The sequence below is a fragment of the Actinoplanes sp. NPDC049668 genome (genome assembly GCF_044465445.1).
Taxonomy (GTDB): domain Bacteria; phylum Actinomycetota; class Actinomycetes; order Mycobacteriales; family Micromonosporaceae; genus Actinoplanes.
The window spans coordinates 1-56595 of sequence record NZ_JBITLR010000004.1; the positions used below are offsets into that span (position 1 = coordinate 1).

General features: G+C 70.2%; 49 protein-coding genes, 1 tRNA gene and 1 pseudogene (1 of these 51 only partly in view). 26 read left to right on the forward strand and 25 right to left on the reverse strand.

Going from position 1 to position 56595, the window contains the following annotated elements:
- From ACIBSW_RS17405 to ACIBSW_RS17435, 7 genes and pseudogenes are all read right to left on the reverse strand, one after another.
- Positions 1-644, reverse strand: a pseudogene (locus tag ACIBSW_RS17405) (ABC transporter permease); the annotation flags it as partial.
- A complete protein-coding gene (locus ACIBSW_RS17410) occupies positions 641-1456 on the reverse strand; it encodes an ATP-binding cassette domain-containing protein (protein ID WP_404799364.1) in 816 nt (271 codons plus the stop codon). The pseudogene ACIBSW_RS17405 and the gene ACIBSW_RS17410, both read right to left, overlap by 4 nt.
- 135 nt (positions 1457-1591) lie before the next feature.
- Complete coding sequence (locus ACIBSW_RS17415) at positions 1592-2689, reverse strand: sugar ABC transporter substrate-binding protein (RefSeq protein ID WP_404799365.1); 1098 nt, start codon at positions 2687-2689, stop codon at positions 1592-1594.
- A 264-nt stretch (positions 2690-2953) separates the two neighbouring features.
- Positions 2954-4678 (reverse strand): hypothetical protein, encoded by a 1725-nt coding sequence (locus ACIBSW_RS17420; protein WP_354720821.1) that lies wholly within the window; start codon positions 4676-4678, stop codon positions 2954-2956.
- Between the two features lie 294 nt (positions 4679-4972).
- Positions 4973-6778 (reverse strand): choline/carnitine O-acyltransferase, encoded by a 1806-nt coding sequence (locus ACIBSW_RS17425; protein WP_354720819.1) that lies wholly within the window; start codon positions 6776-6778, stop codon positions 4973-4975.
- A 22-nt stretch (positions 6779-6800) separates the two neighbouring features.
- Entirely contained in the window at positions 6801-7652 is an 852-nt protein-coding gene (locus tag ACIBSW_RS17430) for a class I SAM-dependent methyltransferase (RefSeq protein WP_354720817.1), read from the reverse strand.
- Positions 7653-7669: 17 nt separating this feature from the next.
- Positions 7670-8512, reverse strand: a complete 843-nt coding sequence (locus ACIBSW_RS17435) for an arpA protein (RefSeq protein ID WP_354720815.1) — start codon at positions 8510-8512, stop codon at positions 7670-7672.
- A 230-nt stretch (positions 8513-8742) separates the two neighbouring features.
- On the opposite strand from ACIBSW_RS17435, the gene ACIBSW_RS17440 reads away from it, so the two are divergent.
- Positions 8743-9990 (forward strand): hypothetical protein, encoded by a 1248-nt coding sequence (locus ACIBSW_RS17440; protein ID WP_354720813.1) that lies wholly within the window; start codon positions 8743-8745, stop codon positions 9988-9990.
- An 8-nt stretch (positions 9991-9998) separates the two neighbouring features.
- On the opposite strand, the gene ACIBSW_RS17445 is transcribed toward ACIBSW_RS17440, so the two are convergent.
- Positions 9999-10373, reverse strand: a complete 375-nt coding sequence (locus ACIBSW_RS17445) for a metalloregulator ArsR/SmtB family transcription factor (protein ID WP_354720812.1) — start codon at positions 10371-10373, stop codon at positions 9999-10001.
- Positions 10374-10548: 175 nt separating this feature from the next.
- On the opposite strand from ACIBSW_RS17445, the gene ACIBSW_RS17450 reads away from it, so the two are divergent.
- Genes ACIBSW_RS17450 through ACIBSW_RS17465 form a run of 4 tightly spaced genes read left to right on the forward strand, consistent with a single transcriptional unit; the run spans position 10549 to position 14149 of the window.
- On the forward strand, positions 10549-10881 hold the full coding sequence (locus tag ACIBSW_RS17450; protein WP_354720810.1) for a metalloregulator ArsR/SmtB family transcription factor: 333 nt from the start codon (positions 10549-10551) through the stop codon (positions 10879-10881).
- Positions 10878-11384, forward strand: coding sequence for an N-acetyltransferase family protein (locus ACIBSW_RS17455; protein ID WP_354720808.1), 507 nt, complete (start codon positions 10878-10880; stop codon positions 11382-11384). The genes ACIBSW_RS17450 and ACIBSW_RS17455 overlap by 4 nt, the downstream gene beginning before the upstream one ends.
- A gap of 24 nt (positions 11385-11408) precedes the next feature.
- On the forward strand, positions 11409-12842 hold the full coding sequence (locus ACIBSW_RS17460) for an FAD-dependent oxidoreductase (RefSeq protein ID WP_404799410.1): 1434 nt from the start codon (positions 11409-11411) through the stop codon (positions 12840-12842).
- A gap of 5 nt (positions 12843-12847) precedes the next feature.
- Positions 12848-14149 carry an MFS transporter gene (locus ACIBSW_RS17465; RefSeq protein ID WP_354720804.1) on the forward strand — a complete coding sequence of 434 codons (1302 nt, stop codon included), beginning with the start codon at positions 12848-12850 and terminating at the stop codon, positions 14147-14149.
- A 20-nt stretch (positions 14150-14169) separates the two neighbouring features.
- Here the strand turns inward: ACIBSW_RS17465 and ACIBSW_RS17470 are convergent, their stop codons facing one another.
- Both ACIBSW_RS17470 and ACIBSW_RS17475 read right to left on the reverse strand, forming a co-directional pair.
- Entirely contained in the window at positions 14170-14835 is a 666-nt protein-coding gene (locus ACIBSW_RS17470) for a permease prefix domain 1-containing protein (RefSeq protein ID WP_354720802.1), read from the reverse strand.
- Entirely contained in the window at positions 14817-15155 is a 339-nt protein-coding gene (locus ACIBSW_RS17475; RefSeq protein WP_354720829.1) for a helix-turn-helix transcriptional regulator, read from the reverse strand. Before ACIBSW_RS17475 ends, ACIBSW_RS17470 begins: the two co-directional genes overlap by 19 nt.
- A 95-nt stretch (positions 15156-15250) precedes the next feature.
- Here ACIBSW_RS17475 and ACIBSW_RS17480 point away from each other — a divergent pair, with 95 nt between their 5' ends.
- Positions 15251-17527, forward strand: coding sequence for a PEP/pyruvate-binding domain-containing protein (locus ACIBSW_RS17480; protein WP_354720800.1), 2277 nt, complete (start codon positions 15251-15253; stop codon positions 17525-17527).
- Positions 17528-17604: 77 nt separating this feature from the next.
- Here ACIBSW_RS17480 and ACIBSW_RS17485 read toward each other — a convergent pair whose 3' ends face one another.
- Positions 17605-18432: a hypothetical protein gene (locus ACIBSW_RS17485; RefSeq protein WP_354720798.1), complete on the reverse strand. Its 828-nt coding sequence runs from the start codon at positions 18430-18432 to the stop codon at positions 17605-17607.
- Positions 18429-19496 carry an NAD(P)/FAD-dependent oxidoreductase gene (locus ACIBSW_RS17490; protein WP_354720795.1) on the reverse strand — a complete coding sequence of 356 codons (1068 nt, stop codon included), beginning with the start codon at positions 19494-19496 and terminating at the stop codon, positions 18429-18431. The genes ACIBSW_RS17485 and ACIBSW_RS17490 overlap by 4 nt, the downstream gene beginning before the upstream one ends.
- A 60-nt stretch (positions 19497-19556) precedes the next feature.
- Between ACIBSW_RS17490 and ACIBSW_RS17495 the strand changes: the two genes are divergently transcribed.
- Positions 19557-19886: a metalloregulator ArsR/SmtB family transcription factor gene (locus ACIBSW_RS17495; RefSeq protein ID WP_354720792.1), complete on the forward strand. Its 330-nt coding sequence runs from the start codon at positions 19557-19559 to the stop codon at positions 19884-19886.
- Between the two features lie 39 nt (positions 19887-19925).
- On the opposite strand, the gene ACIBSW_RS17500 is transcribed toward ACIBSW_RS17495, so the two are convergent.
- From ACIBSW_RS17500 to ACIBSW_RS17510, 3 genes are all read right to left on the reverse strand, one after another.
- Positions 19926-20615: a cation transporter gene (locus ACIBSW_RS17500; protein ID WP_404799411.1), complete on the reverse strand. Its 690-nt coding sequence runs from the start codon at positions 20613-20615 to the stop codon at positions 19926-19928.
- An 8-nt stretch (positions 20616-20623) separates the two neighbouring features.
- The gene (locus tag ACIBSW_RS17505) at positions 20624-20965 is read right to left on the reverse strand and encodes a metalloregulator ArsR/SmtB family transcription factor (protein WP_354720827.1); all 342 of its coding nucleotides are present in this window, start codon (positions 20963-20965) and stop codon (positions 20624-20626) included.
- Between the two features lie 167 nt (positions 20966-21132).
- Positions 21133-21594, reverse strand: a complete 462-nt coding sequence (locus ACIBSW_RS17510; protein ID WP_404799366.1) for a MerR family transcriptional regulator — start codon at positions 21592-21594, stop codon at positions 21133-21135.
- Between the two features lie 159 nt (positions 21595-21753).
- On the opposite strand from ACIBSW_RS17510, the gene ACIBSW_RS17515 reads away from it, so the two are divergent.
- The 4 genes from ACIBSW_RS17515 (at position 21754) to ACIBSW_RS17530 (ending at position 24096) form a co-directional block, all read left to right on the forward strand.
- Complete coding sequence (locus ACIBSW_RS17515) at positions 21754-22530, forward strand: ArsR family transcriptional regulator (RefSeq protein WP_354720788.1); 777 nt, start codon at positions 21754-21756, stop codon at positions 22528-22530.
- Positions 22527-22916 (forward strand): VOC family protein, encoded by a 390-nt coding sequence (locus ACIBSW_RS17520; protein WP_354720786.1) that lies wholly within the window; start codon positions 22527-22529, stop codon positions 22914-22916. The genes ACIBSW_RS17515 and ACIBSW_RS17520 overlap by 4 nt, the downstream gene beginning before the upstream one ends.
- A gap of 268 nt (positions 22917-23184) precedes the next feature.
- Positions 23185-23346, forward strand: coding sequence for a hypothetical protein (locus ACIBSW_RS17525; RefSeq protein ID WP_354720784.1), 162 nt, complete (start codon positions 23185-23187; stop codon positions 23344-23346).
- 126 nt (positions 23347-23472) lie between these two features.
- Positions 23473-24096, forward strand: a complete 624-nt coding sequence (locus ACIBSW_RS17530) for a hypothetical protein (protein ID WP_354720782.1) — start codon at positions 23473-23475, stop codon at positions 24094-24096.
- Positions 24097-24396: 300 nt separating this feature from the next.
- Here the strand turns inward: ACIBSW_RS17530 and ACIBSW_RS17535 are convergent, their stop codons facing one another.
- The gene (locus tag ACIBSW_RS17535; RefSeq protein ID WP_354720780.1) at positions 24397-25578 is read right to left on the reverse strand and encodes a monooxygenase; all 1182 of its coding nucleotides are present in this window, start codon (positions 25576-25578) and stop codon (positions 24397-24399) included.
- A gap of 154 nt (positions 25579-25732) precedes the next feature.
- Positions 25733-28048, reverse strand: coding sequence for a rhamnogalacturonan lyase (locus tag ACIBSW_RS17540; RefSeq protein ID WP_354720778.1), 2316 nt, complete (start codon positions 28046-28048; stop codon positions 25733-25735).
- A 172-nt stretch (positions 28049-28220) separates the two neighbouring features.
- On the opposite strand from ACIBSW_RS17540, the gene ACIBSW_RS17545 reads away from it, so the two are divergent.
- Both ACIBSW_RS17545 and ACIBSW_RS17550 read left to right on the forward strand, forming a co-directional pair.
- A tRNA-OTHER gene (locus ACIBSW_RS17545) sits at positions 28221-28353 on the forward strand.
- Positions 28354-28386: 33 nt separating this feature from the next.
- Positions 28387-30528 carry a hypothetical protein gene (locus tag ACIBSW_RS17550; protein WP_354720776.1) on the forward strand — a complete coding sequence of 714 codons (2142 nt, stop codon included), beginning with the start codon at positions 28387-28389 and terminating at the stop codon, positions 30526-30528.
- A gap of 101 nt (positions 30529-30629) precedes the next feature.
- Here the strand turns inward: ACIBSW_RS17550 and ACIBSW_RS17555 are convergent, their stop codons facing one another.
- Both ACIBSW_RS17555 and ACIBSW_RS17560 read right to left on the reverse strand, forming a co-directional pair.
- A complete protein-coding gene (locus ACIBSW_RS17555; RefSeq protein ID WP_354720774.1) occupies positions 30630-31184 on the reverse strand; it encodes a hypothetical protein in 555 nt (184 codons plus the stop codon).
- Between the two features lie 57 nt (positions 31185-31241).
- Entirely contained in the window at positions 31242-32162 is a 921-nt protein-coding gene (locus ACIBSW_RS17560) for an alpha/beta fold hydrolase (RefSeq protein WP_354720772.1), read from the reverse strand.
- A 49-nt stretch (positions 32163-32211) separates the two neighbouring features.
- On the opposite strand from ACIBSW_RS17560, the gene ACIBSW_RS17565 reads away from it, so the two are divergent.
- The 3 genes from ACIBSW_RS17565 (at position 32212) to ACIBSW_RS17575 (ending at position 36716) form a co-directional block, all read left to right on the forward strand.
- Positions 32212-32772, forward strand: coding sequence for a helix-turn-helix domain-containing protein (locus tag ACIBSW_RS17565; RefSeq protein WP_354720770.1), 561 nt, complete (start codon positions 32212-32214; stop codon positions 32770-32772).
- Positions 32773-33018: 246 nt separating this feature from the next.
- Entirely contained in the window at positions 33019-34563 is a 1545-nt protein-coding gene (locus tag ACIBSW_RS17570) for a response regulator (protein WP_354720768.1), read from the forward strand.
- Between the two features lie 50 nt (positions 34564-34613).
- Entirely contained in the window at positions 34614-36716 is a 2103-nt protein-coding gene (locus ACIBSW_RS17575; protein WP_354720766.1) for an ATP-binding protein, read from the forward strand.
- Positions 36717-36733: 17 nt separating this feature from the next.
- Here ACIBSW_RS17575 and ACIBSW_RS17580 read toward each other — a convergent pair whose 3' ends face one another.
- A complete protein-coding gene (locus tag ACIBSW_RS17580; protein ID WP_354720764.1) occupies positions 36734-37318 on the reverse strand; it encodes a TetR family transcriptional regulator in 585 nt (194 codons plus the stop codon).
- An 84-nt stretch (positions 37319-37402) separates the two neighbouring features.
- Here ACIBSW_RS17580 and ACIBSW_RS17585 point away from each other — a divergent pair, with 84 nt between their 5' ends.
- From ACIBSW_RS17585 to ACIBSW_RS17595, 3 genes are all read left to right on the forward strand, one after another.
- Complete coding sequence (locus ACIBSW_RS17585) at positions 37403-37969, forward strand: dihydrofolate reductase family protein (RefSeq protein ID WP_354720763.1); 567 nt, start codon at positions 37403-37405, stop codon at positions 37967-37969.
- Positions 37970-37983: 14 nt separating this feature from the next.
- Positions 37984-38670: a hypothetical protein gene (locus ACIBSW_RS17590; RefSeq protein ID WP_354720761.1), complete on the forward strand. Its 687-nt coding sequence runs from the start codon at positions 37984-37986 to the stop codon at positions 38668-38670.
- Between the two features lie 131 nt (positions 38671-38801).
- Positions 38802-41972 carry a vWA domain-containing protein gene (locus tag ACIBSW_RS17595; RefSeq protein ID WP_354720759.1) on the forward strand — a complete coding sequence of 1057 codons (3171 nt, stop codon included), beginning with the start codon at positions 38802-38804 and terminating at the stop codon, positions 41970-41972.
- A 16-nt stretch (positions 41973-41988) separates the two neighbouring features.
- Here the strand turns inward: ACIBSW_RS17595 and ACIBSW_RS17600 are convergent, their stop codons facing one another.
- Positions 41989-43323: a lipase family protein gene (locus ACIBSW_RS17600; protein ID WP_354720757.1), complete on the reverse strand. Its 1335-nt coding sequence runs from the start codon at positions 43321-43323 to the stop codon at positions 41989-41991.
- Positions 43324-43473: 150 nt separating this feature from the next.
- Here ACIBSW_RS17600 and ACIBSW_RS17605 point away from each other — a divergent pair, with 150 nt between their 5' ends.
- The gene (locus ACIBSW_RS17605) at positions 43474-43791 is read left to right on the forward strand and encodes a helix-turn-helix transcriptional regulator (protein WP_354720755.1); all 318 of its coding nucleotides are present in this window, start codon (positions 43474-43476) and stop codon (positions 43789-43791) included.
- Between the two features lie 12 nt (positions 43792-43803).
- Positions 43804-44649: a hypothetical protein gene (locus tag ACIBSW_RS17610; protein WP_354720753.1), complete on the forward strand. Its 846-nt coding sequence runs from the start codon at positions 43804-43806 to the stop codon at positions 44647-44649.
- A gap of 40 nt (positions 44650-44689) precedes the next feature.
- Here the strand turns inward: ACIBSW_RS17610 and ACIBSW_RS17615 are convergent, their stop codons facing one another.
- The 4 genes from ACIBSW_RS17615 to ACIBSW_RS17630 form a co-directional block, all read right to left on the reverse strand.
- Positions 44690-45679 carry a right-handed parallel beta-helix repeat-containing protein gene (locus tag ACIBSW_RS17615; protein WP_354720751.1) on the reverse strand — a complete coding sequence of 330 codons (990 nt, stop codon included), beginning with the start codon at positions 45677-45679 and terminating at the stop codon, positions 44690-44692.
- A gap of 395 nt (positions 45680-46074) precedes the next feature.
- Positions 46075-47829, reverse strand: a complete 1755-nt coding sequence (locus tag ACIBSW_RS17620) for a M28 family peptidase (RefSeq protein WP_354720749.1) — start codon at positions 47827-47829, stop codon at positions 46075-46077.
- 97 nt (positions 47830-47926) lie between these two features.
- Positions 47927-49144 carry an SGNH/GDSL hydrolase family protein gene (locus ACIBSW_RS17625; protein WP_354720747.1) on the reverse strand — a complete coding sequence of 406 codons (1218 nt, stop codon included), beginning with the start codon at positions 49142-49144 and terminating at the stop codon, positions 47927-47929.
- A 9-nt stretch (positions 49145-49153) separates the two neighbouring features.
- Positions 49154-51652 carry an NPCBM/NEW2 domain-containing protein gene (locus tag ACIBSW_RS17630; RefSeq protein WP_404799367.1) on the reverse strand — a complete coding sequence of 833 codons (2499 nt, stop codon included), beginning with the start codon at positions 51650-51652 and terminating at the stop codon, positions 49154-49156.
- Positions 51653-51753: 101 nt separating this feature from the next.
- Between ACIBSW_RS17630 and ACIBSW_RS17635 the strand changes: the two genes are divergently transcribed.
- The 5 genes from ACIBSW_RS17635 to ACIBSW_RS17655 form a co-directional block, all read left to right on the forward strand.
- A complete protein-coding gene (locus ACIBSW_RS17635) occupies positions 51754-52131 on the forward strand; it encodes a VOC family protein (protein WP_354720743.1) in 378 nt (125 codons plus the stop codon).
- Positions 52132-52228: 97 nt separating this feature from the next.
- Positions 52229-54268: a hypothetical protein gene (locus ACIBSW_RS17640; RefSeq protein ID WP_354720741.1), complete on the forward strand. Its 2040-nt coding sequence runs from the start codon at positions 52229-52231 to the stop codon at positions 54266-54268.
- Between the two features lie 316 nt (positions 54269-54584).
- Positions 54585-55466, forward strand: a complete 882-nt coding sequence (locus ACIBSW_RS17645; RefSeq protein ID WP_354720739.1) for an arylamine N-acetyltransferase — start codon at positions 54585-54587, stop codon at positions 55464-55466.
- Between the two features lie 39 nt (positions 55467-55505).
- Positions 55506-56291: a 2,3-dihydro-2,3-dihydroxybenzoate dehydrogenase gene (locus tag ACIBSW_RS17650; protein ID WP_354720737.1), complete on the forward strand. Its 786-nt coding sequence runs from the start codon at positions 55506-55508 to the stop codon at positions 56289-56291.
- Between the two features lie 68 nt (positions 56292-56359).
- On the forward strand, positions 56360-56595 hold the 5' end (the start) of the coding sequence (locus ACIBSW_RS17655; RefSeq protein ID WP_354720735.1) for an isochorismatase family protein. The gene runs 409 nt beyond the window's last position; the window shows 236 of its 645 coding nt (coding positions 1-236); its start codon is at positions 56360-56362; the stop codon falls past the right edge of the window.

A 56595-nucleotide genomic window follows, 5' to 3' on the forward strand; every position in this document is an offset into this window, starting at 1 on the left:
ATGGCGAGGATCCAGCTGACCAGGACGGTCATGTTTTTGTTGGCCAGGGCTAGGACGAACGGGTCGCGGATGGAGATGTTTTTTCCGCCGCTGAGTAGGACGAGGAGGATGCCTTGGAAGGCGAGGAATGCGGCGAGGGTGACGACGAAGGAGGGGATGCCGATTTTGGCGACGAGGAAGCCGAGGGTGAAGCCGATGGCGAGGCCGGTGATGAGGGCGGCGGGGATGGCGGTGTACCACTGCCAGCCGTGGTTGGTGAGCAGGATGGCCATGACGGCGCCGCAGACGCCGCTGGCGTAGCCGGCGGAGAGGTCGATTTCGCCGAGGAGTAGGACGAAGACCAGGCCCATGGCGATGAGGGTGACGGCGGCGCCTTGGGAGAAGAGGTTGGCGAAGTTGAGGGCGCTGAAGAAGGTGGGTCGGGCGATGCCGAAGATGAGGCAGAGCACGATCAGGCCGAGGATGGCGGGCAGGCTGCCGATGTCGCCGCCGCGGACCCGGCCCCAGTAGTCGTGGAGGTGGCTGGCGACGGTCGGCTTGACCACCCGGACGCCGGCGCTGATCGTGGTCGGCGAGCCGCTGCTCTCCGCGGCGGCCGACGGTTCGGACACCTCTGGCCCGATGCCGGGTTGAAGATTGCTCATCGGTCGGCTCCCGGGGGCGTGATGTCGATGTCGCCGTTGAGGTCGGAGGGCTTCTCGGGGGGCAGGCCGAGGTTGCCGCTGCGCCCGGAGGTGATCAGTTCGACGATCTGGGAGTGCGTCACGTCGGGGGTCTTGACCTGTGTCGTCATCCGGCCGAGGTAGAGCGCGGCGATCCAGTCCGATACCGCGACGACGTCGTTCATGTTGTGCGAGATCAGAATGACGCCGAGGCCGTTGTCGGCGAGGCGGCGTACGAGTTCGAGGACCTGCGCGGTCTGTGCGACGCCGAGGGCGGCGGTGGGTTCGTCGAGGATGACGACGCGGCTGTTCCAGAGCACGGCCTTGGCGATGGCGACGGTCTGGCGCTGGCCGCCGGAGAGGCTGGCGACGAGCTGCCGCAGCGATTTCACGGTACGCACGGAGAGGCTGGCGAGGGTGTCGCCGGCCATCTGTTCCATGGTCGGTTCGTCCAGGACGATGCCGCGTACCTTCTCGCGGCCGAGGAACATGTTCTGGACGATGTCGAGGTTGTCGCAGAGGGCGAGGTCCTGGTAGACGACCTCGATGCCCAGCGCCGAGGCGTCCCGGGGGCTGTGGATGGCGACCTGGTTGCCGTCGAAGATCACCGTGCCGGCGTCGATGGTGTAGATGCCGCTGATGCATTTGACCAGCGTCGACTTGCCGGCGCCGTTGTCACCGACGAGCGCGGTGACCTCGCCCGGATAGACGCTGAGGCCGACGTCGTGCAGGACCTGTACGGGACCGAAGCTCTTGTCGATCCCGCGCAACTCCAGAAGAGGTATCGCGGCCACGGTGGTTCTCCTTCGCTCAGTGACCGGGTGTCTCGTCCGTGGCTCGGCCACTCGCGATCGGGTGGAGGGACCCGACTTCGGCGCCGCCCACGCCCCGCGGAGATGGGCGGCGCCGAAAGTCAGCGACTCAATGGGTCAGCTGATGCCGTTGTCCGTGCAGAGCTTCGCGAAGTCGGCGGTGCAGAGCTCGGCCTTGGTGACGAAGCCGTCGGCGACGACGTCCTTGACGTTGTCCTTGTAGATCGCCTTCGGGACCAGCAGGACGGCGGGAACCGTGGCCTTCGACTCCGGGTCCGTCACGGTCTGCCCGGTGTCCTTCTTCTCGCCCTTGGCCAGGCCGATGGCGAGCTCGGCGGCGGCGTCGGCCTCCTGCTTGATGGCCTTGTAGACCGTCATGCACTGGTCGCCGATGAGGATGTTCTGCAGGCCCTGAACGGTGGCGTCCTGGCCGGTGACCGGGACCTTGCCGTTGAGGCTCTGCTTCTTGAGCACCGAGATGACCGCGTTGCCGAGGCCGTCGTTGGCCGCGAGCACGCCCTTGATGTTCTTGTTCTCGGTCAGCATCTGCTCGAAGATGGTGCCGGCCTGCGCGTTGTCCCATTCCGGTACGGACTGGTCCGGGCCCTTGACGTAGTCACCCGAGTCGTACTTGGGCTTGAGGACCGAGTCGTAGCCCTCCTTGAACAGGGTGGCGTTGTTGTCGGTCGGCGAGCCGTTGAGCTCGGCCACGACGGGCTTGCTGGCCTTGTTGTCGGTCAGGCACTTGACCAGGCCCTCGCCCTGGAGCTTGCCGACCGCCACGTTGTCGAAGCTGACGTAGTAGTTCGCGCCGCCGCTGAGCGTGAGCCGGTCGTAGTCGATGGTGGCGATGCCGGCGGCCTTGGCCTTGTCGAGGACGGCCTTGCCGGTGCCGGAGTCGAGGTTGACGATCATGAGCACCTTGACGCCGCTGGAGATCATGCCGTCCGCGATCGTCTGGAACTGGGTCTTGTCACCCTGGGCGTTCTGGATGTCGACCGGCACGCCGGCCGCGTCGAACGCCGCCTTCAGGTACGTGGTGTCCGCCGTGGCCCAACGCGCCGAGCTCTGGGTGTCCGGCAGGATGACGCCGACCTTGCCGACCGACGAGCCGCCGTTGGTGCCGGTGTCGCCGCCGCTGTCGTCACCGCACGCGGCCATGCTGCCGGTGGCCAGCAGACCCGCTGCCGCCAGGGCGAAAAGTCCCTTACGCATTTCTTGTCCCTTCATTAATCGGACATTCGATTGAATTCAGCAGCGCCCACTGCCGAAAGTTTCGGTCCTGGGAATGCTGAGGGGGGAGCTGGTTTGTTGTGCTCGGCAACATTTTCTCATCATGGCGCCGAGCGCAAGCATTGGCGCGAATGGATCTTGCTCCTCGGAATAACAATCTGGCAACACGGGTGTCGGGTGCGAAACGTTTCGCGGCAAGGGGGTGCCCACCGGGATCGGTGGACACCCCCTTTGATTGCGGTCAGCTCACCAGAGGTATTCGAATCTGAACTGGGCGGACGTGTCGCCCGAGCTCGGGGTGCCGGGGGAGGCGGTGATGTTGCCGTCGGAGTTCACGTGCCAGAAGTTGCCCGCCGAGTCCCTCAGGTTGTAGGTGGCCGACGGCTGGCCGGGCGCCTGCACCGGGCGGATGCCCTCCCAGTCGCCGGCGGCGGCTCCCCGGGTCATGACCTTGTTCCCGTCGTTCCGGTTCACCTGCACCCACTGATTGCCCGGATTGCGGGAGAGCAGGTAGTAGAAGGGAACCTGGTCGCCGGTGTTGAGCCCGTACTGCTCCCACAGCCCGACATAGCTACCCGTCGCCCGGAGCTGGCTGGTCGCCCCTGGGCTGCTGACGTACATGTTCGTGCTCAGTGACTTGAGCGCCACCGTGTTGGTCCTGCTCTGCGCCACGCACCACGCGGGTGTGCCGGAGGTGCTCGCGGCCCCCTCGGACGAGCGGGAGGTCAGCAGGAACTTCCCACGACTGTCCGTCAGCAGGCACTCCGAGCGCAGCTTGCGGTTGCGGGAGTCCGTGTTGACGCCGTCGTGGTAGACGAGCACCAGGCGCACGCGACCGCTGGCGTCCCTGACCTCTTCGATGGTCGCCTGGTTGGTCCACTCGCTGTCGCCGCCGCACATGATGATGCCCTGGTAGGTCCACGGGCCGGTCACGGAGCCGGCGGTCGCGTACGCGATGACCGACAGGTCCGAGTCGGGCTGGCCGGGCTGCCGGCAGACGGCCGGGGTGAACTCGGGCTTGGCGGCGAACACCATCACGTAGGGCCCGGGCAGGCTGTGGTTGAGGCTCGACTGCCAGTTACTGGTCTTGAAGATGGAGCCGCCCTCGAGGTACGGGCGGTGGACCTCGGTGCCCACGCCGCCGCCACCGCCGCCCACCCTCTCCTTGACGCAGTTACCCATGTCGGCCTCCAACGGGCCGTCGATGTTCAGCCAGGCCTGACTGGGGTCGGTGAAGTTGGCGTCCAGGGCGGTGTGACTGGACATGTGGCGCAGCGAGAGGCCACCGCAGGAGTCCTTGTCGCCGTCCGCCCACAGCAGGTACTGGTTGGCGGTGGACGGGGTGGTGGGGTCGCTGCCGTCCACGAAGACCTCGGGGTCGGACATGTAGCCGACGCCGTTGATCTGCCGGAACTTGACCGAGTTGCCCGGGATGTTGACGCTGCCGTACCCCGTGATGGGGTCGGTCGAGCTCGTGACGAAGATCTTCGAGGAGTACTTGTCGTTCCGGTCGGTCAGATCGGGGGTGTACAGGTAGTAGTCCTGCGGGTTGGTCGGCCCGACGGTGTTCTTCACCCGGCGGACGGCCGGGGCCCACAGGTGTTTGGTGCCCGACCTGCCGATCGTGGCTTCGGTGAGCGCCACGGCCGAGGTGGTCCAGTTGAGGCCGTCGGGGGAGAAGTAGCCCATCGTCTGGCTCATCGGATAGTAGTTCTCCCCGGGGCCGTCCTCGTCGAACGGCCCCTCGAAGAGGTCCTGCGACGTCACCATGCAGTAGCCCTCTACGCTGCCGGCGCTGGGGCGCTTGCACTTGAACGCGTGCGGGTCGGACGAGTTGTTCGACGTGGCGAACGTGGGTCCCGGGGGGTCCGCGGCGGCGGCGTCCGGCATCAGGATTGCCGCGGCGGCGGTCCACAGTGCGGTGATGAGGACCGCGGCACCCAGCCGGCGGGCGGGAATGCTTCTTTTCATGATGCTCCTTGGCCGGTGCCGCCATGGGCGGCACAGAAGTGCGCGCCGAGGGTCGCACCCCGCAGCGGATCCGCGATGCCGGGTGAACAATGGAGCGCCGAGGGCTTGTCCTACGGAGTGGTTCGAATTTGTTGTGGTCCACAACATCCGAGGTGGTTAAACCGTAGGTATGCCGCTGTCGGGCGGGCAATGGGGCATCAGACCTGAAAGTTCCGGGACGCTACCGGTACACCTGTCACCTTCGAGGGTCCGCCGCCAGGCGGCCGGCGGCGGACCCGTGACCCGTGACCCGGGCTACTGCTCGTCGAGCAGGTCGCGCAGCTCGCGCAGCCCTTCGCGGAGCCGGTCGGCGAACGTGTGCATCATGTCGGCGACCGGGCGAGGCGTGCTGAGGTACAGGTTGAACCGGTCCGGCAGCAGCACGTACGCGATCCCGATGCAGCGACTGCTGGTCGCCCCGAACCCGAAGTAGCTGATGTTGGCCGACGGCGCCGAGCTGGTGCTCAGGTAGTCATCGCGCATCGTGAGCCACCCCGGCGTCTCGTACAGCCGGGACGGCTCGGGCACGCCGAGCTCGGCCCCTCGCCACTTCTGAATCAGCTGCAGCTGCCACAGGTGCTGCTCCGGCGCCGCACCGGCCTGGCACTGCTTCGCCCGTTCGACATGCTTGTCGGCCGCGGCCCGGAACGCCGCCCGCCGCTCGTCGGACGACGCGGCGGGGTCGTCGAACGTGGACACGAATCGCAGCACCTCGGGCGTGACGACGCGCATCGCCTCGGTCCGCCCCCGCCGGTACTGCCGGGTGGCGATGGACTCGTACGTGGCACCGGTGAAGCCCTTGGCCCGCTTGTGCGCGAGCTGGTAGGCCAGCTGCACGAACGCGTCCGGCGACATCCGCAGCCGCTTGACCTCGTCCACCCCGAACTCGTCGAAGGGCAGGGTCACGGTGGCGGTGTCCGCGCCGTACTGGGCGAACGACCCTGCCGCGGCGGCGATGTCGGCCCGCAGCGCGTCGTCGAGCACGAACGTGACCGGCTCGATCGCCGGCACCCCCTGCGCCGCCGCACCCGACTGCGCGGCGTGCTCCTCGGGCGACGCGGCGAGCAGCGCGTCGACGAAGCTGAGGATGGTGGTGCCGTCCAGCTCGCAGTGCTCGACGTTGATGCCGGCCGTGCCGTCGGCGAACACGATCAGCGACACCGCCTTGTCGAACCACCGGTTGCCGCTGTCGCCGTGCAGCAACTGATCGCAGGCCGCCAGGTCGTCGGCCGGCGTCAGGTCCTCCAGGCACACGCAGAACAGCGCCGTCTCGATGGTGTCCAGCGCCGTCGGGTTGCCGGGATCCAGCGCCGCCAGCCGGTCCCTGGCCGCCGCCCACTCGGCCCGGGCCATCGTGGTGAGATGACCGGCCGCGGTGTCCGTCGCGGCCCGCGCGGTGCCGGCCTTCTGCACCTCGCGCAGGCCGGCGGCCAGGTCGTCGAGCGAGTGCGGACGCCCGTCCGGACCGATCACGTTCATCCGGTACGCGTTGCCGCGCTGGAACACCACGATGTGCCGGGCCGTCGACGGGCCCGGCCACTCGTCGCCGTACGGCGCTCGGACGGTGTCCTGCACCGGCCCCGGGATGCGGGTGGTGGAGAACAGGAACTTGTGCTGCTCCATCGACAACGGCTTCCCGCGAGTCGCGACCGCCGGGATGCTTTCGTCGTCGAGCTGGGTCTTGTAGTTCACGGCGGCGGCGATGAGCCCCGCCGCGCGCTCCACCTGCGGCTCGGCGAATCCGTGCAGCGGCGTTCCACGGAACAGGAAGAAGAAGTTGGCGTTCAACGCGATCCGGTCCCGGCGACCGAGATAGCGGGCCGGCCAGAACGCGTCCAACCAGCTGTGCGTGGCCGGATCCGCGTTGTATCGCACCAGATCGGCGTGCAGCCTCGGCCCCGGACCATCGGGCCGTCCGAACTCCCGTACCGCGGCCTCGGTGTCGGCGAACTCCTCCTGGCTCAGCAGCGGCGCAGACCACTCGAGGAACCGGGCGCAGGTGTCCTCCAGCGCGGGCAACGGCACCCGCGGCAGGGTGTCCTCGTTTTCGAACGTGCTCACTCGGTCTCCTCGAATTCGATGCTCATCGGGCGGCCTGCTGGGTCATTGAATCGTCGACGTCGAAGGTCAGGGGGTCGGGAGTGCCGACGGGCCGGGAGACGTAGAGCTGAGCGTGCAGCCAGCCATCGGTCTCGAGACCCTCCGGATCGACACCGGCGGCGGACATCGTCTCCAGCACCTGCCGCTGTTCCCGGTCGGACGCGAAGCGGCGCTGCCGGAAGGTCCGGTCCACCCGCATCGTTTCGTAACCGAGGGTCGCCAGCCGATCGGCGATCGGCTCGAACGGGAACATTCGCAGCACGAAATGCGCCATCCACGGTCGCCGCTCCCGGCGGGAGCCGATCACGCGTACGAGCGTCCGGTCGGTGACATAGCCGAGGCAGCCGGTGGAGATCACGATGTCGGCGTCGGCGAACAGGGCGCGCTGCCTCGCATTGGGTTCGCGCGTCTCCAGGTCGGCCTGCACGGCGTCGTCGAGGAACCCGGCCGCCGATGCGTACTCCAGCGCCGGCCGGGACACGTCCAGCCCCACGAACCGCGCCGGGGACCCGTGCGAGCGGACCAGCTCACGATCGCGCTCCAGAAGCTCCTGCCGGGTGTAATCGGTGTCGGCGTAGCGGTCGTACAGGTCGTCCATGGTGGCGTCACAGCGCAGCAGTGCCGCGTTGACGCCGTAGGAGCTACCGACGTCGACGACGGTCGGGACGGCCACCTGCCGCGATTGGCGATACTGCCCGATGATTTGCTGGAAATAGGGCTTGGCGAGCTGGGGAATGCAATAGTCGAGCTCACGCAGCGTGGTGAAATAGGCGCGGGGATCGGGTTGCGTGTAGATGCCCTCGAGGGAAACTTTTCCGGTCTGGTCGAAACGCACGGCGCTCCTCGCGATTATCAGTCCAGCAACTGGTCGACGCGCACGGCATTGCGCTCGGCGTCGAGGTGCGCGGGCAGGACCCGGCCGAACAGCTGCCGGGTGCGGGCGACGCTGCCCACCACGCCGGGGCGTTCGGAGTAGGCGAAGATCGCTGAGTGCCGGGCGGTGGCGCCGCGTACCGCGCTCACCCGGTGCAGCGCGTACCGGCCCTTGAACAGCTGGAGATCGCCGGGGCGCAGGGTCAGGGCCTGTACCGGCGTGCGGTCGGCGCCGGTGAGCACCGAACGGACCGCGTCGAAGTTCTCCGCGTTCGCCGAGCGGATGTTCGGGCAGTACTCGAAGACGCCGCCCTCCTCCGGCTCCTGGGTCAGCATGCTGACGGTGAACTCGTTGGTGTCGAAGTGCCACGGGTGCTCCATGCCGGGTTGCACGACGTTGAGCACCAGGCCGGACAGGGGGTCGGCGAGCTCGTGCAGCTCCGGTAGTTCGAAGCAGGCGGCGAGGAAGCGCACGAAGGACGGATCGGTGTACAGCCGGTGGATGACGCTGTCGGTGGGGATCCGGTCGCGCGGGACGAACGCGTTGCCGCGCTGCATGACGATGCGGCCCGGGTGATCGGCCGGCAGGTCCGCGTCGAGTGCGATGTTGTAGACGTTGGTCTGCTCGACGTCGTAATACGCCAGCGGGGCGACCCCGGCACCTTCTCGCCGCAACGCCTCCCAGCTGCCCGGCGGAATGAACTCCGGCAGCACGCTGCATCCGAGTTCGCGCAGTTCGGTGCGGGTTCGGGAAACGACGCGTTCCCATGCGTCGCTTCCCGGCTCGCCCACTGGATAGCGCACGGTGTCCACAACATTCATTTGAGAAGGTCCCCTCCTTAAATGGCGGCGGCTTGAAGAAATGGGGAATCCTAACAAGAATTACGGCCACTATGTTGGTTACATTGTTCACAGCGCCGGTTCGCCGAAGCCGCCCGGGTATGTCGATTTCGGAGCATCGTGAGACGGGGCGGCGGCATCCGGTCCGCGTTCACTAGCGTCCGGCCATGGACACTTCATGGGGGGCTCGATCACTTGTGGCCACGGGTGTCATGGCCGCACTACTTCTCACGCCGACGGCGACTCAGGCTGCCGCCCGTACCGGCGACATCATCCAGGTCGACGTGGCCGCCGGCGGCGCACCCGGCGACGGCTATGTCGGCGAACCGGACATCTCGAACGACGGTCGGTATGCGGCCTTCACCTCGAGCTCGTCCAATCTCGTTCCCGGCGACACGAACGGCACCTACGACGTCTTCGTCCGCGATCTCCGCACCGGCAGGACCACGTTGGCCAGCGGCGGCATCGACGGCCGGCCGGCCGACGGCTATGCCGCGGACACCGTCATCTCCGGCAACGGCCGGTACGTCGCCTTCACCTCGTACGCGTCCAATCTGGTGGCCGACGACACCAACGGCGAGCGGGATGTCTTCGTCCGCGACCTGCGTACCGGCGTCACCACCCGCGCGAGCGTCGCCACCGGCAACGTGCAGCTCGACGGCTTCCAGTACGGCCCGTCGATCTCCGACGACGGCCGGTACGTGACCTTCATCGTGTCGGACTACCTGCACGGCCTGGGTCAGGAGGCGTTCCTCCATGACCGGAGTACCGGCGTCACCACGCAGGTCACCGCGCCGACCGGCGGCGCCGAGCCCGCCGTCCTCGAGGCCGCCCTCTCCGGCGACGGCAAGCGGATGGCCTTCAGCGGCACCGGCGATTACACCGGCGACGGCGGCAGCGTGAGCGCGGTCTACCTGTCCGATCTGACCACGGGCACGACGACCCGGATCAGCCCGCAGTCCATCGGCGCCGACCCGGTGGACGCCCGCTCACCGTCGATCGACCGGACCGGCACGAAGGTCCTGTACGCCGGCAACGCCGCACTCGACCCGTCGGATACCAACGCGGGTTCGGACCTCTACCTCCGCGACCTGACCGCCGGCACCACCGCGCTGGTCAGCGCCAACCACGCCGGCTCGGGCGCCGGCAACGGCGAAACCTACGAGGGAGCGCTGTCGGCCGACGGCCGCTACGCGGGGTTCTTCTCACTCGCCTCCGACCTGGTCGTGCCCGACACCAACGGCGAGGTCAACGACGTCTTCCTCCGCGATCTGAGAAGGGACCGCACCACCCTGGTGACCAGGTCCGCCTCCGGCGACAGCGGCAACGGCCTCAGCTGGGGCGGCGTTCCGTCGGGCGACGGCAGCCACGTCCTGTTCACCTCGACGGCAACCAACTTGGGCGTCGACCCGGGCGACGGCCGGGCACACCTCTTCGTACGGTGCCCGCGGCGCTGCTGAACCACCGGTCATGTGGCGGCGGGCTCGGTCACGGTGAGCAGGGTCGCGAGCTGGCGCATCAGGCCCGGCCGGGGGCGGTAGTAGACCCAGCTGGCCCGGCGCTCGGCGTCGACCAGCCCGGCTTCCCGCAGCACCTTGAGGTGGTGCGAGATCGTCGTTCCGGAGACCTCGAACGCCGGGGTGAGGTCGCAGACGCAGGCCTCCCCGCCCTCGGCCGAGGCGATCATCGACATCAGCTGCAACCGGATCGGGTCACCGAGCGCCTTGAACGCCCGGGACAGTGCCGCGGCGGACTCCGCCGGAATGCGGCTGGTGGCCATCGGCGGGCAGCACGGCACCGCGTCGGTGTCGATGACGGTGAGCTGCGTCCCTGATTTCGACATACGTCGAGGTTGACAGATGTCGAAACCGCGTGCAAGTCTTGGTTTCGACAAACATCGAACTCGACAACGGTCGAACCCGAGCCGATCTCCGGAGGTCCGTCATGTACCGCCTCATCCGACACTCGTACCGGCTACAGTTTCATCGGTAATCGGCGATTGACGATGAAGATGGTGAATGATGGCCGACCTGCTGAAGCGCAGTATCGCGGAGGAGTACGCCTCCTGGTTCCGCGCCCTGGCCGACCCCAGCCGGGTGCAGATCGTGGAGTACCTGGCACGGCAGGACCGGCCGATGCCGGTGGCGGAGATCGTCGCCGCGGTCGGCCTGGCCCAGTCCACCGTCTCACAACACTTGAAGATCCTCACCGAGGTGCGCTTCGTCCTGGTCGAGCCCGTCGGCACCGCGCGGCACTACCGGATCAACGCCCGCTGCATCGACTGCTTCCCGTCCGCCGCCGACGTCGTGATGGGCCGCCCCGCGCCGACCCCGACCGGAGGCTGTTCATGACCGCCGTCGCGATCCGGGCCATGCGCGCCGACGACGCCCAGCAGGTCCTCGCGATCTATCAGGCCGGCATGGACGCCGGCAACGCCAGCTTCGAGAACACCGCTCCCGACTGGGCGGCGTTCGACGCGAGCAAGCTGGGCGACCACCGGTTCGTCGCGGTCGACGCGGTCGGCACCGTCCTCGGCTGGGTCGCGGTCTCCGCCGTGTCCACCCGCAATGTCTACGCCGGGGTGGTCGAGCACTCGGTGTACGTCGACCCCGCCGCCCAGCGCCGGGGTGTCGGCCGGGCGCTGCTCGACGCGTTGATCGCCTCGAGTGAGGCGGCCGGGATCTGGACCATCCAGTCCGGGATCTTCCCGGAGAACACCGCCAGTCTCGCCGTCCACCGTGCCGCCGGTTTCCGGATCGTCGGCGTCCGCGAACGCGTCGGCCGCCATCTCGCCCAGGGCAACCGGTGGCGCGACGTGGTCTTCATCGAACGCCGCAGCCCACACATCCACTGACCTTCCCCACAATCGAGGAGTCTCATCGTGAGCACCACACTGGACGGCCTGCCCGTCGTCGTCATCGGCGCCGGGCCGGTCGGCCTCGCCGCCGCCGCGCACCTCGCCGAGCGCGGCATCGCCTACACCGTCCTGGAAGCCGGCGAGACCCCGGCCGCCGCCGTGCGCCAGTGGGGGCACGTCCGTGTCTTCTCCCCGTGGCGCTACAACATCGACGCCGCCGCCCGACGGCTGCTCGCCGCCGCCGGCTGGGTCGAGCCCGACGCCGACATCCTGCCGACCGGCGCCCAGCTCGCCGCCGACTACCTGCAGCCCCTCGCCGAACTCCCCGCGGTCAAGTCCCAGATCCGCTATGACGCCCGGGTGGTGGCCGTGACCCGGCTCGGCCTCGACCGGCTCCGCACCGCCGGCCGCGACACCGCCCCGTTCCTGATCCGCCTCGCCACCGGCGACGACCTGCTCGCCCGCGCCGTCATCGACGCCTCCGGCACCTGGGACACCCCGAACGTTCTCGGCGCCTCCGGTATCCCCGCCCACGGCGAAACCGCGGCGGCGCCCTACCTCGAGCACGCCCTGCCCGACGTCCTCGGCGCCGACCGCGACCGGTTCGCCGGCAAGCGGGTCCTGGTGGTCGGCGCGGGATACTCCGCCGCCAACACCCTGCTGCTGCTCGCCGACCTCGCCGAACAGGCACCCGGCACCCAGGTCACCTGGGCGATCCGGGCGGCGACTCCGGCACGCACGTACGGCGGCGGGACCGCCGACGCGCTACCCGCCCGCGGCGCCCTCGGCACCGTCCTGCGCGAACACGTCGAGGCCGGCCACATCGAACTGATCACCGGCTTCTCCGTCGCCGCGCTCGCACCGCGGCCCGACGGCGGCATCGAGGTCTCCGACGGCACCCGTACGGTGGTGGCCGACCGGATCGTGTCCGCGACCGGGTTCCGGCCCGACCACGGCATCGCCGCCGAGCTGCGCCTCGACCTCGACCCGATCATGGGCGCCAGCCGCACCCTCGCACCGCTGATCGACCCGAACGAGCACTCCTGCGGCACCGTGCCACCACACGGCGTCGACGAACTGGCCCACCCCGAGCCCGGCTACTACGCCATCGGCGCCAAGTCCTACGGCCGGGCACCCACGTTCCTGCTCGCCACCGGCTACGAACAGGCCCGCTCGGTCGCCGCCGCCCTCGCCGGTGACTGGCACGCGGCCCGCGACGTCCAGCTCGACCTGCCCGAGACCGGAGTCTGCAGCAGCAACATCCCGGTGGACGCCGACCGCGTCGACGACGCCGACGGCGGCTGCTGCGCCACCCCCGCCGCCGAGAACGTCACGGTGTCGACGGGACGGGGTCTGGCGACCGGGATCGCCGGCGGGCTGCTGTCCGCACCGCTGACCCTGCAGCCCGTCGCCGCACCCGGCACCGGCGAGCAGGCCGGCGGCTGCTGCAGCTGACCCGGGTGAGACGACCAGCAGGGACGGCGCCCGGCCCGCCGGGCAGACGAGGCTGGTGGCTCGTCGCCGCCCTGGCGGTGACGCAGACCGTCGGCTACGGGGTGCTCTACTACGCCTTCGCGGTGCTGCTGCGTCCGATGGCCGCCGATCTGCACGCCTCCACCACGGCCGTCACCGGCGCGTTGACCGCGTCGGTGCTGGCCGGGGCGGTGATGGCGGTGCCGGTAGGGCGGTGGCTGGACCGCAACGGCGGCCGGGCGTTGATGACCGCCGGATCCGTCGCCGCCACCGTGCTGGTGGTCGCCTGGTCGCGGGTGCAGACCGTCGCCCAGCTCCACGCGGTGCTCATCGGCATCGGGATCTGCGCCGCCATGGTCCTCTACGAACCCGCCCTCGCTGTCGTCGTCTCCTGGTTCGACCCGCGACGACGTTCGAAGGCCGTGCTCGCGGTCATCGTGGTGGCCGGGTTCGCCAGCACCATCTTCATGCCGCTGACCGGTCTGCTCGCCGACCGCTACGGCTGGCGCACCGCATTACTGCTGCTGGCCGCGCTGTACGGCGCGGTCGCCATTCCGCTGCACGCCCTCGCGGTCCGGAAACCGTCCCGGCCCGCGTCGCAGGCGCGGCAGCCGACGCGACGCGACCGCACCGTGGTCGTCCGCGCGGCGGTGCGCGATCGCCGGTTCTGGTGGCTGGCCGTCGCGTTCGTCGCGCACGGCGCGGCGATGAGCGCCATGACCGTCCACCTCGTCGGGTTCCTCGTCCACCAAGGCCATCCGGCGACCTTCGCCGCCACCGTCGCCGGGCTGCTCGGCGTGCTGTCGGTGACCGGCCGGCTGCTGCTCACCGGCGCCCAGCGCCGCCTGCGGCTGCCGGTGGTGGTCGCGGTCGTCTTCACGATCCAGGCCGCCGCCGCGCTCAGCCTCCCGATCGTCGGCGCCGGCCGGACCGGCGCCGCGCTCGCGGTGGTCGGGTTCGGGATCGGCTTCGGGGCGGCCAGCCTGGTCAAACCCGCGCTGCTGGCGGATCGGTACGGCACCACCGCCTACGCGACGATCGCCGGCATCCTGGCCACACCCATCACCGTCGCCAAGGCCGTCGCACCCCTCGCCGCAGCCGGTCTGTACGCCGCCGTCGGCTATCCGCCGGTGCTCACCGCGATCGGCGCCGCATGCCTTGTCGCCGCCGTCGGGATCGTGGCACGGTCCACCTCGCCGACGCCGGTGCCGGCGGATCAGCTCACCGGGACCGGTGTCCTCGCCGGTAGCAGCGCGATCGGCGCCGCCGGTGCGACGCGGCCAGGATGAACGGGGCGCCGGACCCCCGTCTATCTGCCTCGCAGCCGGGTCGTGTGTCGGATTGTGGTGATGCCGCAGGCGACGCGGGTCAGGCTGGCGGCCAGGGCCATCGTGCTGAGCGGTCGCAGCGGTGTGCCGGACGCCGCGAAAATGATGATCATGGTGAGGTCGCCGGCGAGGCTCAGCGCGGCGACAGCGATGGTGGCGGTCAGGGCGTGGTGCGGGCTGGTCTCGGGTAGCCAGCGCATCAGGCGGCCGGTGGTGGCGACCGTCGCGGCGGCGGTGGCGATCGCGATGGCGATCAGGGGGAGGACCGGGATGGCGGCGAACAGCGGGGCCGGCCCGGTACGCCATGGCGTGGGATGCAGCAGCAGTAGCCACCAGCTGCCTACCAGTGGGCCGGTCGCGATGAACCAGGTGATGGTGCGCCGGGCGTAGGCGGTGGTCAGCTCGCCGCCGAACGCGTCGGCGACCGCCTGCGGCGCCCCGAACTGGACGACCGCGGCCTCGGCCGCCGGACCGGCGGGCAGTCCCGCCGCGCGGTGGTCATGCACCGCCTGGTCCAGGCCGTCGGACAGCTCGGCGAGGATCGCTTCGCGGCGTCGTCGCGGCCCACGCAGTCGGGCGGCGAGGTCGGCGAGGTACCCGGCGACGACGTCATCGGGGGCGTCGGCGGTCAGGCGGTGGCCGGCCATGCTCGCCTCGTCAACACGGCTGTCACGGCGGTGGAGAACTGCTCCCAGACGGCGCGCTGCTCGCCCAGGGCGGCCTGACCGGCCGGGGTGAGGCGGTAGGCGCGACGCCGGCGGCCCCCGACGGTCTGCCAGTCGCCGGCGATCAGCCCGGCGCGTTCCAGCCGGTGCAACGCCGGGTAGACGGTGCCGGTGGGCAGGTCCAGGGCGCCGTCGCTGCCGTTGCGCAGCGTCTCGATGACGGCGTACCCGTGCTGGGGACCGGGTTCGAGGACCGCGAGCAGCAGCGTGTCGAGATGGCCTTTGAGTAGCTCTGGTCGCATGGGCAGCACGGGCGCTCCTCACCTTCGCTGTGGTGCGGCACATCAACCGCAGTGTAGCGTCGCAATACTTTGTGATGCTACCTATGAGGTGAGTGATGGACACCAGGTCAGGGATCTTCACACTGCCCCAGGCCGGTTTCGCCGACCGTACGGCGGTCGGTGGCAAGGCCGGCGTCCTCGGCGACCTGGTCGGGGCCGGGATGCCCGTCCCGCCCGGCCTGGTCGTCACCGCCGAAGCCCTGGAGCTCGACGGCTGGGAGAACGACCTGGCGGCCGCGGCACGCGGACTGGGCGCCGAGAGGTTCGCGGTGCGCTCGTCGGGCGCCGCCGAGGACCTGCCGGACGCCTCCTACGCCGGCCTGTACGAGACCTACCTGAACATCGCCGTCGACGGTCTCGCCCAGGCGGTACGCCGGTGCTTCGCCGCAGCGGGCTCCGAGCGGGTGATCGCCTACCACCAGCGCCGCGGCGCAGGTCAGCCGGCGATGGCGGTCCTGGTGCAGGCGATGGTGAACGCGGCGGCGGCCGGGGTGGCGTTCACCGCGCATCCGGTCACCGGCGACCGGGAGCAGACGGTGGTCAACGCCGTACCCGGTCTGGGTGAACCGCTGGTGTCCGGCGAGGCCGTCGGCGAGGAATGGACCATCGCCGGCCGGGATGCCCGGATGAGCCGCCCGGCTCCCGCCGGGAGCGGAGTCCTGACGGTTGAGCAGGCTCTGGCGATAGCGGACCTGGCAGCCCGGGTCGCGGTCCGCTACGGCCGCCCCCAGGACATCGAGTGGGCGATCGACCACGGCGGCCGGCCGTGGCTGTTGCAGGCCAGGGAGATGACGGCCCTGCCGCCACCGGTCACCTGGACGGCGCCCGGGCCGGGACTGTGGATGCGCAACTTCCGGCTCGGCGAGTGGCTGCCCGAGGCAGTCACACCCTTGTTCGGCACCTGGCTGCTTCCGGTACTGGAAGGTGGCTACCTGGACGGGATGCACGCCAGTCTCGGCGTCCGGGTGCCGTTCCGGTATGCGCTGGTCAACGGCTGGTACTACAACGCCACACCGGTGCCGTCACCGAGGCTGCTGGCCCGGGTGCTGTGGCAGGGACGCGGTCATGCCGTCAAGGTCCTCTACAACGCGTTGATCCGGGTCGGCCGGGACCCGGCGGCCGCGGAACGCGCCGTACTGTCCGATCTGGACCGGCAATGGCGAGCGGCCCACCTGCCCGCCTACCGGCAGCTCGTCGCCGACGCGGAGACCGAGGCGGCGACCGCCGGACCGCACCGGTTGGCGCGACTCGTCGACCAGCTCGGCCGCGAAGCCGGGATCCACCTGTGGTACCTGGCGATCGTGGGCGGATCGGCGTGGAAGATGGAAGCCGGCCTGACCCGGTTCTGCCGCCGGCACCTGGCCGAGGTCCTGCCCGACGCCCGCGACGGCGCGCAGGTCCTCCTGCGCGGACTGCCCGGCGCCCAACCCGTCCACCCCGCGCATGCGGTGCAGAGCGCCGACTGGTACCACCCCGTCGCGGCGGAGCTACCCGCGACATTGACCGCGCCGCCGGACGGGAGCCACCGGTTCGCCCGGCTGGCAGGCCAACGCGCCACCGCCGAGCAGTCCTGCCGGACCGCCCTCACCGGACAGCCGAGGCTCCTGACCCAGTTCGAGCAGCTCCTGCAGGTCAACCAGCGCTACGCGGTCATCCGCGAGGAGCAGGCCCGCGACTTCACCCTCGCCTGGCCGGTCCTGCGCACCTGCGTCCGACGCCTCGGCGAGCACCTCGTCGCCACCGGCGCGGCGGCGCAGGTCGAGGACGTGTTCTTCGGTACCCGCGACGAAGTCGCCGCCTGTCTGGACGGCCCGGCCGAGCCCATCGGCGACGCCGTGCGGACGCGCCGCGAGCAGTGGCAGCGCAGGCGTGGCCTCGCCGCGCCGTTGACCCTCGGGCAACCCGCCCGGCTGATCGGCGACGTCATCGACCGTGCCGTACAGCAGGCACGCGGACCGCGCGAGATCGGCCAGAACGTGATCGTCGGCCATCCGGCAGCGGCGGGCCGCGCCACCGGCCCGGTCCGCATCGTGCACGGCCCCCACGACTTTCCCGCGTTCCGCGACGGAGACGTTCTGGTCGCGAAAGCGACCGCACCGGCGTGGACGCCGCTGTTCGCCCGAGCCGCCGCCGTCGTCACCGACGGCGGCACCCTCGCCGCCCACGCCTCCCTGGTCGCCCGCGAGTACGCCATCCCCGCGGTCGTCGGCACCGGCGACGCCACCCTGCGCCTGCAACCCGGGCAGCTGGTCACCGTCGACGGCGCCGCCGGAACCGTCACACCTCATGACGAACCAGCGACGACGCCGCTGGACGACACGGCCCGGCGGTAACCCGTGCCCGGGTACCGGGCGTGAGGCCAGCGCGCGCCGGCTGACCTCGCCATGACGCCCACACTGGTACCGACGGATCAGCTCACCGGCGCCGAGGTCCTCGCCAACAGCAGTGCGGCCGGCACCGACAGTCCGTACATCAGCAAGCCATAGGCCAGCAGCGTCAACACCACCACCGGCCCGGCCGCGGCGGCGAGGAACAACGCCAGCGACAGGTTGCGCACCGCCGTGGTCATCGCGACCGCCCGCCGCGCCGCAGGCGGATCGAACACCGGCGCCAGCGCCGGCGACAAACAGGCGAGTACCACGACGGCGATCACCCAGGCCGTCGCCCAACCCACCTCCGGCAGCCTGGTGAAACCGGTGACCAGGAAGTACAGCACCACGCCCGCCAGCAATACATCCGCGATCCGGCGACTGACCTGATGCACCCGCTGCGCCATCGCCGGACGGCGGCGGCGCAGCCACATGCCCACCGCGACCGGCACAACCTGACCCGACAAGCCACCCAGGACCAGCGCGACACCGCCGAGGCCGGCCGGCGCGACATCGTAGCCGGCTACCCACGCCCACACCGGCACGCTCAGCAAACCCAACGGCGCGTACACACCCTGCAACGCCGCCCCGACCGCGAGATCGCCTCGCGCATGCAACGTCAGCAACGCCCCCGTGCCTCCACCCGGCGCGGCAGCGGCCGACACGATCCCGAACGTGGCGTCCGCGCCGAGACCCGCCAACGACGCGAGCACCACCGCAAGGCCGGGAACCACTACGACGTTGGCCAGCACCGCCAGCACCGGCACCACCGGTCGGTCGGCCAAGGCGCGGAAGTCGGCAGTGCGCAACGTGGTGCCGACCGCCAGCATCGAGGCCACCAGCAGCACGGCGAGGGCGGCCGTGCTCACCGGGCCACACGCTGCGCCGGCGAGCCCTGCCGGGCGAGAGCCCGCAGCACGTGGATGGCGTCGCGGCCGACACCGCGCAGCGTGGCCGACGCGAAGCTGCGCTGCCGCTCCAGGCCGACATAACCCAGCCCCGGCACCGTCATCGACACACCCCCGGCATGCAGTGGGGCACCCGCGCCGTCGAGCGCGGCCGTGCCGCCCAGGAACGGCAGGTCCGGCCGGAAACCGGTCGCGAGAATGACCGTGTCGACCCGCTCACGGGTGCCGTCGGCCCACACCACGCGGTCACCGTCGAGACGGGTGAACAGCGGCAGTCGGTCCGGCTTCCCGGCTCGTACGGCCGTGCGGTACCGGCCGTCGTCGATCACCGGCACGCCACCCTTCACCAGCCGGGGCCCGAGCGCGGAGGTGTCCAGGCCGGTGCGGGCCAGCCACCAGTGGAAGTCCCTACCCAGGATCCGCTGCGGCTGCCACCGCAACCGGTCCCGAGTGGTGATGGTGACGGTCGCGATCTGCGCCAATTCGACCGCGATCTGCACCGCCGAGTTCCCGCCGCCGACCACCACGACCCGGCCGCCCGCGAACGGACCCGGCCGCCGGTACTGCGACGAGTGCAGCACCGTGCCGGTGAACGTGTCCAGACCCGGCAACGCCGGGCGGTACGGGCGGCTGAACCCGCCGCTGGCCGCCACCACCATCCGGGCCTCTACAGTCGTGCCGCTGGAAGTCGACACGGTGAAGCCGCCGCCCTCCTCGGTGACCCGGTCCACCCGCTCGTTGAAGCGCACGTCCGCACCCAGATGCCGGGCGTAGTCGCCGAGGTAGGCGACTACCTCGTCACGTACCGGGTACCGCTCCGGATCGCCGGGAAACGCCTTGCCCGGCAGCGAGCAGAACCGGGCGGGGGAGAACAGGGTCAGGCTGTCGTAGTAGCGGGGCCAGGAACCGCCCGCACCGCCGGAGGCGTCGAGCACGACCGGTCGCCAGCGCCGGGCCAGGGCGGCGTGGGCGGTGGCGAGACCGGCCTGGCCTCCGCCGATGACGACAACGTCAGCGAAAGTCATGCCAGCAATGTATCGTCATATCGCGAGAAGACGAAATGATGTTCAGCAGACTGGATCCCGATGACCACGCCGCCAGCCCTCGACGGGCCCACCCAGGACTTCCTCAAAGCCCTCGCCAGCGAGACCCGCCAGCAGATCATGATGCTCTTCGCCGCCGGCACCCAGCTCACCGTCGGCGAGGTCGCCAACCGCTGCGGCCTCGGCCAATCCACGACCTCCGAACAGCTGGCCATCCTGCGCCGCGGCGGCCTCGTCCAGTCCACCCGCGACGGCAAACTCGTCCGTTACCGTGCTGACCCCAGCACCATCACCACACGGCTCACCGAACTCCAGGGCTACCTCGCGTGCTGCTGCCCTCCACCCACGCAGTCGGACAACGCCTTCGCCTGAAGCACAATCGAGCAACGGCCGCCGGCGCCACGGCGCTGCTCATTGGTCGGTCGTCGGGGTATCGGTGCAGCAGGCAGCGGTGCAGTCGGGTCCGCCGATAGCGGGCAGGGCGCAGTCGTCGCATTGCTCGCCGTGCCACGCCTCGATGCCTTCGCGGATGGCGACGGCGGCGATGACGAGGGCGGCGACCGGATCGGCCCACCACCAGCCGAGGGCGGCGTTGAGCAGCAAGCCGACGAGGACGATCGCGGACAGGTAGGTACACAGCATCGTCTGCATGGAGTCGGCCATCACGGTGGCCGAGCCGAGTTCGCGGCCGGTGCGTCGTTTCGCCCAGACCAGCAGCGGCATCACCACGACAGAGGTGGCGGCGATGCCGATGCCGATCGGTGTGGTGTCGGCCTGCTCGGCGCCGAGCAGCGCGCGGGTGGCGTCGACGGTGACCCAGATGGCGAGGGCGAAGAACGAGACGGCGATCAGGCGTAGGGCGAGGCGTTCGCGGGCTTCGGGGATCCGGGACCGGAACTGCCAGATCACGACCAGGGCGGAGGAGACCTCGACGAAGGAGTCCAGGCCGAAGCCGAGAAGGGCGGTCGACGACGCCGCGGCACCGGCACCGACGGCGACGACGCCTTCGAGCAGATTGTAGCCGGCGGTCGCATAGGCCAGACGCAGGCTGCGCTGGTTGAGCTGCGTGCGGCGCCGCGAGGAGGGCCGGCCGAGACTGATCGGGCCGCTCACGCGGTCACCGCCGCGGCACGGGCGGCCGGTTCGCCGGCGTCGTCGGTCGGGCAGAGCGTCACGACGGCGCCCGTCGCGGCGAGCAGCCCTTCCGCAGCGGTCAGCAGGTCGAGCAGTTCGGGGCGAATCAGTGCATAGAACGACTGACGGCCTTCGACCCGGTAATCGATCAGGCCGCAGCCGCGCAGACACGCCAGGTGCTTGGAGACGGTGGACTGTGCCAGGCCGAGCTCGCCGGTCAGGTCAATGACCCGGGCCTCGCCCGAGGCGAGCCGTTTCACGATCTTCAACCGGGTCTCGTCGCCGAGGGAACGGAACAGTGCCACCGCCGGCGTCATCCCCGCCGCCACCGCGGCGGTCACGCACCGATCCTCAATAATCGCCACAGTGCGATGATAGCCCGTCCTGACGATCAGAAGACCAAGGTCCAGCCCGGATCACCTGCATGGCTCCGGATCGTCGCGGCCGTTGTCGACCGTCGGCGGCGTGTGCCTGGGCGGCGTGCTCATGTGGGTTCTCCGTCTGGATGGCCGATGGTGAGGAACGGGATGGGGCAGTCGGTGCAGGTGCAGTCGGTGAGGCTGTCGCAGCGGGCGTCGACGACCTCGGTGAGCGCACCGCGGATGGCGGTGAGGTCGGCGATCCGCTGATCGATCTCGGCGATCTTGGTGACGGCGCGCTGTCGCAGGTCCGGCGCCGGGTGCCGGCGGCGGCCGGTGTCGAGCAGTTCGGCGACCTCGTCGAGGGTGAACCCGAGCCGTTGCGCGGCCTTGATCACTGTCAGCAGGGCGACGGTGTCGGGTGGGTAGAGCCGGTGCCCGCCGAGGCTGCGCGAGGGCTCGGCCAGCAGGCCCCGGCGTTCGTAGTAGCGCAACGTCTGGACGTTGACGCCGGCCTGCTCGGCGACCTCGCCGGTGCGCAGCCCACCCTTGTTCGGCGAGGCCATCACGTCGCCCTCGGCGGGCACGTCCAGCAGTGGAGGCGCGACATCACGGGCTCCTTGATCAGGTGGTGCGGCGCCGCACCGGCGCTGCCCCTCGACGGTAAGCCTGTACCTAGGTACCGAATGCAAGACCGAGCCTTCGCCGGTCTAACGCATCAAATCAGTTTGATGTAATCTGCGGGTGTGGAACGCGTGCCTCGAGATGCCGCCGTCACCGCGCCGGAGTTCATGAAACTGGCCGGCCATCCGTTGCGCTGGCGGGTCCTCGGCGAGCTGGCCCGCAGCGACCGGCAGGTCCATGAGCTCACCGGACTGGTCGAGCAGCCGCAGAACCTGGTCTCCTACCACCTCGGCAAGCTACGCGCGGGACGGCTCGTCACCACCCGGCGCAGCTCGGCCGATCGGCGCGACACCTACTACACGATCGATCTGGCCCGCTGCGGCGAACTGCTCGCGGCTACCGGCGCGGCCCTGCACCCCGGTCTGCACCTGGTCCCGCCCACCCCGGCAGTGGTCATGCCCCACCGAGGTCCGGGCCCGCGGGTGCTGTTTCTGTGCACCGGCAACAGCGCCCGTTCGCAGATGGCCGAGGCACTGCTGCAGCACCTGAGCGCCGGCAGCGTGACGACCTTCAGCGCCGGCAGTCACCCCAAACAGCTACACCCGGACGCGGTACGGGTGATGGCCGAACACGGCATCGACCTGTCCGGCCATCGCGCGAAACACCTCGACGAATTCACCGGCCGGCGGTTCACCACCGTGGTCACCCTCTGCGACCGGGTCCGGGAGATCTGCCCCGAATTCCCCGGCCACCCCGATTCCGTGCACTGGAGCATCCCAGACCCGGCCCGTGACCCCGACGGATATCCAGCCTTCCAGCGCCTCGCGGCCGAGCTGCGCACCCGGATCGGGTTCCTACTGCACCGTCTCGTAAACACACCGACCCTGGAGGCAACATGACCAGCTGGTCCGACAACACCGTGCACGTGCGATACCTCGTCGATGACGTGGCAGCCGCGATCGCCTTCTACACCACCCATCTCGGCTTCACCCTCAACACCAGCCACCTGCCCGCGTTCGCCGACGTCGTCCGCGGCAACCTGCGGCTGCTGCTGTCCGGACCGGACAGCTCCGCCGGCCGGCCGATGCCCGACGGCCGCAAGCCCGAACCCGGCGGCTGGAACCGCATCCACCTCATCGTCGCCGATCTACCCACGGAGGTAGACCGTCTGCGGGCCGCCGGCCTGGTGTTCCGCAACGACATCGTCACCGGACCGGGCGGCGCGCAGATCGTCCTCGACGACCCGGCCGGCAACCCCGTCGAGCTCTTCCAACCCGCCGCATAGCAAACGCCAAACAGCGTCCGGCGAAACCCGACGCCGACGTGGCCACAACACCGTCATCGCCGGCGGCTGACACGAACCGGCCGGCCGTCAGTTCCACGGCCGGCCTTCGGCGTTCTGTCAGGCTCGACGGCGGTGCGAACAGCACCGCGCCCGCGGGTGACAGCTGCTTCGTCCGGGCCGGCGGCACCACCACCGGCTGCGAGACCCTCCTGGTCGACTGACCCGTCGGCGGTCCGAGACCAGCGGACTGTAGTGATCATCCAAATGGATGATCACTTACTGGTGGCCTCCTTCCTATGCTTTGCCGGAATCCGCCGCAGTGGTCGGGCTGCTCGCGGTCGGCATCGTGGCGTTTGCCGTATTCCCGTGGCGCCGGAAGAACTGGCCGCAACTCGCACGGCCGACTCCAGGTCAACCCGTTTCCGGCTGAGGGTGTCAACCTCGGAGACGAGGGCTTGTGATCTCTTCGTGACCTGAAATCCCGAACAAAGGCGCCGAGGGTCGCATCGAACTCGAAGACAGATCAAGAGAACGTACGATCGGAAAGGCACCACACATGCGCACCATTCCTCTCGCCGGAACGATCCTCTGCGTGGCGCTGGCGACCGGATGCACCAGCTCCGCGCCGCACGCCGACGGTGAGACGGCACCGGTCCGCGCCTCCGCGGCGCCGTCGGCACCCGTACCCGCCACCTCGAAGCCGGTTTCGTTCGCGCCCGTCACCTCGAAGGCGCCTTCGGTGATCGGGCCGTTCGGCGTCGGCGCGCTCAGGCTCGGCATGACGCGAGAGCAGGCGGAGGCGACCGACCTGACCGCCGAATGGACGGCGACGAACGCCGGCTGCTCGCACCCGACCCACCTGCTCGGCGCCACGGGTGAGAACGCCGGCAACGACGGAATCGTCTACTACAGCAAGGATCGGGGCATCGAGATCATCGACGCGCACCCCGGCCTGAGCACCCCGGAGGGCATCAGGATCGGCAGCCCCTTCAAGGCGATGCGCAAGGCCTACCCGTCCTGGAAGGACGTCACCGGCGCCGACCACGACGGCCTGGTGGGCACCGGGCGCGGCACGGTGCCGGTGCCCGGCAACCCCGATGCGGTCTACCGGATCGTGGTCGGCAACTCCATGGTGGTCGAGCTGACCCTCCAGTACCACGACCAGACCTGCTACGAGTAGCGGGACGCGTAAGCGTCAATTCCTTCCATCCGCCGTTGGCTCAGGGCGATATGGCGGTATTCATCCATTACCGCTATATCGAAGACTCTGGAGCGCCGGTGCAGAAGAGGGCCGTCACGGTGACGCTACGACGCCGACGTAACAGGCCGCTGCGGTCGTCGACGCCCACAATGGACCGGCTGTCGCCTGTCGTGGGCCTTTGTGCGTTCTCACACAGCAGGCACGGGGGCACGTTCTCCAACACGGTCTGGCGGGCCCTCGAGATGATCGGTGATCGTCGCGAGGGCCCGCGGGTCCGCGTTACGACGCGGGGGTGCCGATCAGCAGGCCGAGGCACATCTCGTCGGCGGTGCCGTCGCCCCACACCACGTAGCGCGGTGGGAGCTGACGAAGTTGCGGCAGCTGCTTGCGCAAACCGGCGTCGTGAGTGCAGGTCACCCGCAGCACGTCGCCCTGCTTGAGGCGCACCGGGGCGGCCAGCGGCCGGAGGGCCTGGTCGTCGAAGTTGTAGTGCGGGACGTCCAGCAAGGTCCGGGCGCCGGCGGACCCCGGATTGAGCTCGATCTTGATGGATCGGCCGAGCAGGTGCATGTGCCCGGCCGCGGCGTAGACGGTGGCGGCGCTCGGCAGCGGATAGTCGCAGTGCTGGGTGTTCCCGGCGACCGCCCGGCCCGAACCGCACTGTTGGACGAGCGCGTCCTCCGTGCCGCCGACCTCCGCGCCGAAGCGACGGCCGACGTCCTTGACTGCCGTGGCCCGGTCGCAGAGCGGGCCGCTCTCCTGCTTGGTGCAGGGCAGCTCGATCGGCGCCGCCAGCTGGAACGTCTCCAGCGGGGTCGTCGCGGCAGTGTCGGCCAGGCGCAGCCGGATGCTCGACCGATCGGTGGCGCCCGACTTTCCGCCGGTCGCCAAGAGGTTGTAGTGCACCTGCATGACCAGCTGGCTGCCCGGTGGCATCTCGTATCCCAGGTGTTCGCCGAGCAGCACCTCGTTCGCTCCCGGCGCCCAGTGGGCCACCCACGAGTCGTCCGTGACGCCCGAGTCGCCGAAGCACTGCCAGCCCTCGCCGGGGGTGTTCTCGTCGAGCGTGCGCGCCTCGGCGACGTCCGCCGGGGCGATCCGGAAGAAGATCGCGTGATGCACGATGTCCGCGTTCTGCGGCAGGAACTGGCTGCCGGTCAGGGATGCCTCGGTGGTGAGCTTCGGATCCACCAGGAAACAGCGGTACTCGTCGGTGCCGCCGTCGGGCGCGACCGGCGTGTACGGCTGGGGCATCGTCAGGGTGACGAAACGTTCACCGGCTCGCAGCGGCGCCTGCGACGGCGGCGCGGCGTGCCCGTGGCCGCTCTGCGCCGGCGACTGCGCCGGCGCCGCGGCCGGCGGATCGCCGGTGTCCCCGCCGCACGCCGCGCTCGCTGCGGCCATGGCCAGTACGGCCACCACGGCCACGATTCGCTTGTCTTTCCCCGTCGCGGGTCCCACGCGTGCCTCCCTCGCCGTCTGCCCGCGCCCGGCGCGATCGCCGGACCTCGGGCGGCTCGAGTCGACGCCTGTCGACGTCCCCTCCCGGATTCTCTCCGCGGCAGGGTCGGCGCACATCCGGGATCGTCCCTGGGTGCCTTCCCCCTCCTATGCCTCAGCGGCGGCCGGGGAGCGGAACCTTAGCCCAGTCGGTGTCCGTCGCCAAGTAGAAGCCCGGGTACGCCGGCTGGTTGTAGGTCGTCTGCTGGCGGGCCACCTCGACCCGATACTGCGGGTCGTGCATCAGGGTGTACAGCTTATGACCGGTCACCTCGGTGCTCAGATAGAACCGGATCGCCGAGCTGTCGGTCGTGCGCACCAGCAACTCCTCCCGCCAGTCGCCGAAGACGTCGGCGATGAGGCCGGCGTTGCCCTTGGTGCCGTTGTTGGCGCGGGTGCCCTCGGCGGTCAGCAGCCGGCCGCGCTTCCAGTCGTCGATGGTCGGGGTGACCTCGAGCGCGCCGTTGAGGATCTGCGTGGTCAGGTCGCCCGACCAGCGGATGCTCTGGTTGGTTCCGGGGATCGTGTTGCCGATGACCTCCCCCTTCACCGTGTACAGGCCGAGCGAGTCGGTGCCGCCGGGCAGGCTCGCCCAGGACTCGATGCCGCGCTCCTCGGGCAGCACGTCACCGATCATGGCCCGGCCGGTGTCCCGGCCCGAATACTTGCCGAACAGCACCTGGCCGGTGCGGGCGTCGCGCATGGCCATGCCGTACGGGGCGAACGTGGCGCCTTCGTGGGCCGTGAAGATCTCGAGGCCCGGCCGGTCCGGGTCGATGTCGGTGACGTGCATGGCGTCGCCGTGCCCGAGCCGGACGTTCTGGCCGGGTGCCGCGCTGCCCTCGGGCAGCACGTCGAACGACGAGTACAGCACGTCGCCGTTGTCGTCGAGGGTGGCGCTGCCGTAGATGATCTCCTGTTTGCCGTCGGCGTCCACGTCCGCGACGCTCAGCGAATGGTCGCCCTGGGTGGTGATCGTGCCCCACTTTTCGCTGGTGCCGTCGCGACCGTGCGGGCCGTCGTTGAACGGGTTGGTCATCGGTGTCCAGCCGCTGTCCACGAACCAGTTCTCGACCAACCGACGACCGTTCCACCGGTACGCGACCAGGGTGGTCCGGGTGTAGTAGCCGCGGGCGAAGATCACCGACGGGTTCCGGCCGTCGAGGTAGGCGACGCCGGAGAGGAAGCGGTCCACCCGGTTGCCCGGTTCGATGCGGGCCATCGCGTAGTCGCCCCACATCAGGCCGTCGTCGTGGCGTCCCGGCTTGTAGTGGATGGTCTGCAACTCGCGGCCGGTCAGGCCCTCGAAGACGGTGAGGTACTCGGGGCCGTCGACGATGAAGCCCTGGAAGGCGCGCAGCACGTTGCGGGCGCTGCGGGACGGCGCGTACACGTCCATGAAGTAGTCGGCGAGCTCCGCCGCGTCGGTCTCGCTGAGCGGGTACGGGTACCGCGGTTCGATGCCGAACGCCTGCTCGAGGGTGGCGGGCCAGCGCCCGGCGACCACCTCGGGGTGCGTGTCCCAGCCGCGGAACATGTCCACGACGTGCCGGTAGTAGCCGGCGGCACTGAGCCGGTAGTCGTCGGTGTTGCGGTAGCCGGCCCGGACGTCCTCCCTCGGCATGGTGATGTACTTCTCGGACACCACGGCGCCGTCCTCGCCGTACCGGATGATCTTGGTGCCGGGTGCGGTCTTGATCATCATCTCGGCGCGGCCGTCGCCGTCGAAGTCGTAGACCGGGAACTGCGCGTAATGCGCGCCGGCCCGGACGTTCACCCCCAGGTCGATGCGGTGCAGCAGGGTCCCATCTATCCGGTACGTGTCGACGAGGACGTTCCCGGTGTAGCCGACCTGGGAGACGTCCTTGGAGTTGGACGGGTCCCACTTGACGATGTATTCGTACCGGCCGTCGCCGTCCACGTCGCCGACGCTCAGATCGTTGGCCGAGTACGTGTACGCCTCGCCGGCCGGGGTGACGCCGTCCGCGGGCTTGCGCAGCGGCAGGTCGTACCGGCTGCCCCCGGTCCACGGCGTGACCGGTCTGCCGCGCCGGCCCTCGTGCCCCCTGGCGACGGCGGCGACCTGGTATTCCGAGGTCGCGGTGCCGGCGGCGTCGAGGTAGTTGGTGCTGTCGGTGACCGTCGCGATCTTCTGACCGTCCCGGTAGAGGTTGAAGTTCGAACCGGTGACACCGGTCGCCGAGGCGCCGGTGGCCTCCGGCCCGAGCAGCCGCCAGCTGACGAAGTTTCCGTCGGCGGTGCGGGCGGCGACCAGCCCGCGGTCCAGGCGTTCCAGGGCGGGGCCGGCCGGGGCCGGGCTGGGCGACGCCTGCACCGTCTCCGCGAAGGCCGCCTGGCCGGCCAGGACGAGGCCGGCGACGGCCGCCATGGCGACGCGGATCCTGGCCGAACGTGTCTTACGAGGACTCATCTGGGTCTCCTCGCCGGGCGGAGGTAAGCGCTTACCGCAGAGTTTGTATCGACATCGGTCTCTGGGTCAACGGCTACGGGCGAGTAAAATGGATCGTTTCAGAGGCCCGGCCGACGCCCGACGGCAGGAAAGTCGATGGCTCGCCTCGGTACGCGGGTGCGATCATCGGTTCGGGCCGCTAGCTCAACTGGCAGAGCATCCGACTGAATAGCATTTCCGCTTCCCGCCTGCGCGGTCATGGAAATGCTTCCTTCTTCACTTTCCTAATCGGAAGGTTCGGGGTTCGAGTCCCCGGCGGCCCACCACACGAAATCGAGCCGACTGAGACGGAGGAGCGCGTGTTCGAGAAGCTGATCATCACCAGGACGCTGCGCGTGCCGTCGAGTACCGGGACGGCGGGCGACGGTTCGGCCGTGGCGCGGCAGTTGGACGTGGCGCTGCTCAGCGTCGGGTTCTCGGCGGAGAGCGCGCTGCTCGCTCACGTCGGCGGGCTGGCGATCGGGCCGGCGATGGATCTCGCGGCGACGGTGGTGGCGGGCGTACGGCAGCTCGTCGGTGACCACGTCCGGCACAACGCGTACTTCATCGGGTTCCCCCACGACGTGCCGGACACCATGGAGTTCTGGCTGGACCGCCTGCGGGAGGCGGTGCTCGCCGGCGGCGCGGCCGGTGTGCGGCTGCCCGACGGCGGCCTGAACCTTCTCGAGCTGCCCGGCTACGGCACCTACCAGCACACGTACGCCGAGCTGCTGGCCGCGCACGACGAACTGGTAGCCGCCGCCGGTGACCGGGTGAAGCTGCTTCGCCTCGGTGACAGCGCCGAGGCCGAGACCGAGCGGCTCTACCTGATGCTGGCCGGGAGCGTGACTCCGCTCGGTGAGGCGGACCTGGCGATCCTCGGCGAGCTCGCCGCCGCGTGCGCCGACGGCCCTCAGCCGGACGCGATCCCGGTACGGGAGAACCGTGCCGTGCTCAACGGCGTCCGGCTGGGTCTCGGGCGTCCACTGGTTGCCGTGGACACGACGACCGACGTGCTGCGCCTGGCCTGCGGGGTCTCCGGCGGAGACGCCACGCTGCTGACGCCGACGAGGTTCCGGTCGTTCCGGCGCCCGGAGCGCCGCGTGCTGTTGGCCGCGCTCGACGAGGTCGTCGGCGCCAGCGCGGGGAAGCTCGGCGACGTCGCCCGCTACGCGGAGCCGTGGAAGCGGCTCGGCGAGCGGCTGCACCCGCACGAGTTCCCGCAGTGGCCGCACGCGCGCGCGGTGTTCGAGGTGGCTCGCGGCGAGCGGCGGGTGCCGGGCATCGCGGGTCGCGCCGAGGCGGCGTTCCGCGACGGCGCCGTGCGGAAGGCGGCCGCGGTGCTGTCGGCCGCGCCCGGCCTGCTGCTGCGCTCGGCGGACCGGCTGCTGCGGGAGGCGCCGGCGGCCGAGCGCGCCGCCGTGGTGGACGCGGTGACCGGCGCGCTCTCCACGGCGTCGGGACGGGTGCTGCTGTCGCTGCGCGAGCACGTCGGCAATCGGCTGGCGCCCGCGTCGGCCCGGATGTACGCAAGCCGTTCGCGCAACTCGTGGATCGGCCCGGACACCCGGGCGCCGTTGCCGCCCGAGCTGGTCGGCGAGCTGTCGGCGCTGCTGGACGCGGAGATCGGCGTGCGGCTGCCGGCGTTCGAGCACCCGCTGCTGGTGGACCCGGCGGTGCTGGACGTGGCGCTGCCGCTGAGCGGGAAGGCGTCCGAGGGCGGGTTCGCGGTGCTGCCGCGCGGCTCGCGGGCGTCGGTCGAGGGCGAGCTGCTGCGGTTCTTCATGTACTGGCGGCAGGCGGCGAGGCGTACCGACTACGACCTGTCCGTGCTGCTGCTCGACGACGAGTTCCGCGCGGCCGGTCAGGTGTCGTTCACGAACTACCACCACGACGGGGTCGTGCACTCCGGCGATGTCACCGAGGCGAAGGAGGGCGCTACGGAGTTCATCGATGTGCCGCTCTCGCTGCGCGGGCGTTACGTGGTTCCGCAGGTCGACATCTACTCGGGCGAGTCTTTCGACGAGGTCGCCGAGTCGATGTTCGGCTACCAGACCCGCGAGAAGGATCAGCGCGGTGCCCCGTTCGACGCGCGGACCGTGCGGGCCCGCTCGACGATGCGCGGCCCGGGCCGCGTGGCGCTGCCGGTGGTGTTCGCCAGGGGCGAGCGCGGCTGGCAGGCCGTCTGGCTGCACCTGTACCTGCGGGGCACGCCGATGTTCAACCAGGTGGAGGCGAACCAGTTCACCACCGCGGACCGGGTGCGCGCGCTGATGGAGCGGCGCTACCTGACCATGACCTACCTGGCCCACCTGTGGCGCTTCCGCGCCGAGGTGACGATGTGGGACGGTCGGCTGCCCGACCGGCCGGTCACGTTCGTGGGCCTCGAGGCGCCCGGCGGCCTGCCGGACGGCTCGGACGTCTACACGCTGGACCGGCTCGGCGAGCTGATCCCCGAATAGGCTTGACGGCCGAGGCCATGCGGGAGCTTCCTGCTATGCGTTCGACTCGCGTACGCCGCGCAAGCGGTGACGGTTATCAGCGCCCGCGCTCTCCTCGGCCGTCAGGTACATTCGCTTCTGGGCTGCGGGGACAGGTCGTTGCACATTGCCAGGGTGAATCGGTCCCGGGCCGCTCGGTATCTCTCGAGTGAGAGTGTCTCGTCTGCCACCGCGATGTCACCATTTTCGGGTTTCTCCCCAGGCACCTGCTTCGACTCCAAAAGGGTCTTGAGTTCCGCGGCCTCGGCAAGGGCCCGATCGGTGGCGTACACCCGGAGTATCTCGAAGGATCCGGTCAGGGACCTCCGCTGCGCGCGCGCCAGGTTGACCTGCTCAACGCAGGAATTTTTCGGACCGCGTCTCGCCTTCAGGCACTCCTGCAGGTCGGCGAACACGTAGTCGACCTTGTTCGCGGCGTAGTAGAAGTTGGTGTACGCGGCGACTCTCTCTTTCCGCGCGGTGTCTTTGTTGTTTTCGGCGAGCTGCATTTTGGTACCGCTGACGGAGGCTATCCCGGCAATTGCGCCGCCGAGTACGGCCCCGAGCAGACCCATGACCCCCACCATGAGGGCGGCCCAAGATGCACTGATCCGACCTTTGTCATTTTCGTTGGTCATCGGTGGGTGAGTTTAAGGTATCAAGAGGCCGGACTGTCGGAATCTGCCGTGCGCGTGTCAGTGAGCCATTCTCATCTGGGCCCATGCCCCGATACGTTCGAGCATCCAGTCGTCGATCGGTTCGGTGAGCTGACGTCGGTAGCGCCACAGTCCCGGCGGTCCGGGGTCGCGGCGGAGCAGGTGGGTCAGGTCGTCCGGCACTTCGCCGTCGAACGGGCCGGTCACGAGCCGGCCGATGCGTGCCACGTCGGCCGGATCGACCTGGATGTCCTTGCCGCCGGTGATCGCCAGCACCGGCTTGTCGACGGCGGCCAGGTCCGGGCGCGGGTCGTGGGCCATGTACTCGCGCAGCCACCGGTCGGTCAGGCGTGAGCGCGGCATCCGGTCGTGCCGGTCGACGGTGGACGCGCGGACCCGGTCGCGGTCGCGCGCCTGGCGGCGTACCAGAAAAGGGCCCAACGGCCGGAGCGGCCGCGGCAGCGTGGCCGCGATCCGGCCGCTCTGCCAGGCCATCACCTGCTCGCCGGGCTGCGCGGAACCCGCGAGCAGCACATATGCGGCGGCAGGCGTGGGGGCTCGCACGAGGTTGGCCGCCAACACGGCTCCGGTGGAGTGCCCTATGACGAAGACCCGCTCCGGGTCCACCGCGGGGTGGGCGCGCAGCGCGGCGAGGGCGGCCGCGGCATCGTCGCACTCGTCGTGGAAGCCGGTGCTGAGGTAGTCGCCGCCCGAGGCGCCGACGCCCCGCTTGTCGTAGCGCAGCAGGACGCAGCCGTGTCGGGCCAGTGCCACCGCGAGTGCCGGGCCGAGACCCAGCGCCATCCCGGTCATGGCGGAGTCGCGGTCGATCGGCCCGGAGCCGTTGACGAGCAGCGCGCCGGGGTGGCGGCCGTCCCCGTCGGGTCGGGTGACCGTGGCGGCCAGCAGTGCTCCTGCGGCCGGGATCTCGACGATCTGCGCCTGCAAACGATCCGCCATTCGTTCTCATGTCTGAGAATATTCAATGCTCAAGCTAACGTTCTCGATTGTGAGAATCAACGCCGAGCCAGAACGACCCGGTACCGGTGTCGTGGAGACCGTCCTGCATCCGGTCCGGTTGCGCATCGTGCACGCGCTCCTGGGCCGCGAGCTGACCGCGCGCCAACTCGGAGCCGTACTCGGCGACATTCCGCAGGCCTCGCTCTACCGGCACGTCGGGCGTCTGGTCGACGCCGGAGTGTTGCGGGTGACACACGAGGAGCGGGTTCGCGGCGGCACGCGGCGTACCTTCGCGGTGGTGGAGTCCACAGTCACCCTCGGCCCCCGGGACTTCGACGACGCCTCCCTCGCCGATCACCAGCGCTACTTCGCGGCGTTCGTCGGCGCGCTGATCGCCGGGTTCGAGCAGTACCTGCGAACCACCGACGTCGCACCCACCGGCGACGGCGTGGCGTACCAGCAGATCCCGGTCTGGGTCACCCCTGCCGAGTCGCGCCGGCTCACCGCCGCGATCACCGATCTGCTGCAACCCCTGCGGGCACGGAAGGACGGCCGGCGGCGGCGCCGGACGACGTTCGCCATGGTCCTGCACCCCGACCCGGCCGTTTAGCGCCTAGCCGGGCGGCCGATCAGGCCTTCATCGTCGTCGGGCCACGGGTACGGTAGGAGTGATCGGGCATAAGTTACGAAACATGCGAAATCATCCGTTCCTGATACCGGCCAAGGCCTGGGCTCTGTGTGAACGGCGGAACGTCTGCCTGGGTTTGGGGGTCCGGCCATGTTCCACATGCCAGCGTATTGGCGTCGACTGCGACGTGCGCCGGCCGGTGGTGATGGCGGCGAGAGGTCTTCGTCGGTGCTGCTGTTGGTTGTCGCCGTGTCGGCCGTCACCGTGTCGGCCATCGGCGCCGCGCTGGCGGCGGCGTCGACGCAGGCGATGTGGTTCGGCCTGATGGCGATCGGACCGTGCCTGGCCGTTGGTTCCGCCCGGCCCCGCGCTGTCGCCGCCATCAGCGGTTACGCACTGATATTGATCGTCTGGATCTGCACGGCCCAGGGGCTGTGGTCCGACTCCTTCGAGACGCAGCGCCTGCTGCCCATTACCTGCGTCTGCCTGCTGTGCGTCGGCATGGCGCGTAGCCGGCAGCTCTCGCAGGAACAGGCAGCCAAGGGCCGGGCGAGACTCGCGGAGATCGTCCGGTCGTCGGGCGACGCGATCATCACCATGTCCCCGGACGGCACCATCACCGAGTGGAATCCGGCCGCGGAACGCATCTACGGATACACGGCGCGGGAAGCAGTCGGGAGCAGTGTCGCGATGCTCGGGGTCACGCCGGACGAACTTTCCATGATGGCCCGGTTGGTCCGCCACCAGCGGATAGACGACTTCGAGATCGAGCGGAAACGCAAGGACGGCAGCCCCGTGCCCCTGTCCGCCAGCGTCGCGGGCCTGCTCGACCACGACGGTGAACCCTTCGAAGTCTGCGTCACCCACCGGGATCTCACCGCCAAGAGATCCATGGAGGCCCGTGAGCGCGTGCTGAGCGAGCGGTCTGCGCAGGCCGAACGGCTGGAGAGCCTGGGCCGGCTCGCCGGCGGCGTGGCGCACGACTTCAACAACCTGCTCGCGATCATCCTCAACTACACCGACTTCGCCATCGAGCAGGGCGCCGGCGTCGGCACCGCGCAGGACGACCTGGCCCGGGTCCGTGGCGCCGCCGACCGGGCCCGGCTGCTCTGCCGCCAACTGCTGATCTTCGCCAGGTCCGAGCCGACCGAGTCCGAAGCCATAGACCTGAACCTGACCCTCGCCGACTCCCGCGACCTGCTCGCCCCGATGCTCGGCGAGCACATCGAGCTGACCGTGCGCCGGGCACCGGAACCCCTCATGGTGCAGGCCGACCGGACCAAACTGGACCAGGTACTGCTCAACCTCATCATCAACGCGCGCGACGCCATGCCGCACGGCCGTCCGCCCGTCGCGCACGGCCAGCACGTGCTCGTGGTCGAGGACGACGAGGACGTACGGGACCTCGTCGCACGCATCCTCCAGGAGCACGGCTACGCCGTCACGGCGGCCGCCGACGGACCCGTCGCGATGCAGGAGATCGAGCACAAGCGCTTCAACCTGCTGCTCACCGACGTCATCATGCCCACCATGCCCGGCACGGCCCTGGCCGCGCTCATCCAGCAGAGCCAACCGGGACTGCCGGTGCTCTTCATATCCGGATACACCAAAGGCTTGCTGAACGCGCAACACGCCATCGAGCAGGACATGGAGATGATCCAAAAGCCCTTCACCGCGGACGAGCTACTCGACCGGATCCACCACCTGCTGACCGCCCGCGAACTCGCCGAGCTGAGCGGCCAGATCGATCCGAAAATAGCCGCAAATAGGTAGTATCAGGCGGTACCGTCGAGCTGCCCGCGGCCGGATGATCGGGGGCCCTCATGAGGATCCGGGCTCCGATCTACCGCACGTGCGGGTTCGCGGTGTTGTACCTGGGCGCCGTGCTGGCCGGCCACCTCCAGGTGCAGGTCAGTGATCTGTTCGCCGGGTGGCTCGCCCCTGGCGTCGCGGCCGTGTGGTTGTGCGCCCAGCGGCAGGCAACCACGCGATGGGTCGACGCTGTCGCGCTGTTCGTGACGACGGTGGTGGGTGCAGCCGCCCTCGGCGTTCCGCTGTCCGCGGCGGTCGGGCTCGCGGTCGCTCAACTGGTCCAGGTGGGGGTGTTCCTCGCCCTGTTGGCCCGGTGGCGGCCGCAGCTGTGGGGTGCGGGCGGGGACGCCGGCCTGCGTACGCCGCGGGACCTGTGGGGGCTGCTCGGCACGGCCTGCGTCGCGGCCGTCGCGGGGTCGGTTCTGGCCACGGCCGGCGTCTGGCTGGCCGGCGCGGTGGATTCCTGGTCGCTGCTCGCGGTGATGGTCACCCGCAACATGAGCAGCCTGCTGATCGTCACCGCACTCGGAATAAGCCTCGGGCACCGGGTGACGGAACACCGGCGACGGCACGGCGGCCTCGCGGACTGCCGGCGTGACATCCGTGCGGCGCTTCGCCGGACGCCCACGCGGCGACTCGGCGAGTATCTCGCGGTGATCGTGTGCTCGACCGCGGTCTACGCGGCCGTCCTGGCCCCCGGCCCGCCGATGCCGCTTACCTATCTGCTGATGGCGGTGACGGTGTGGGAGGCGGTGCGGCTCAGCACCGGCTACGTCGCCTTCGCCAACCTGGTCCAGGCGACGTGGACGATCGTGTTCACCCTTCGCGACCAGGGACCCTTCTCGAGCATCGAATCCCTGCCGCAACGAGCGATGGTAGGGCAGGGCTTCGTGCTGTTCGCCGCCGTCGTCGGGCTGGCCCTGGCGCTCAGCCGCGACGAGGCGGCCTCGCTGGCTCACGAGCTGCGCGCGGAGCGGAACACCCTGGCCGGCGAGCGGGATCAGCACGCCCGCCGCGCCGAGCTGATGGGTGCCGTCGTCGACGGCATGGCCGACGGTCTGCACGTGATCGACGCCCGCGGCCGCCTGCTGCTGCACAACCGGGCCGCACAGGCCCTGATCGGCGTCCAGCTCAGCACCGGCGCCGTCCCCGACGTCGCCACCTGGGGTCTGTCCAACCTCGACGGCACGCCCATCGCCACTCAGGAGATGACGTACACCCGGGCGCTGGCGGGCGAGCCGCTGGCGGACAGAGACATGCTCGTGCGCAACCCGGCCGTGCCCGAGGGAAGGATCCTCAACGTCAGGGCCACCGCGTTGCGCGCACACACCGACGAGGCCCAGGCCATCCTGCTGTTCAACGATGTGACCGCCGACCGGCGGCACCGCGACGAACTGGCCACCTTCGCCGGCGTCGTCGCCCACGACCTGCTCAACCCGCTGACCACCATCGAAGGCTGGACCGAGGCATGCCAGGACATCCTGGCGGGGCTGCCCGATCAACCGGACGTCGCGCAGGCCCGGGACGCCGCCGCCCGGGTTCACCGCACGGCTCAGCGGATGCGGCTGCTGATCACGGACCTGCTCGCCTACACCACCGCCCGCCACTCCGAGATGAGCCCCGAGGAGGTCGACCTCGCCGGCCTCGCCCGCGACATCGGCGCGGCGCGCGTCGACACCGCCACCGCCACCAACGCGCCGGTGCCGCGGTTCGACATCGACGAGCTCGAACCGGTCTTCGCCGACCGGGTGCTCGTCCGGCAGCTCCTGGACAACCTGATCAGCAACGCGGTGAAGTACACGGCGCCCGGCACCACCCCGCGGATCGCCGTACGGTCGGCCCGTACCGATGCCGCCGTCACCGTCACCATCGCCGACAACGGCATCGGAATCCCACCGGGCGAGCACCACGCGATCTTCCACCGGTTCCACCGCGCCCACGCCGGGGCCGCGTACGCCGGCACCGGGCTCGGGCTGGCCATCTGCCAGCGCATCGTCGAACGCCACGGCGGCACCATCCACGCCGAGGACAACCCGACCGGAGGCTCGCGGTTCGTCTTCACGCTGCCCTCCGTGGTGCCGTCTGCCGCTGCCGCCGAGAGGGTGCCCTCCTGACTCGGGCACCCACGCCGTCACCGCGCCTCGGCGCCGCCGAACACCAGCCGGTCCACGAACGTGGCTACCACGGTGTCCGGGTCCGTGTCCGCCTCGATCGAGGTCGTCAGCATGTCGAGCAGCAGCCCGTCCAGCGCGTAGTGCAGTAGCGCGATCTCGTAAGGCCCACCGGCCAGCCCGGTCGTCGCGTGATAGGCGACGTCGTCGCGGTAGCCGCGGCGCAGCGTCTGCCCGAGGCTCGCCGCCAGCCCGGGCCGCCGGGCCGCCTCGAGTCGCAGCTCGATCAGCGCCCGGGTCAGCTCCGGCTGCCGGGTGGTGCGCTCGACGATGTAGCGCATGTAGTCGATGAACAGCTCCCGGCCCGGTTCGCGGGCGGCCAGGTCCGCTATGACGGCCTCGTCCGGGGCGAACCGTTCCATGATCCGCTCGCCCAGCGCGCCGAGGAGCGCATCGCGCGAGCGGAAGTAGTTCGACGCCGTGCCGAGCGGGACACCGGCCTCGGTGTCGACGGCACGGTGGGTGAGCCCGCGGGCGCCGCTCTCGGCGAGCACCCGGAGGCCGGCGTCGGCGAGCGCGCGGCGGCGGTCGGGATTGCGGACCATGCCGATGACGGTAGCAGGAACCACTACAGCTGATGTACATTCGAACCACGACAGCCATAGTGGTTAACGTCTTGAGGAGCCCGCATGCGAAAGCTCGTGTACTTCGTGGCCACCACCATCGACGGCTACATCGCCGCACCGGACGGGTCGTGGGACCTCTTCGGCGACCAGGCCGTCTCGGTGCAGTTCATGGCCACGCGCTACCCGGAGACCTTGCCGACCCAGGCCCGCGCACCGATGGGCATCGACGCGCCCAACCAGAACTTCGACACGGTGGTGATGGGCCGCAACACCTACGAACCCGCGCTCAAGGCGGGCATCACCAGCCCGTACGCGCACCTTCAGCAGATCGTCTTCTCCCGGTCGATGACGTCACCGGACCCGGCCGTACGCGTCATCGCCGACGACCCGCGCACCGTCGTCGACAAGCTCAAACAGCAGCCGGGCCTGGACATCTGGCTGGCCGGCGGCGGTAACCTCGCCGGGCGGCTGCTACCCGCCGTCGACGAACTGGTGATCAAACTGAATCCGGTGGTCGCCGGGGCCGGCATTCGGCTCGCGGAGACCGGGTTCGACCCACACCGGTTCGCCCTGCTCGAGACGACGCAGTTGACCAGCGGCGTCATGGTCCTGCGGTACCGCGCCGGCTGACTATCGTCAACCCTGTGATCGACACCGCGCGGAGCTTCCGGCAGGGGCAGGTAACCGAGTCGGAGGTGCGCGAGGCCATCGGGCTGTTCCGCGAGCCGCGCAAAGTGGAGCAGGTGACCGCTGCCCTCGACGAGTTCGACGACTACGTCACCGACGTGCTGCTCATCGACGGCGACCTGCAGGTGGCCGGCGACCTCGATCTCACCGAGGAACGGGCCTATCTCCTTGTCGTACGCGGTGACCTCACGGTCGGCGGTTACTACGGCGACAGCGATGACCCCGAGTCGTTCCTGCTCGTGACCGGCGACATGCGCGCGCGGGATGTCGTGACAGCCGGCTGGCTGGAGGTCCACGGCGATCTGTATGCCGGCCGGCTGATCGGCGACTACAACGACTGCTCGGCGTTGATCGGCGGCGACGTACACGCCGAGCTGTTCTACGGTGAGGAGCACTGGTTCACGGTGGGCGGCCGGGTGGACGCGAAGGTCGTCGTCGACCGGCCACGCATGTCGGCCGGCCTTCCTCCCGGTCTCGAGCTCGACGACGTGCGGCTGCTGGATCACTTCGACCGCGATCTGCTGCGCGTCCATGAGGACACCGACGAGGACGGCACACCGATGGTCGAGGTCGACGGCTTCCGAGACTTTCGCGCACTCAAGCGCCGTGTCCGGGCCGGGCAGCCACTCAAGACATCGCCGTAGTGCGAATGACCAAACATTCGGGGACTTGCCCGATCGGGCTGGCCAGAGCGGTGGGCCGCGGGCACAGTGTGTGCGTTCCATGTCGCCTGGCGCGCCGGTGTCGCGCCTGTCTGAGCTGAGGAGTCCCCGCGATGCGTCGATCGGACGGTCCCGATGCGGTCCCGCCCGCGGCGGCTGGAGCGCTGAGCCGCCGATCGTTCCTGGTGCTCACCACCGCCTTGTCCGCCGCGGCACTGACGGGATGCGGCCTGTTCGACTCCGACGAGAAGGACCTCGCCGACTCCGACGTGCCGTTCGGTCTGTGGCAGCAACTACGGACGGCGGTGCGTACCAGCCCGGACCACGTGGCCGCGGCCGCCGAGCGGGTGGTGGCCGGCAAGGACCCCGAGGCCATTCTCGGCTTCGTCCGGGACCAGATCATCGTGTACCCGTCCCTGCGCCGGCCCGACCTCGTCGACGACTCGCGGTGGGGTGTGCGTGGCACGTTGCGCGGCGGCGCCGGCTCCGCGCGGGACAAGGCGGAGACCCTGGCGGAGCTGTACCGGCGGGCCGGCTTCCAGGCGGAGGTGGTGGCCGGCAAGCTCGCCGACGACGTCGACATCATGAGCATCTTCCGGCCGGTGCGGCGCCCGTTCGCACCGACGGCGGACGAGGACTCGATCGACGGCTGGCGCAAGGCGATCGGGACGCAGCCGACGTCGACCGCCGCCGATCGCGCTGCCGCCGTACGGGATGATCTCGCTGCCCGCGCGGACCTGGCCAGGCAGCTGAGCGCGGCGCTGCCGTCCCGGCGGGCGGCCGATGTCGCGCGGCCGCGCGACCGGCGCGTGCCGCTGGTCAAGGTGATGGTGAACGGCCGGGAGGTGTTCGCCAACCCGCTCGTCCCGGGTGCTCGGCTCGGCGCGAGCCACACCACCGACCAGCCGCTCAAGGCGTCCCGCGCGCAGCCCGGCACCTCGGTGACGGTGCGGCTGCTGGCCGCGACGACCGCGGAGCCCGGCAATCCCAAGCCGCTCGTCGAGGCCGAGTACCGGGCCGACGATCTGGTCGGGCGGCAGCTGCTGGTGGCGTTCCGGCCCACCACCGAGATGGCCCAGCTGATCCACCTGCGGGCGCAGGACCTCAATACCTTCATTCCGGTGCTCGCCGTGAGCGGACCGGGTCTGTCCGCCGAAGCCGCGGCGGAACTGGCGCACAGCGGACCGGCCATCTCGCTCAGCGGCCAGGTGATCGAGGCCAAGGCGGGCGCGGTGCTGGTCGACGGCGAAGAGCTGGACGTGCCCGCCGAGGCGGACCCGCGGGCCGGCGACCGGGTCGCCAAGCTGGAGGTCGACGTCGCGGGCGGCGCCTTCCCGGACATCGCCCTGCGGGTCAGCGCCCTGGACTCGACCGGCAAACCGGTGACCGGGCTTCCCGCGTCGGCGTTCCGGCTCGCCGAGGGCGAGACGAAGCTGGCCCTGCGGATGACCGCGAACAGGCAGCGGGCACCCCGGGTCATGCTGGTGTTCGACCGGTCCGGCTCGATCAAGTCGGGCCCGGAGCCGGTGGCGTTCGCCACCGAGCTGGCGACCCGGTTGTTCGCCCGCCACCCGGACGCGGTCCTGGGGGTCGGGTCGGTCAGCGGGACCTCGGAACGCGGCTTCACGCTGCGCTCACCGCAGGCCGTCGGCGCCGCGGTGGGCAAGCTGAGCAGCTTCGGCTCGAAGGTCTGGGACGCGTTGGCGACGGCCGGCGAACAGGGGCCGACGGTCATCGTCATCGCCAGCGACTTCCAGGATGACGAGACGGATGCCGAGCGGGTGGCGGCGCTGCGTTCCCGCGTCGCGTCCGGCGTGCCGGTGGTGGCCATCGGCATCGGCGACGTGGACACGGCGACGCAGGCGCAGATCGCGGAGCTGACCGGCGGTGTGGCCACCAAGGGCAGCGACGTCGACCGTACGGTCGCCGCCGCCGATGCCTTCCTTCGCCGCCGCGAGACCGCTCCGTATCAGCTGCGGTACCGGGCGCCGGCCGACGGACCGGCAGAGCGGACCGTGAAACTCACCACCGGCAGGGGAGTCACGGCGACCGGCTCGTACCGGGTGCCGCCCGCGGAGAAGAGGACCGCGGGTTCCGCATTCGCCGGGTTCTATCTCGGCGTGCGGGTCGGCTACGAGTCCGAGGTGATCCGGGTGCTCGCCGGCGTCGACCTCGACCAGATCGGTTTCGCCGATCCGGTGCCCGCCTCCGCGGTCGAGGAGGTTCGTGGCCTGATGTTCGGCAGCACCCTGGTGTCGTTCGAGGGGGCCGCCCCGTCGCTCGGTACCTGGCTCGACGACCTGCTCACCGCGCGGATCGGCGCGAAGCCGTACTGGGACGCCGTTTTCGCCGCCGACGAGCAGCGCGTCGTGGCCGCGCTCGCGGACGGACTGCCGTTCCTGCCGTCGACCGTCCCGGCCCTGCATCCGCCGATGCCCGCGGACGGGGACCTGACGTTCGAGACCGGGCTGCGCGCGGTGCTGCATGTGGACCGGCCGCAGTTCGGCGCGGGCCGGGTCCGGCGGGCCGACGTGCTGCCGTGCACCCGGTGGGCGACCCTGGGCGGAGATCGGGTACGGGCGTTCGACCGTACGCTGGAGGCCTCCGCCGCGCTCGCGACAGCCGAGGGGAGCGCCTTCGAGACCAGCACCCGGGGCGCGTTGAACGGCAAGCGGCTGACCCTGCTGCCGAAGGGCAGCCTCGGCAGCGACGACCTCGCCTTCCTCCCCGAGGATTCGCGGGCCCAATGGCGAGCGCTGCTCGACCGGTGGGACGACCATGACCGTCTGGTTCCCGCCGACGGCACGCCGGTGGCGTTCTGGGCCGTCGATCCCGACACCGGCTCGGTACTCGGCGTGCTCGCCGACGGCAGCGGTGGCGGGGCGACCGTCGACGTCGAATGCCAGATCTTCGCCGAGAAGGCCGCCTTGTCGATGCTGGGCATCTTCGGCGGGATGCTCGGCATCGGCGCACTGGGGGTGTTCGCGTCCCTGGGCAAGGCCATCAGCGCGCAGATGCTCCGGTACGCCCACGTGATCGAGAACCTCGACCAACCCAACGTCGCGGAGCTTGCTCAGGGAGCGACGGACGCCTTCTGGGACGAGGCCAAGGGCGTCCTCGCCGATGTGATCAAGCCTCCGGTGCTGGGAGCTGCCGGAGGCCTGATCCTGGGCAAGGACCTCGCCGGTCAGCCCGGGAACATCGACGGTTGGCTGGACGTGATGGGCCTCGCGCTGCCGGTGCCGGGATTGACCGAGTTCGGGAGCGGCCCACCCTCGTGCTGAGCCCGGCGAGGCCGGCCTACGGCTGGAAGGGCAGGATCGCGCAGGTGGACGGTGCCGGCAGGCCCGCGAGCCGGTGGGTGAGCCAGTCCACGGCCGGGCCCTGGTCGGCCAGCAGCGGTCCGAAGTGGTTCAGCAGCGGGTTGCCGGCGTCGGGCAGGACGACCGGGGCGTAGACGACGTCGCCGTCGAGCCGGCACCAGTCGACGGCCAGCGTGCGGGCCTGGCCGTGGGGTACGGCGTCGTCGTGGACGCCGGTGGCCACCCGGACGACGCCGGCCGGCTTGCGGTTGCCGATGCGCTGCGCGCCGAGGAAGTTCTGCAGGCGTGGTTCGGCCCGGATGATGTCGAGCACGGACTCGCCGTTGACCGTCCACGCCGAGCTGCGCCGGTTGGCGTACGCGAAGAGCGCGTCACCGACGCACATGGTGGAGAGGTCCTTGAGCACGGCCCGGCCGGTGTCGCTGAGGTAGCGGTCGAGCAGCGGTTGCAGGTCCGGGTCGGACTGGACGAACCCGTTGATCGACCAGCCCAGCGCGCCCGCCAGTTCGCTGCCGTCGATCGCCGTCGTGACGTCGGTGATGTCGGCCGGTGGCGCGCCCGAGTAGGTGGCCTTCAGCCGTACGTCGGGCGCGTACGACGATTGCAGCTCCGCGGCCGCGGCCACCGCGCCGCCGCCCTGGCTGTACCCGTAGAGGCCGACGGCGGACCGGGCGGTGACCGACGTGTCCGGGAGCGCCTTGGCGGCCCGGGCGGCGTCCAGCACGGCGTGCCCGGAGTCCACGCGGTTGATGTAGGTGTGCAGCCGGTCGGTGGTGCCGAGCCCGGGGTAGTCGGTCTGTACGACGGCGATGCCCTTGGCGAGCAGCCGGTAGATGGACAGGATCTCGTAGCCGATCGACACGGTGGACTGCTCCCGGCCGATGCCGAGGATCAGGCCGCGCTGCAGGGCCAGGGAGGTGGAGCACTGGTCGCCCTGGCCCATGGTGCCGGGCGCGAGGACGACCAGCGGGCGCGGTCCCAGCCCGAGCCAGGGCGCGGCCGGTTCGAGGTAGGCCCCGGTCACGGCGACCGGCCGGCCGGTCGAATCGGTCGACCTGTACATGATCCGGGTCGCGTCGCCGGGCAGCCGGCCGTCGATGCCGGGCAGCGACAGCGCCAGCGGGAGCGGTTCGGTGCGGATCAGCGCGCCGTTCTCCGCGGGCAGCGTCGCGGGTGGCGTGTAGAAGGCGGGAATCTCGATGCCCCGGGACGTGACGACATTGTCGGCGGCCGCGGCGGGAAGGGGGCCGATGCCCGCGCCCACGATCGATGCGGTCAGTAACGCAGCGGAGATGCGGGTGCGGCTGGACATGTCGGCCTCCGTCGGCTCAGCGCGATCCGCTCGTTACATCGATGAGATCGCGCGGTTACCGGACGGTAACTATTGCAAATGAGAAGTTCCAGAGTCTTCATTTCTCACTCTGTCATGTACTGTGTGTCAAACAGTACTGGAGGCTACTAGGTGACCGTGGAGAAGCTGGAGGCCGAGCTCAGGCGTGGCGTTCTCGTGCTCGCGGTTCTCTCCCGGCTACGCACCAGGCAATACGGCTACTCGCTCCGCCAGGTTCTCTCCGCCGCCGGCATGCCGGTCGAGGAGGGCACGCTCTACCCGCTGCTGCGGCGCCTCGAGACGCAAGGGCTGCTGGAGAGCACGTGGGACACCGACGGCGCCTCACCCCGGCGCTACTACCGGCTCAGCCCGGACGGGCAGCGGTCGCTCGCGAGGATGAGCGAGAGCTGGCGCCAGCAGGTCCGGGTGATGGATTCGCTCCTGGAATAGGAGGCGCCCGGCATGAACGCAGACGACGTCATCGAGAGCTATGTGCACGACGTGGCCCGGCGGCTGCCGTCGCGCAAGCGCGACGATGTGGCCTACGAGTTGCGGGCCCTGCTCCGCGAAGACCTGAGATCAAGATCAGACCCCGCCGATGGTACGGCCGAAGCAGCGCTCGCGATGCTGCGCGACCTCGGCCGCCCCGCCGAGACCGCGGCCCGGTACCACCGGCCGTTCACGGTCATCGAACCCAGTGACACGTGGAGTTTCCTGGTCGCCGCCATGGCCGGCGGCTTCGTGGTGTGGCTGTTGTGCCCGCCGGAGCTGACCCTGATGGCGGCGCTGGCCTGGTTCGGCATCCTGGCGATCCTCTTCGGAGCCCGCAGCCTGATCCTGCGCCGCAACCCGGGCGCGTTCGCCTGGAAACCGCGCCGGGTACGGCATGCGGACCGGGTGAGCCGCGCCGGGTTGGCCGCGCAACTACTGGCCTGGTCGGCGCTGCTGGCGGTCTACCTGAACCCGGGCCCGCTGACCTACAGCGACTCGTTCCTGAGTCCGCTGCGGATGCCGTGGCTGGTCGCGATCCTCGCGCTGCAGCTCGGCCTGCTCGCGTTCGTGCTGGCCCGCGGCCGCTGGCAGCGGTGGACCCGCTGGACCCGGCTGGTGCTGACCGTTGAGGTCGCGCTCCAACTGGGCTGGCACTGCAGCTACGGCGACGTCTTCGCCGATCCGGCGACGGACGAGCGGGTGCTGCCCTGGGTCGCCGCCGTCTCCGGTGTACTCATGCTGATCGCGGGCTACCTGTTCTACCGCGAGCTGACCAGGGTGAACCCCGCCCCGGCCGAGCCTCGCCCGGCCACCTGACGGCGGCGCCCGTGGTGGGCGCCGCCGCCGGCGGCGTACCTCAGATCTTGCCGGTGCCGGCGCCCGCGGTGACGGTGGCCTTGACCGTGTTGTTCGCCTGCGGGGTGTAGGAGTAGGGGATCGCCGCGACGCTGGCGCCGTTGCGGACCTGCTCGGTACCCGAGTTGACCTTGTAGTTGTTCAGCACCTTGATGTTGCCGGGGTCGGAGTCGCCGGTCTGGGTCACCGTCGGGTTCGCCACGTTCTCGAAGTAGTTGCGCTCGACGTAGACGCCGGCGTTCTCGGTGGAGGCGACCCCGTACGACCCGACGTTGCTGTAGTAGTTGTTGAGCACGTGCACCGGGTTGCCGAACCGGACCCGCGGGTGCCGCTGGCCGGTGCCCTCGAACCAGTTGTGCACATAGGTCACCCGCAGGTGGCCGAGGTCCTCGGCGGAGTTGTCGTCGCTGTGGCCCAGCAGCATGGACTTGTCGTGGTTGTGCAAGCGGTTCCACGACACCGTGATGAAGTCCGACCCGCGCTTGATGTCGATCAGGCCGTCGTACCCGTTGGCCAGGTCGTTGTGGTCGATCCAGACGTTCGTGGTGCTCGACTGGACGTTGATCGAGTCATCGGCGGCGTTGCGGAACACCAGGTTTCGGATGATCACGTTCCGGACGCCGGAGAGGTTGAGGCCGCCGCCGGTGATCCCGGAGCCGGAGCCGACCCCGATGACCGTCTTGTTCGACGCGACGCTGTACATGCCGGAGATCGTGATCAGGCCGGAGACCCGGACGGTCTGCGAGGTGCCGGAGCTGAGCGCCGACTTGAGCGCCGCCGCGGTGGTCACGGTCACCACGGTGCCGGACGAGCCGCCGGGGGTGCCGCCGTTCAGGCTGGCGAAACCGACCGGACTGGACTCGGCGGCGGACGCGCTGACCTCGGTGAGGGTCAGCGTGCCGCCGAGGGCCAGGATGCCGGCCGCGAGGCCGGCGATGACGGTGCGGCGGCGCTGGGGACGGGCCGACGCGGGCTGTGCCGTTGCGGGCATGGCGATTCCTCCGATGAGGGGAGTGGATGCCGCCGGGAGCGGCATGCGGGGGACCCGGCCCTCGCGCACTCGGTGACTGGCGGGCGGGCCGGGTTGGCGCCTGTTCAGATGTGCGGAGCCGTTCGGCCGCAAGGCTCCGGCCTGCAGGTAAGCGCTTACCCGCGCTGAACCTAAGCCTGCCACCCATTGATGTCAATCACTTCATTGCGCAGCTCGCCACGCGCTGCTTAACCGGTTCACGATGACCTGGTGTTTCGTGACGACACCGCGCTCTCGTTGACGCATGGAGTCAGATCGGACATGCGTCGGGCGGGTCTACATGCCGCTTCTTTGGCGGCAATTGCAACTAAAGATGCCGCGGGGCGGACCGCCCCGCGGCATCGGCCGGGTTGTTGTCAGCTGACGGTGAGCGCGGTGTCGTCGATGACGAACGTCGTCTTCAGTGAGGAGTCCTCGGTCCCGGTGAACTTGAGGGTGACGGTCTGCCCGGCGAAGGCGGCCAGGTTGTACGAGCGCAGCGTGTACGCGCTGACGTTGAGGTTGGAGAACGACTGCAACGTCGTGGTGCCGACCTGCACGGTCAGCTTGTCGTACTGGGTGCTGGTGGTCGTCTCCGACGTGCTGATCTTCAGGTAGAACGACAGCGTGTAGGTGCCGCAACCGGCGGGCAGGGTCACCGACTGGGACAGGGTGTCGGTGCGCGTCGAGCCGTAGCCGTTGAGCTTCGCGTCGCGAGTGCCGGTTCGCGGCGATGCGTCGCCGGTGTTCGCGCCGACGACCCCGCTGGTGGCGGTCCACGGCGTCGTCGCGGTCTCGAAGCCGGGATTTCCGAGCTTCTGGCCGGCGCCGGTGCATCCACCGGTCCCGTTGACCGTCAGCGTGTACGAGGCGGTGCGTACCGCGGAGCCCGTTCCCCGCACCGTGATGGTGTATGAACCGGGCGCGGCGGCCGTGGTGGTCGCGACGGTCATGGTCGACGATCCGCCGGAGGTGACCGACGCCGGGCTGAAGCTCACCGAGACGCCGGCGGGAGCACCGGTACTCGTCAGCGCGACGGTCTGCGCCGCGCCGGACGTGGTGGCGGTGTTCACGGTGGCCGTGGCCGAGGAGCCCGGGTTCACCGCGCCCGCGCCCGGGCTCAGCGACACCGAGAAGTCGTTGGCCGGCGTGGAGCCCGTGGTGAGGTTCCAGAGGGCGTACTCCTCGGCGTTGGCCCAGCGGCCCAGCGAGGTGACGTTGATGTTCGACGGGTAGGTGTCGCACGCCCGGTGGTAGCAGGGGTCGTACGCCTGCCCGGCGGTGCCGCCCCACTTGGCCACCTGGGCGCTGGTCTTGGTGTAGCCCGCCCCGGTCGAGTTGATCGACGACGGGATGCCGGCGTTGCGGAACGAACCGTCGTCGCTGCAGCACTCGGTCGACGTCTCGGTGGGCACGTTGATCGAGGTGAAGTACTCACGCAGTTTCACCGCGATCGCGTCGGTGCCGGTGACGAAGTAGCCGCCGTTGGTGGAGGCGATCATGTCGAAGGTGCCGTACGCCTTGATCGCGCTCTTCTGGGCCGAGGTCAGCGAGTTGACGTAGAACTTGGAGCCGATCAGCCCCTGCTCCTCGCCGGCCCACCAGCCGAACCGGAGGTGGTTGGTCATGGTCGGGTTGCTCGCGGCCAGTCGGAGCGCGGCCTCGAGGAGCGTCGCCGTGCCGGAGCCGTCGTCGTTGATGCCCGGCCCGGCCGACACGCCGTCGGAGTGGGCGCCGAACATGTAGGTGTTGCTGGTGTTGCCGCCCGGCCAGTCGGCGATGACGTTCTTCGCGGAGCCGCTGCACGTGGTGCAGGTCTGCATGGTGACGGTGAAGCCGGCCGCCTGCAGCTTCTGCTGCAGATAGGTCGTCGTCGCGGTGTGACCCGCCGTGCCGGTGGCCCGGTTGCCGCCGTTGCTGGTGGCGAAGTTCTGCAGCTGCTGCAGGTGGGCGTTGACGTTGTTGACGTCGACGGTCGGCGGAGCGGCCGCCAGGGAGGCGCTGGACGCCGGCACGGATGGGCCGGACGCGTGCACGCCGGGCGAGGCCGCCGCCGGCTGCGCGCCGAAAGCCAGCGTCGCCACGGCGAAAACAGCTAGGGCAGGTCGTGCCGTCACCGTTCTGAATCTCATGCGGTGCTCCTAGGGTCGAGGCCGATTCACGGCTGGCCGTAGGAGAACAGGAACGTGCCCCGCGCACAAGATATTGAAATGCTTATATCCTCGCTTATCAGTGGAAGAGGTTGAGGTCGATGGAGTCGGCCATCGCCCGCTGACCGGCGATGTTCGGGTGCAGCGGGTCCGCCTGGTAGGCGGGCAGCACCCGGCTGGGGTTCTGCGGGTCGCGGATGGCGGCGTCGAAGTCGGCCACCCCGTCGAAGTGCCGGCTGGTCCGGACGAAGGCGTTGACCTTCTGCCGGGTCGCCTCCTGCTCGGTGCCGAAGCAGCCGCCGTCGCAGCCGTACGGGGTGATGGTCGCGCCGATGACCTTGATGCCGGCGGCGTGTGACCGACGGGCGATCGTCGTCATCGCGGCGATGAGGGCGTCGGGGTCGGCGTGGTATCCGATGTCGTTGATGCCGTCGGCCAGGATCAGGTATCTCGCCCGGGTCTGGCGCAGCACGTCGTCGTCGAGGCGCTTCAGCGCGGAGACGCTGGTGCCGGCGCCGCAGCAGTCGGTGCGGTCGGTGAGTACCTGGTTGCCGCCGATCCCCTGGTTGAGGACGCCGAGGTGGCGCTCGGGCGGTAGCGCCCGCAGCCGCGCGGCGAGGACGTCGGTCCAGCGGTCGTTGCCGTTCCAGGTGGTGTACGCCCCGTCGGTGATCGAGTCGCCGAGCGCGACGATGCTGCCCCGCACCCGCGGTGCGGGCCGGACGTCGACGCCGGCCAGCCAGAACGTGGAGTTCACGGTGCCGGTGAACGCGCCGCCGGCGGCGCCGGCCTGGTTGCCGGCCGCGACGAACTGGGTGCCCTGCGCGGCGTCGTGTCCGGTGATCGCGGCGGCGTCGCCGCCCGCGGCGACGTAGAGGTCGACGGCGAGGTCCTGGCCGACGCCGACGCTCAGGTTGACCGGGTCGCTGAGGCGGGTGGTGCCCACCGGCACCGTCACGGCGGTCCGGCCGCCGAAAGTCACCCGCCGTGCGGTACCGGCGACGAGGTCGGCGGAGCCGGACGCGACCGCGCGGGCTACGTTGACCGCCCCGAACGTGACGTCCTGCGCGCCGAACGTGTTGGCCAGGCGGATCCGGATTCCGTCGCCGCCCAGCGTCGGGTGGACGAACATCCGCAGCGTCTGGTCGGCGAAGGCCGGGCCCGCCTCGCGCTGCGGGCTGGTCGACCAGCTGCCGGTCCACGGCGGCGCGGGCGCCGCGGCCGCGGTGTACCCGGTGGTGGTCGTCAGGGCGGCGGTGGCGGCGAGCAGGCACAGCGCCTGCCGGAGCATTCTCATGACTGGCCTCTATTCGACGCGCAGGTTGTCGACGTGGTGCACGCCGCCGGTGTTCAGGAATATCCAGATGCCGGTGACCTGGCTCAGGTCCAGCGTCACCCCGAGCGGGCAGTCGATGTCGGTGAGGTGGCGGGTGACGGTCCGGCTGGCGCCGGGGTTGGTCCAGGTCCAGAACCCGCCCTGGCACCACGATCCGGCGCTGCCGACCTGGACGGCGATCTCACCGACGGTCCCGGCGCCGCCGGCCCGCAGGTCGAACTTGAACGTGGTACGCCCGGACAGGTCCAGCGGCGCGGCCGGCCTGCTGCCGAACCAGTTGCCGCCGGCGGACGTGGTGACCGCCAGCCCGTACCCGCCGTCGGTGTGGAAGTCGGCGGACCGGGCCACGCCCTCGCCGTCCGGCGGGTTGGCCGTCGTCCAGCCGTCGGTGCCGGACTCGAACGAGAACAGCGTGCGCGACTCGGGCAGCACCGGATCGTCCGGCGCGGCGCCGCCGCAGGTGAGCACGGGCGCGGCCCAGTCGGTCTGTACGGCCGTGGCGGCACCGGTGCCGGCGTCGCCGGAGACCGTGGCCAGCCGCAGCCAGGTGGCGCCGGTGAGGTCGGCGACCAGGCTCCTCGGGGCGTCACCGGAGTTCACCGGGCCGCTGGTCGCCGCCGCCGTCTCGTCGGCGTACACGGTGAACGTGGCCGGGACGGTGCTCGGCGCCGCGTCGTCGATCCCGACGTCGGTGCTCAGCCGGGAGCAGCGGCCGCCGAGGTAGTAGCGGATCTCGCTGGCCGTCGTGGTGCCGAGGCCCCGGGTGTACACCCGGCCGGCGATCGTGATGAGCGAGCCGTCGCCGCCGGTGTCGCCGCCGTTGCCCTGGTCGACCTCCACCGGGCCGCGGGCGTTGTGCGAGTCGACCGGCGCGACGGTGCTCAGGTGGCGGTTGCCGTCGGCCGGCGCGCTGACGACGGTGCTGACCAGCTCGCTTTCGCTGTGCGCGGTTCTGCCGGGTGGCCCCCATCCGTACGTGGCCGTCAGCGCGATCGGGTAGCGGCCGGCGGGCGTACCCTCGGGCACCCCGACCGTCCAGGCCACGGCCAGCGACTTGTCGGTGCGCAGGCGCCGCCCGGTGGTGGGCGTCGTCGCGGTCAGCGTCCAGCCGGCCGGTGCCTGCGCGGCCACGGCTACGTCGCGTAGCTCGCCGGCGCCCCGGTTGGTCACGGTCGTCGAGAGCGTTGCTCCGCCCGTACCCGGGACGAGGGTGGCCAGGGCGGCACCCACCGTGACCGATGGTGCCACCGCGTGCGGGCCGGCCAGCGGCCGCACGCGGTAGACCACCGTGCCGTGCGCGGGGACCGCCGCCGAGATGGTCGTCTTCGCCTGCAGCACGCCGCCGGTCCAGAGATCCCGCATCCGGTACGCCGGCGCGCGGCGCAGCCCGGTGGCCGACGCCTTGACGCCGACCGTGGCGAGCGTGTCCGTCGAGTTGTACAGCGCGATCGCGTGATCGCCGTTGGCCAGCGGCTTGTCCAGCACCATCAGGCCGGCGTCGTCGGACACCACAGTGCCCTGCACGCCCAGCCGGTCCTGGTCGACCGCGATGATCTGCCGGTTGCCCAGGATCGCGAGCGTCTCGGCGGACGCCGTACGCAGGTCGGTGCCGATGATCAGGGGCGCCGCCATCATCGCCCACATGCTCATGTGGGTGCGGTATTCGGTGCCGGTCATCTCGCCGTTGCCGATCTCCAGCATGTCCGGGTCGTTCCAGTGCCCCGGACCGGCGTACGGGTACAGCGGCGCGTTCTGCGCGATGATCGAGCGCAGGCTCGGCCAGTTGTCGCTGATGTCACCGGTGGTGCGCCACAGCTGCCCGACGCCGTTCGCCCAGGTCCACGGCTTAGACGTGCCCCACTCGCAGATCGAATAGACCATCGGGCGCCCGGCCGCGGCGATCGCGTCCCGCATGGCGGTGTACCGGCGGATGTAGTCGGCCTGCGACCCGTCGGACTGGTTGTTGCAGTTGTCGTACTTGAGGTAGTCGACGCCCCATTCGGCCCAGGTCCGGGCGTCCAGCTCCTCGTGGCCGAGGCTGCCCGGGTACCCGGCGCAGGTCTTGGTGCCGGCGTCGCCGTAGATGCCGAGCTTCAGGCCCTTGCCGTGCACGTAGTCGGCGACACCGCGAATCCCGTTCGGGAACTTGACCGGATCGGCGACGAGCCGGCCGTCGGCGCCGCGTTCCCGCTGCGACCAGCAGTCGTCGATGTTGACGTATTCGTATCCGGCGTCCTTCAGCCCGGACGAGACGAAGACGTCGGCGGTCTGTTGGATGAGCGCCTCGTTGACCTCGCACCCGAACGCGTTCCAGTTGTTGAACCCCATCGGCGGCACGGCGGCGAGCTGGGCGTCTGCCGTCGAGCTCGGACCGGGCGGCTCCGCGGCGGCCGCGTGGGCGACCGGCGCAACGGTTACCACCAGGGCGACCGTGAGCAGGGCGGCGAACAGGCCTCTTCGCTTCACCACGAACCTCCGTCAATCGAAACGCTTCGATGGGAGCGCTCCCACAGCTTGGCGCTCCCATATGGAGAAATCAACCCTCGATCTGGATCTGGAACCCTGTGCGGATGACTGCGAGCGAATTGGGTTACGGACTGCATCACGTGCAGCTGTCGATCCCCGCGGGTTCTGAGGACGCCTGCCGGGAGTTCTACGTGGGCAAGCTCGGCATGGCCGAGGTACCCAAGCCGCCGATCCTGGCCGCGCGCGGAGGCCTGTGGGTCCGGGCTGACAACCTTGAGATCCATCTCGGAGTGGAGAAGGACTTCCGGCCGGCGAGGAAGGCGCATCCCGGCATCCTGGTCGCCGATCTCGACAGGCTCGCCGACCGGCTCACCGCCAACGGCACGGCGATCACCTGGGACGATGCGTTCCCGGGCCACCGCCGCTTCTACGCCGACGACAACGTCGGCAACCGCCTGGAGTTCCTGTCGCCGGAGCAGTAACCGCAGTCTCAGAGAAAAATTCATCTTTGCTCTATGTCTACGGTGTGACGTTTCTTACACTCGCGTTGCCCGGCGATGATCGAGCAAGGGAGTTTCCGTGACACGACTGCGCAGACTGGCCGCTGGCCTACTGGTGTTGGGGCTCGTCGGTGGGCTGCCCCTGCCCGCCGACGCGGCTCCAGCCTGGACGCCCGCATCCGACCTGGAGGGCGTGTGCGCGACGCTCCAGGTGTTCGACGGATCGACGAACCGCGGATACGTCCGGCGTGCCTCGGTCGGCTACGGCTTCACCGGCAACGCCTCCGGTGCCGAGCCGTTCCGGTTCGAGGCCACCCAGCTCGGCCGCTACCTGCTCCGGGACGCCACCGGCAAGCCGCCGTACCAGAGCGTGCTCGGCTGGGTGTGGGCCGGCGATTCGTACGGCGACCGTGCCGACTGGACGGTCAGCGCCGCGGACGGCCGCTACCGCTTCGTGTCCACCGCGACCGGCCAGCAGCTGGGCTCCTACCTCGGCGGGCTCGGCGCGGGCAACGCCGGCTCGACCGTCGCGCTCGCCCCGGCGAGCGGGTGCGCGGCGATCCCGGACATCGCCACCGGCGTCAGCGGTACCCCGGCTCCCGGCGTGGACGCCGACGGCCGGCTGGTCGGCTGGATCGACGCGCACGCGCACATCACCGCGGCCGAGGCGTTCGGCGGCTCGCTGCACTGCGGTGACGCGTACGCGTCCGGCGGCGCGCCGGTGGCCCTCGCGGGTTGCCCCTCGCACGGGACCCTCGGCTGGGGCGCCCTGCTCGAGGCGATCATCGCCGGCACCGATCCGATCGACTCGGCGGAGGACGGCTGGCCCACCTTCGGCGACTGGCCGCAGCACGACACGATGCTGCACGAGGCCTCGTACTTCCGCAGCCTGGAACGCGCCTGGCAGTCCGGGCAGCGGGTGCTCAACGTGCTCCTGGTCGCGAACCGGGTGATCTGCGGGCTGACCCTGGAACACACGTCCTGCGACGAGATGGACCAGATCCGGGCGCAGGCCACGTATCTGCGCCGGATGCAGGACTATGTGGACGCCCGTAGCGGCGGCGCCGGCAAGGGCTGGTTCCGGCTGGCCGCCACCCCGGCCGACGTGCGCCGGATCGCCGCGCAGGGCAAGCTGGCGGTCACCATCGGCGTGGAGAACTCCGAGATCTTCGGATGCCGGGAGGTCAACGACGCGCCGCAGTGCACCCGGGCGCAGATCGACGCCGGCCTCGACGAGCTGGCCGGCATGGGCGTCAGCGGCTTCTACCCCGTGCACAAGTTCGACAACGCGTTCGGCGGCACCCGCTTCGACAGCGGCACCACCGGCGCCGCGGTCAACGTCGGCAACCTGATCTCCACCGGCCACTGGTGGCAGGCGACCTCCTGTACCGGTCCGTCCGACAACGAGCAGCCCCTGGTCAGCGACGACCTGGCCCGGCTGCTGCAGCTCGGGGTCGGCCTGCCGGCCGGCACGGTCCTGCCGGTCTATCCGAGCGGCAAGATCTGCAACGTGCGCGGCCTCACCGAGCTCGGCCGGTACCTGATCGAGCGGATGATGGACCGCGGCATGATCATTCACATCGACCACATGAGCGTGCGGTCCGCCTCCGCCGTGCTCGACATGGCCGAGTCGGCCGGATACCCCGGCGTCGCCTCGGTGCACAGCTGGTCCGACCCGTCCATGGTCAACCGGACGCTCGGGGTCGGCGGTTTCGTCGCCGGCTACGCGTTCTCGGCGCACGACGACGGGCAGGGCAACCCCACCTTCCTCGACCAGTGGCGGGCCAACAAGGGCCTGACCAACGGCTCGAAGATCACCGGGTACGGCGTGGGCACCGACGTGAACGGCCTCGGCTCGCAGCCCGCGCCGCGGCTCGACGCCGGCTCCAACCCGCTCGCGTACCCGTTCACCGCGACCAACGGCACCCGGGTCGACCGGCAGGTGTACGGGTCCCGCACGTTCGACCTGAACACCGACGGCGTCGCACAGTACGGGCTCTACGCGGACTGGATCGTCGACCTGATCAACCAGGCCGGCCCCGACGCGACGCTGCTGCGCCGGCACCTGCTCAACGGGGCGGAGGCGTACACCGTGATGTGGGAGAGGGCGCGCGGGTAGACAGACCGGTTGTTTTTCGACACTCCGGGCATGTTGATCACTTGAAAACGGCGCTGCCCCGCTATCGTCGGCGGGGCAGCGTTGTTTTGCCTGGTGGCGGACCGCTTGCAGCCGACTTGGGCGGGTCGGCGGCGCGGGTCAGGCGCGGTAGAACCGTGACGCTGATGGTGGCTTGGAACGTCAGCGATTCCTGCGTTGCAGTTCGTCAATTCCACAGACCCGACATCCCTGACTTCGGGTTTCGGTGACCTGTGCTGCGAAAACCGTCGAGGGCCCTGGGGTCGTCGGCCTGTGGCGGGATCCTACGAGGGGCGATATGACCGAGAAGAACCATGACTTTGATCTCGACGGCTATTTCCGGCGCATCGGTTGGCAAGGGGCCTATGCCGCCGACGGCGCCACGTTGCGGGCCGTGCATCGCGCCCACGCCCTGAGCATTCCCTTCGAGAACGTGGACGTCTTTCTCTTTCACACTGTCCCGTCCCTGGCGCTGCCCGCCTTGCAGGAGAAGATGCTGCGCGGTCGCCGCGGCGGTTCCTGCTACGAGCACAACTTCCTGCTCGCCGCGGCGCTGCGGAGCATGGGCTTCCAGGTCACCTATCTGACCGGCCGGGTCCTGGCCCTCGCTCTGGGCCAGCCGAGGCTGCCGCGTACGCACATGCTGTTGCTGGTGCACGCGCCCGGTGAGCACGTCCCGTACCTCGCGGACGTCGGCTTCGGGCTGCCGACCGCGCTGCTGCAGGCGGTTCCGCTGCTGGACGGTGGCGTGTCGGTTCAGGATGGTCGGCGTTTCCGTCTCTACCGCACGCCGCGCCCCGGGCTCACCGACACCTGGGCGCTGCAGACCATGCGGCCCAGTGGCTGGATCGACCAGTACGAGTTCACCCTGGAACCGTTCGAGGAGATCGACATCTCGGTCAGCAACTGGCACGTCGCGACGAATCCCGTCTCGCCGGCGCGGCAGGACCTGTACGTAGGTATCGCCCGGTCCGACGGACATCTCGGCCTCGCCGGCCGGAAGCTCTTCACCTTCCACTCCGACGGTACGCGCGAGCAGCGCATGCTCGGCAGCCAGGAGGAACTCGTCCGGGTGCTGGCGGAGGAATTCGCCATCGACGTCCCGGACGGCGCACGATGGCCGGCCTGGCCGGCGGCGGAATCGGTGCCCGTCGGTGCCGGCCGAGGGTACACGCCATAACACCACGCACGGCTCTGCGAATACGACGGGGGACCACGTATGGCCGTATTGGAATTCACGGGAAAGGCCGCCCTGGTGACCGGCGCCGCGGGTGGCATCGGCGCGTCGGTGACCCGGACCCTCGCCGCCCGGGGCGCCTCGGTCGCGGCGATAGACAAGGACGAGGAAGCGCTTCGGCTGACCGTCAAACGCCAGAACCAGGACGGACTCGGTGTCCATGCCTTCACGGCGGACGTCTCCTCGGGCGCCGAGGTCGACGCGGCGGTGGCGGCGGCCGAACGGACCGTCGGCCCCATCGAGCTGCTGGTGAACGCGGCGGGCATTCTGCGTACGGGTGAGGGCATCTCGCTGTCCGACGAGGATTGGACCGACACCTTCGCCACCAACGCCAACGGCGTCTTCTTCGTGTCCCGTGCCGTGGTGGCCAAGATGGTGCGACGCCGCTCGGGAACGGTGGTGACCATCATCTCCAACGCCGCCGGCACGCCACGTACCGGCATGTCCGCCTATGCCGCGTCCAAGGCCGCCGCGGCGATGTTCACCAAATCGCTCGGGCTGGAGGTCTCCCGGCACGGCATCCGGTGCAACGTGATCGCTCCGGGCTCGACCGATACGCCGATGCTCAGCCGGTTGTGGAGCGCGGGCCAGGGGCCGCAGACCTCCATCGAAGGGACGCCCTCGCAGTACCGCGTCGGCATTCCGCTGGGAAAGATAGCGACGCCCGAGGACATCGCCGAGGCGACGGCCTTCCTGCTGTCGGACCGGGCCGGGCACATCACGCTGCAGACCCTCACGGTGGACGGCGGCGCGACGCTCGGCGTCTGAGTCCGAACCAGGTGAAAGGAAATAAGGAAGAGGCAGTGGCAGGCCTACCCATTATCGAGTCGTATCCCATGCCGGGCGCCGATGAGCTCCCCGAGCAGATCGCGACGTGGAAACCCGATCCCGCGCGGGCCGTCCTATTGATCCACGACATGCAGAAGTACTTCCTCCGGCCGTTTCCGCAGGGCGGCTCGCCGCTCGCCGAGCTGACCGGGAACATCATCCGGCTGCGCCGCGCGTGCGCCCGCATGGGTACGCCCGTGGCGTACACGATGCAGCCCGGCGGCATGAGCCCGCGCCAGCGCGG

Excerpts from the sequence above, each read along its gene's own strand:
- ACIBSW_RS17415 (WP_404799365.1), bottom strand. The coding sequence starts at position 2,689 with ATGCGTAAGGGACTTTTCGCCCTGGCGGCAGCGGGTCTGCTGGCCACC.
- ACIBSW_RS17420 (WP_354720821.1), bottom strand. The coding sequence starts at position 4,678 with ATGAAAAGAAGCATTCCCGCCCGCCGGCTGGGTGCCGCGGTCCTCATC.
- ACIBSW_RS17435 (WP_354720815.1), bottom strand. The coding sequence starts at position 8,512 with ATGAATGTTGTGGACACCGTGCGCTATCCAGTGGGCGAGCCGGGAAGC.
- ACIBSW_RS17440 (WP_354720813.1), top strand. The coding sequence starts at position 8,743 with ATGGCCGCACTACTTCTCACGCCGACGGCGACTCAGGCTGCCGCCCGT.
- ACIBSW_RS17445 (WP_354720812.1), bottom strand. The coding sequence starts at position 10,373 with ATGTCGAAATCAGGGACGCAGCTCACCGTCATCGACACCGACGCGGTG.
- ACIBSW_RS17450 (WP_354720810.1), top strand. The coding sequence starts at position 10,549 with ATGATGGCCGACCTGCTGAAGCGCAGTATCGCGGAGGAGTACGCCTCC.
- ACIBSW_RS17455 (WP_354720808.1), top strand. The coding sequence starts at position 10,878 with ATGACCGCCGTCGCGATCCGGGCCATGCGCGCCGACGACGCCCAGCAG.
- ACIBSW_RS17470 (WP_354720802.1), bottom strand. The coding sequence starts at position 14,835 with ATGGCCGGCCACCGCCTGACCGCCGACGCCCCCGATGACGTCGTCGCC.
- ACIBSW_RS17475 (WP_354720829.1), bottom strand. The coding sequence starts at position 15,155 with ATGCGACCAGAGCTACTCAAAGGCCATCTCGACACGCTGCTGCTCGCG.
- ACIBSW_RS17480 (WP_354720800.1), top strand. The coding sequence starts at position 15,251 with ATGGACACCAGGTCAGGGATCTTCACACTGCCCCAGGCCGGTTTCGCC.
- ACIBSW_RS17490 (WP_354720795.1), bottom strand. The coding sequence starts at position 19,496 with ATGACTTTCGCTGACGTTGTCGTCATCGGCGGAGGCCAGGCCGGTCTC.
- ACIBSW_RS17495 (WP_354720792.1), top strand. The coding sequence starts at position 19,557 with ATGACCACGCCGCCAGCCCTCGACGGGCCCACCCAGGACTTCCTCAAA.
- ACIBSW_RS17505 (WP_354720827.1), bottom strand. The coding sequence starts at position 20,965 with ATGACGCCGGCGGTGGCACTGTTCCGTTCCCTCGGCGACGAGACCCGG.
- ACIBSW_RS17520 (WP_354720786.1), top strand. The coding sequence starts at position 22,527 with ATGACCAGCTGGTCCGACAACACCGTGCACGTGCGATACCTCGTCGAT.
- ACIBSW_RS17525 (WP_354720784.1), top strand. The coding sequence starts at position 23,185 with ATGATCACTTACTGGTGGCCTCCTTCCTATGCTTTGCCGGAATCCGCC.
- ACIBSW_RS17530 (WP_354720782.1), top strand. The coding sequence starts at position 23,473 with ATGCGCACCATTCCTCTCGCCGGAACGATCCTCTGCGTGGCGCTGGCG.
- ACIBSW_RS17540 (WP_354720778.1), bottom strand. The coding sequence starts at position 28,048 with ATGAGTCCTCGTAAGACACGTTCGGCCAGGATCCGCGTCGCCATGGCG.
- ACIBSW_RS17555 (WP_354720774.1), bottom strand. The coding sequence starts at position 31,184 with ATGACCAACGAAAATGACAAAGGTCGGATCAGTGCATCTTGGGCCGCC.
- ACIBSW_RS17560 (WP_354720772.1), bottom strand. The coding sequence starts at position 32,162 with ATGGCGGATCGTTTGCAGGCGCAGATCGTCGAGATCCCGGCCGCAGGA.
- ACIBSW_RS17575 (WP_354720766.1), top strand. The coding sequence starts at position 34,614 with ATGAGGATCCGGGCTCCGATCTACCGCACGTGCGGGTTCGCGGTGTTG.
- ACIBSW_RS17580 (WP_354720764.1), bottom strand. The coding sequence starts at position 37,318 with ATGGTCCGCAATCCCGACCGCCGCCGCGCGCTCGCCGACGCCGGCCTC.
- ACIBSW_RS17585 (WP_354720763.1), top strand. The coding sequence starts at position 37,403 with ATGCGAAAGCTCGTGTACTTCGTGGCCACCACCATCGACGGCTACATC.
- ACIBSW_RS17595 (WP_354720759.1), top strand. The coding sequence starts at position 38,802 with ATGCGTCGATCGGACGGTCCCGATGCGGTCCCGCCCGCGGCGGCTGGA.
- ACIBSW_RS17600 (WP_354720757.1), bottom strand. The coding sequence starts at position 43,323 with ATGTCCAGCCGCACCCGCATCTCCGCTGCGTTACTGACCGCATCGATC.
- ACIBSW_RS17610 (WP_354720753.1), top strand. The coding sequence starts at position 43,804 with ATGAACGCAGACGACGTCATCGAGAGCTATGTGCACGACGTGGCCCGG.
- ACIBSW_RS17615 (WP_354720751.1), bottom strand. The coding sequence starts at position 45,679 with ATGCCCGCAACGGCACAGCCCGCGTCGGCCCGTCCCCAGCGCCGCCGC.
- ACIBSW_RS17620 (WP_354720749.1), bottom strand. The coding sequence starts at position 47,829 with ATGAGATTCAGAACGGTGACGGCACGACCTGCCCTAGCTGTTTTCGCC.
- ACIBSW_RS17625 (WP_354720747.1), bottom strand. The coding sequence starts at position 49,144 with ATGAGAATGCTCCGGCAGGCGCTGTGCCTGCTCGCCGCCACCGCCGCC.
- ACIBSW_RS17635 (WP_354720743.1), top strand. The coding sequence starts at position 51,754 with ATGACTGCGAGCGAATTGGGTTACGGACTGCATCACGTGCAGCTGTCG.
- ACIBSW_RS17645 (WP_354720739.1), top strand. The coding sequence starts at position 54,585 with ATGACCGAGAAGAACCATGACTTTGATCTCGACGGCTATTTCCGGCGC.
- ACIBSW_RS17650 (WP_354720737.1), top strand. The coding sequence starts at position 55,506 with ATGGCCGTATTGGAATTCACGGGAAAGGCCGCCCTGGTGACCGGCGCC.